Annotated in this window: 49 protein-coding genes (2 of these 49 cut by a window edge); 30 read left to right on the top strand and 19 right to left on the bottom strand. The window is 48.3% G+C overall.

The features are described from left to right. From IY568_RS04840 to sixA, 5 genes are all read right to left on the bottom strand, one after another. Positions 1 to 132: the beginning of a DNA ligase gene (locus IY568_RS04840; protein WP_194866904.1), read on the bottom strand. Its footprint begins 708 nt before the window's first position; 132 of the gene's 840 nt are visible here — the first part of the coding sequence; its start codon is at positions 130 to 132; the stop codon falls past the left edge of the window. An 87-nt stretch (positions 133 to 219) separates the two neighbouring features. Continuing rightward, positions 220 to 882, bottom strand: a complete 663-nt coding sequence (locus tag IY568_RS04845) for an HAD family hydrolase (RefSeq protein WP_194866905.1) — start codon at positions 880 to 882, stop codon at positions 220 to 222. Positions 883 to 912: 30 nt separating this feature from the next. Beyond that, positions 913 to 1,206 (bottom strand): hypothetical protein, encoded by a 294-nt coding sequence (locus tag IY568_RS04850; RefSeq protein WP_010382584.1) that lies wholly within the window; start codon positions 1,204 to 1,206, stop codon positions 913 to 915. 132 nt (positions 1,207 to 1,338) lie between these two features. After that, on the bottom strand, positions 1,339 to 3,642 hold the full coding sequence (locus IY568_RS04855; RefSeq protein WP_125559915.1) for a TonB-dependent receptor: 2,304 nt from the start codon (positions 3,640 to 3,642) through the stop codon (positions 1,339 to 1,341). Between the two features lie 641 nt (positions 3,643 to 4,283). Then, entirely contained in the window at positions 4,284 to 4,751 is a 468-nt protein-coding gene (sixA, locus tag IY568_RS04860; RefSeq protein WP_125559913.1) for a phosphohistidine phosphatase SixA, read from the bottom strand. Between the two features lie 211 nt (positions 4,752 to 4,962). Here sixA and IY568_RS25240 point away from each other — a divergent pair, with 211 nt between their 5' ends. The 3 genes from IY568_RS25240 to IY568_RS04870 all read left to right on the top strand — a co-directional run bounded on the left by IY568_RS25240 (position 4,963) and on the right by IY568_RS04870 (position 10,130). Further along, on the top strand, positions 4,963 to 5,625 hold the full coding sequence (locus IY568_RS25240; RefSeq protein WP_323744715.1) for an insulinase family protein: 663 nt from the start codon (positions 4,963 to 4,965) through the stop codon (positions 5,623 to 5,625). A 92-nt stretch (positions 5,626 to 5,717) separates the two neighbouring features. Continuing rightward, positions 5,718 to 7,649, top strand: a complete 1,932-nt coding sequence (locus tag IY568_RS04865) for an insulinase family protein (RefSeq protein ID WP_323744716.1) — start codon at positions 5,718 to 5,720, stop codon at positions 7,647 to 7,649. Positions 7,650 to 7,952: 303 nt separating this feature from the next. Next, positions 7,953 to 10,130 carry an EAL domain-containing protein gene (locus IY568_RS04870; RefSeq protein ID WP_228553131.1) on the top strand — a complete coding sequence of 726 codons (2,178 nt, stop codon included), beginning with the start codon at positions 7,953 to 7,955 and terminating at the stop codon, positions 10,128 to 10,130. 209 nt (positions 10,131 to 10,339) lie between these two features. Here IY568_RS04870 and IY568_RS04875 read toward each other — a convergent pair whose 3' ends face one another. Continuing rightward, positions 10,340 to 10,564 (bottom strand): hypothetical protein, encoded by a 225-nt coding sequence (locus IY568_RS04875; protein WP_138537659.1) that lies wholly within the window; start codon positions 10,562 to 10,564, stop codon positions 10,340 to 10,342. 761 nt (positions 10,565 to 11,325) lie between these two features. Between IY568_RS04875 and IY568_RS04880 the strand changes: the two genes are divergently transcribed. The 3 genes from IY568_RS04880 (at position 11,326) to IY568_RS04890 (ending at position 14,796) form a co-directional block, all read left to right on the top strand. Beyond that, complete coding sequence (locus tag IY568_RS04880; protein ID WP_049865405.1) at positions 11,326 to 11,718, top strand: MmcQ/YjbR family DNA-binding protein; 393 nt, start codon at positions 11,326 to 11,328, stop codon at positions 11,716 to 11,718. Between the two features lie 142 nt (positions 11,719 to 11,860). After that, entirely contained in the window at positions 11,861 to 13,705 is a 1,845-nt protein-coding gene (locus IY568_RS04885) for a choice-of-anchor I family protein (RefSeq protein ID WP_194866907.1), read from the top strand. A gap of 80 nt (positions 13,706 to 13,785) precedes the next feature. Further along, positions 13,786 to 14,796: an ATP-dependent 6-phosphofructokinase gene (locus IY568_RS04890; protein ID WP_194866908.1), complete on the top strand. Its 1,011-nt coding sequence runs from the start codon at positions 13,786 to 13,788 to the stop codon at positions 14,794 to 14,796. Here the strand turns inward: IY568_RS04890 and nhaD are convergent. Both nhaD and IY568_RS04900 read right to left on the bottom strand, forming a co-directional pair. Further along, positions 14,776 to 16,233 (bottom strand): sodium:proton antiporter NhaD, encoded by a 1,458-nt coding sequence (nhaD, locus tag IY568_RS04895; protein ID WP_171045031.1) that lies wholly within the window; start codon positions 16,231 to 16,233, stop codon positions 14,776 to 14,778. The genes IY568_RS04890 and nhaD overlap by 21 nt on opposite strands. Before the next feature lie 222 nt (positions 16,234 to 16,455). After that, positions 16,456 to 17,409 (bottom strand): DUF368 domain-containing protein, encoded by a 954-nt coding sequence (locus IY568_RS04900; protein WP_194866942.1) that lies wholly within the window; start codon positions 17,407 to 17,409, stop codon positions 16,456 to 16,458. A 122-nt stretch (positions 17,410 to 17,531) separates the two neighbouring features. Between IY568_RS04900 and IY568_RS04905 the strand changes: the two genes are divergently transcribed. Further along, a complete protein-coding gene (locus IY568_RS04905) occupies positions 17,532 to 18,392 on the top strand; it encodes a DUF3530 family protein (protein WP_228553132.1) in 861 nt (286 codons plus the stop codon). Between the two features lie 18 nt (positions 18,393 to 18,410). On the opposite strand, the gene djlA is transcribed toward IY568_RS04905, so the two are convergent. The 3 genes from djlA to IY568_RS04920 are packed head-to-tail and all read right to left on the bottom strand — an operon-like array spanning position 18,411 to position 20,984. Continuing rightward, entirely contained in the window at positions 18,411 to 19,289 is an 879-nt protein-coding gene (gene djlA, locus IY568_RS04910) for a co-chaperone DjlA (RefSeq protein ID WP_125559898.1), read from the bottom strand. Then, positions 19,279 to 19,956, bottom strand: a complete 678-nt coding sequence (gene murU / locus IY568_RS04915; protein ID WP_138537663.1) for an N-acetylmuramate alpha-1-phosphate uridylyltransferase MurU — start codon at positions 19,954 to 19,956, stop codon at positions 19,279 to 19,281. Before murU ends, djlA begins: the two co-directional genes overlap by 11 nt. Then, on the bottom strand, positions 19,953 to 20,984 hold the full coding sequence (locus tag IY568_RS04920) for an aminoglycoside phosphotransferase family protein (RefSeq protein ID WP_194866909.1): 1,032 nt from the start codon (positions 20,982 to 20,984) through the stop codon (positions 19,953 to 19,955). The genes murU and IY568_RS04920 overlap by 4 nt, the downstream gene beginning before the upstream one ends. A gap of 97 nt (positions 20,985 to 21,081) precedes the next feature. Between IY568_RS04920 and lptD the strand changes: the two genes are divergently transcribed. The 8 genes from lptD to IY568_RS04960 all read left to right on the top strand — a co-directional run bounded on the left by lptD (position 21,082) and on the right by IY568_RS04960 (position 30,732). Then, positions 21,082 to 23,364, top strand: a complete 2,283-nt coding sequence (gene lptD, locus IY568_RS04925) for an LPS assembly protein LptD (protein ID WP_194866910.1) — start codon at positions 21,082 to 21,084, stop codon at positions 23,362 to 23,364. Between the two features lie 14 nt (positions 23,365 to 23,378). Further along, on the top strand, positions 23,379 to 24,665 hold the full coding sequence (gene surA / locus IY568_RS04930) for a peptidylprolyl isomerase SurA (protein WP_138537665.1): 1,287 nt from the start codon (positions 23,379 to 23,381) through the stop codon (positions 24,663 to 24,665). 13 nt (positions 24,666 to 24,678) lie between these two features. Continuing rightward, positions 24,679 to 25,671 (top strand): 4-hydroxythreonine-4-phosphate dehydrogenase PdxA, encoded by a 993-nt coding sequence (gene pdxA / locus IY568_RS04935; RefSeq protein ID WP_125559888.1) that lies wholly within the window; start codon positions 24,679 to 24,681, stop codon positions 25,669 to 25,671. Next, positions 25,668 to 26,474, top strand: coding sequence for a 16S rRNA (adenine(1518)-N(6)/adenine(1519)-N(6))-dimethyltransferase RsmA (rsmA, locus tag IY568_RS04940; protein WP_125559886.1), 807 nt, complete (start codon positions 25,668 to 25,670; stop codon positions 26,472 to 26,474). The genes pdxA and rsmA overlap by 4 nt, the downstream gene beginning before the upstream one ends. Further along, positions 26,458 to 26,847, top strand: coding sequence for a Co2+/Mg2+ efflux protein ApaG (apaG, locus tag IY568_RS04945; protein ID WP_194866911.1), 390 nt, complete (start codon positions 26,458 to 26,460; stop codon positions 26,845 to 26,847). The genes rsmA and apaG overlap by 17 nt, the downstream gene beginning before the upstream one ends. Next, positions 26,847 to 27,644 carry a symmetrical bis(5'-nucleosyl)-tetraphosphatase gene (locus tag IY568_RS04950; protein WP_125559884.1) on the top strand — a complete coding sequence of 266 codons (798 nt, stop codon included), beginning with the start codon at positions 26,847 to 26,849 and terminating at the stop codon, positions 27,642 to 27,644. Before apaG ends, IY568_RS04950 begins: the two co-directional genes overlap by 1 nt. 113 nt (positions 27,645 to 27,757) lie before the next feature. Further along, positions 27,758 to 29,773 carry a methyl-accepting chemotaxis protein gene (locus IY568_RS04955; protein ID WP_125559882.1) on the top strand — a complete coding sequence of 672 codons (2,016 nt, stop codon included), beginning with the start codon at positions 27,758 to 27,760 and terminating at the stop codon, positions 29,771 to 29,773. Positions 29,774 to 29,979: 206 nt separating this feature from the next. Continuing rightward, positions 29,980 to 30,732, top strand: a complete 753-nt coding sequence (locus IY568_RS04960; protein ID WP_125559880.1) for a hypothetical protein — start codon at positions 29,980 to 29,982, stop codon at positions 30,730 to 30,732. Positions 30,733 to 31,037: 305 nt separating this feature from the next. On the opposite strand, the gene IY568_RS04965 is transcribed toward IY568_RS04960, so the two are convergent. Both IY568_RS04965 and tkt read right to left on the bottom strand, forming a co-directional pair. Then, positions 31,038 to 33,284 carry a zinc dependent phospholipase C family protein gene (locus tag IY568_RS04965; RefSeq protein ID WP_194866912.1) on the bottom strand — a complete coding sequence of 749 codons (2,247 nt, stop codon included), beginning with the start codon at positions 33,282 to 33,284 and terminating at the stop codon, positions 31,038 to 31,040. Between the two features lie 948 nt (positions 33,285 to 34,232). Further along, on the bottom strand, positions 34,233 to 36,227 hold the full coding sequence (tkt, locus tag IY568_RS04970; protein ID WP_049864976.1) for a transketolase: 1,995 nt from the start codon (positions 36,225 to 36,227) through the stop codon (positions 34,233 to 34,235). 361 nt (positions 36,228 to 36,588) lie between these two features. On the opposite strand from tkt, the gene metK reads away from it, so the two are divergent. Then, positions 36,589 to 37,740 carry a methionine adenosyltransferase gene (gene metK / locus IY568_RS04975; RefSeq protein ID WP_010382626.1) on the top strand — a complete coding sequence of 384 codons (1,152 nt, stop codon included), beginning with the start codon at positions 36,589 to 36,591 and terminating at the stop codon, positions 37,738 to 37,740. 63 nt (positions 37,741 to 37,803) lie between these two features. Here the strand turns inward: metK and IY568_RS04980 are convergent, their stop codons facing one another. From IY568_RS04980 to IY568_RS04990, 3 genes are read right to left on the bottom strand one after another with little or no spacing between them, the layout of a single operon-like run. Then, complete coding sequence (locus IY568_RS04980; protein WP_010382627.1) at positions 37,804 to 38,655, bottom strand: HDOD domain-containing protein; 852 nt, start codon at positions 38,653 to 38,655, stop codon at positions 37,804 to 37,806. Positions 38,656 to 38,711: 56 nt separating this feature from the next. Continuing rightward, positions 38,712 to 39,356, bottom strand: coding sequence for an START domain-containing protein (locus IY568_RS04985; protein ID WP_194866913.1), 645 nt, complete (start codon positions 39,354 to 39,356; stop codon positions 38,712 to 38,714). 25 nt (positions 39,357 to 39,381) lie between these two features. Continuing rightward, positions 39,382 to 40,899 (bottom strand): CYTH and CHAD domain-containing protein, encoded by a 1,518-nt coding sequence (locus IY568_RS04990; protein WP_125559870.1) that lies wholly within the window; start codon positions 40,897 to 40,899, stop codon positions 39,382 to 39,384. Between the two features lie 287 nt (positions 40,900 to 41,186). On the opposite strand from IY568_RS04990, the gene IY568_RS04995 reads away from it, so the two are divergent. After that, positions 41,187 to 41,810: a TIGR04211 family SH3 domain-containing protein gene (locus IY568_RS04995; protein WP_125559868.1), complete on the top strand. Its 624-nt coding sequence runs from the start codon at positions 41,187 to 41,189 to the stop codon at positions 41,808 to 41,810. A gap of 46 nt (positions 41,811 to 41,856) precedes the next feature. Here IY568_RS04995 and IY568_RS05000 read toward each other — a convergent pair whose 3' ends face one another. Genes IY568_RS05000 through IY568_RS05010 form a run of 3 tightly spaced genes read right to left on the bottom strand, consistent with a single transcriptional unit; the run spans position 41,857 to position 45,294 of the window. Beyond that, the gene (locus IY568_RS05000) at positions 41,857 to 42,336 is read right to left on the bottom strand and encodes an FKBP-type peptidyl-prolyl cis-trans isomerase (protein ID WP_125559866.1); all 480 of its coding nucleotides are present in this window, start codon (positions 42,334 to 42,336) and stop codon (positions 41,857 to 41,859) included. 14 nt (positions 42,337 to 42,350) lie between these two features. Beyond that, entirely contained in the window at positions 42,351 to 44,783 is a 2,433-nt protein-coding gene (locus IY568_RS05005) for a Lon protease family protein (RefSeq protein WP_194866914.1), read from the bottom strand. Between the two features lie 52 nt (positions 44,784 to 44,835). Further along, positions 44,836 to 45,294 carry a zinc ribbon-containing protein gene (locus IY568_RS05010; protein ID WP_010382634.1) on the bottom strand — a complete coding sequence of 153 codons (459 nt, stop codon included), beginning with the start codon at positions 45,292 to 45,294 and terminating at the stop codon, positions 44,836 to 44,838. A 209-nt stretch (positions 45,295 to 45,503) separates the two neighbouring features. Here IY568_RS05010 and leuS point away from each other — a divergent pair, with 209 nt between their 5' ends. The 13 genes from leuS to lipA form a co-directional block, all read left to right on the top strand. After that, a complete protein-coding gene (leuS, locus tag IY568_RS05015) occupies positions 45,504 to 48,092 on the top strand; it encodes a leucine--tRNA ligase (protein ID WP_194866915.1) in 2,589 nt (862 codons plus the stop codon). A gap of 32 nt (positions 48,093 to 48,124) precedes the next feature. Further along, entirely contained in the window at positions 48,125 to 48,625 is a 501-nt protein-coding gene (lptE, locus tag IY568_RS05020; RefSeq protein ID WP_194866944.1) for an LPS assembly lipoprotein LptE, read from the top strand. Next, complete coding sequence (gene holA, locus IY568_RS05025; protein ID WP_194866916.1) at positions 48,625 to 49,662, top strand: DNA polymerase III subunit delta; 1,038 nt, start codon at positions 48,625 to 48,627, stop codon at positions 49,660 to 49,662. Before lptE ends, holA begins: the two co-directional genes overlap by 1 nt. Continuing rightward, positions 49,659 to 50,303, top strand: a complete 645-nt coding sequence (nadD, locus tag IY568_RS05030) for a nicotinate-nucleotide adenylyltransferase (RefSeq protein ID WP_194866917.1) — start codon at positions 49,659 to 49,661, stop codon at positions 50,301 to 50,303. The genes holA and nadD overlap by 4 nt, the downstream gene beginning before the upstream one ends. Before the next feature lie 99 nt (positions 50,304 to 50,402). Then, entirely contained in the window at positions 50,403 to 50,720 is a 318-nt protein-coding gene (rsfS, locus tag IY568_RS05035; protein ID WP_010382639.1) for a ribosome silencing factor, read from the top strand. Between the two features lies 1 nt (position 50,721). Then, the gene (rlmH, locus tag IY568_RS05040; protein WP_010382641.1) at positions 50,722 to 51,192 is read left to right on the top strand and encodes a 23S rRNA (pseudouridine(1915)-N(3))-methyltransferase RlmH; all 471 of its coding nucleotides are present in this window, start codon (positions 50,722 to 50,724) and stop codon (positions 51,190 to 51,192) included. Positions 51,193 to 51,200: 8 nt separating this feature from the next. Then, positions 51,201 to 53,072 (top strand): penicillin-binding protein 2, encoded by a 1,872-nt coding sequence (gene mrdA / locus IY568_RS05045; RefSeq protein WP_194866918.1) that lies wholly within the window; start codon positions 51,201 to 51,203, stop codon positions 53,070 to 53,072. Beyond that, the gene (gene rodA / locus IY568_RS05050) at positions 53,069 to 54,175 is read left to right on the top strand and encodes a rod shape-determining protein RodA (protein WP_194866919.1); all 1,107 of its coding nucleotides are present in this window, start codon (positions 53,069 to 53,071) and stop codon (positions 54,173 to 54,175) included. The genes mrdA and rodA overlap by 4 nt, the downstream gene beginning before the upstream one ends. Next, positions 54,175 to 54,936, top strand: a complete 762-nt coding sequence (locus IY568_RS05055) for a septal ring lytic transglycosylase RlpA family protein (RefSeq protein WP_416365155.1) — start codon at positions 54,175 to 54,177, stop codon at positions 54,934 to 54,936. Before rodA ends, IY568_RS05055 begins: the two co-directional genes overlap by 1 nt. A gap of 53 nt (positions 54,937 to 54,989) precedes the next feature. Then, positions 54,990 to 56,153 carry a serine hydrolase gene (locus tag IY568_RS05060; RefSeq protein ID WP_125559848.1) on the top strand — a complete coding sequence of 388 codons (1,164 nt, stop codon included), beginning with the start codon at positions 54,990 to 54,992 and terminating at the stop codon, positions 56,151 to 56,153. Between the two features lie 140 nt (positions 56,154 to 56,293). Continuing rightward, on the top strand, positions 56,294 to 56,572 hold the full coding sequence (gene ybeD / locus IY568_RS05065) for a DUF493 family protein YbeD (protein ID WP_040644649.1): 279 nt from the start codon (positions 56,294 to 56,296) through the stop codon (positions 56,570 to 56,572). A 14-nt stretch (positions 56,573 to 56,586) separates the two neighbouring features. Continuing rightward, positions 56,587 to 57,240 carry a lipoyl(octanoyl) transferase LipB gene (gene lipB, locus IY568_RS05070; RefSeq protein WP_058796031.1) on the top strand — a complete coding sequence of 218 codons (654 nt, stop codon included), beginning with the start codon at positions 56,587 to 56,589 and terminating at the stop codon, positions 57,238 to 57,240. Next, positions 57,237 to 57,671, top strand: the beginning of a protein-coding gene (gene lipA / locus IY568_RS05075) for a lipoyl synthase (RefSeq protein WP_010382649.1). Its footprint extends 531 nt past the window's final position; 435 of the gene's 966 nt are visible here — the first part of the coding sequence; it begins with the start codon at positions 57,237 to 57,239; its stop codon lies beyond the right edge, outside the window. The genes lipB and lipA overlap by 4 nt, the downstream gene beginning before the upstream one ends.

Below are 57,671 nucleotides of genomic sequence, written 5' to 3' on the forward strand. Positions count from 1 at the left end.
TACCAGATAATGGGAGACCGGCTGCTGTGCCTGATACACTTTGGCCAATTGCACACTGGGGGCCGGACTTGCACAGGCTATTTGCAGGTAACACAGGCAGGCCAACAGCCAACCTGTCAGTTGAATGTTCATCGCTACGCTCCTTGTAGGCAGAATTAAGATATCCTCCCTCAGAGCTTAGCGCGGCGTCAGGAAATCGCCAGTCGCAAATTGGTAGTACTAACCTTTTGCGAGCAGCCCATCAATAACATCTTGCGCCGAGCGCAGCGATTGCACTTGCCAGGCAGCCTGAGAAAAGTCCTGCTTTGCTGAATGCTCATTGGGGATCACCATTACCTGCAAGCCTGCGGCGCTACCTGAGCTCAGCCCGGTTGAACTGTCTTCCAGCGCAATGGCGTTTTCTGGCTCAATCTGCAATGCGGACAGTGCCTGCAGGTATGGCTCAGGGTGTGGTTTTGGCTGAACCACGTCATCTTTAGTGACAATACACTCGAAGAAATGCGCCAATCCATAATGATTCAAGACCGGTATCGCTTCGGCGCGGGTACTCCCCGTCACCAGCGCTAACTTACAGTGCGCTGACGCATAACTTAAGATCTCGTCTGCATAAGGCATGAGCTTTGGCTGCATAGTCGCTGCGGTGTCAACAAAAAAGCGGTTTTTATCGTCGCATAACGCCTGCGCTGTGCTGGACAGTTTGTGACGTTCAAGGAGTATTTCAGCAGTTTTTAGCGTGGGTACGCCAGAAAATTCATCACAAAATGCCAGCTCGCTATACTCAACACCAAACGGTGCCAGCACACGCAGCCAGCTGTGATAATGGAGCGCTTCAGAATCCACCAGCGTTCCATCAAAATCAAACAAGATTGCCTTTAAACTCATCATCGCTCCTTCTTTATAAGTAAAATGTTATTAGGCTTTGGCAGGAGGCTCTGCGTGTGCAGGTTCACCGCTGTCTTTTTCTACCAGCTCATAACCACGCGGTTTACGTACCACTTTCAAAACAGGCTTATCAAATGCCGTCTGCAAACGGGTAAAATCGGCTTTAAGATCATCAATGCTCTGACCATAAGGTGACTCACCCGTTTCAGACCAGTTGACCGCTTTGCCATTCTCATTGTACTCAACCGCATGTACCTGATACTGCTCTGGCGCATCTTTATTTGCTTCACAATAGATAACGCGATAATTCCAAAATGCGGACATAGTTTCTTCCTCTAAAATTCTGTATTTACCCGAGTACTTTACCAGTACTGGGGTCTGCTTGCATGACAGTATTAATAAAAAAACCCGTGGATGGTGACCATCCACGGGTTTTCACTTTAAATTAAGGTGAAATTAAAAGAATTTCACTTTGAACTCAGCACCCACAAAGCGCTCTTCGTTCAGCATACCTGTGTTGTTGTTAAAGTCTACACCACCGATAACCACCTGCTCATCAAACAGGTTACGTACGAAGGCAGAAACTTCATAGTCGTTGTCGCCCGAGTTCCACGCGTAACCCGCACGCACACCAGCTTCAAATAGTGCTTCACCAGTGAACTCTACTGACTCATACAGGAAGAAGTCGATTTCACTGCGGTATGACAAGTCGGTGTATACAAAGAACTCACCGTTTTCCAGTTCTGTGGTGTAACGCAATGTCGCGTTAGAGATCCACTCTGGCGCGTGCGGCAGGCTATTGCCATCCAAGATTGCGCGCGCTTCAGGACCATTTGGCCCATCAACCATGTAGGTTGGATCAGTCACGGTACACTGCGCACACACTGCAACGGCAAGCGTATCGTCGTCTAGCTCAGTTTTGTTATAACTCAGGTTAAACGTCGCATTCAACTCATCCGTCAATACCCACTCACTGTCTACCTCAAAGCCATAGCCAGTTGTTTTATCAGCGTTAATAAGACGGTTAAAGTTAGAGCCACCACCTACAGCAGTCAGCTGTTGGTCATCCATTTGGAAGTAAAACACGGTTGCGTTAACACGACCCTGGCCATCCAGAACGTCTGACTTAACACCGAATTCAATCGAGTTCGTGGTTTCTGACTCAGCAACTGTCACAACGTCACCGAACAAAATACGACCCTGAACACTCGGCGCACGGAAACCATTTGCCAAACGACCGAACAGGTTAACGTCATCAGTCAGTTTATAAGTTGCACTCAGGTCCCAGCTTACGTGGCTGTCACTTGGATTCGCACGACCTTCCAGGAAGTCAGGAGAGCCGTTCCAAGGTGTTGGGTTATCTGTTCTTTTTGCGTAAAAATCTTTTTCGTCGTCTGAGTAACGTAAGCCCAGAGTCACGTCCAGCTGCTCAGACACACTGTAATCGAAAGAACCGAACACAGCCCATGCAGATGTCTCTTGCTCCTGCACAGCGTAACCATTTTGCAGGCCATAGCTACCAGCGGCTTCATCGTATACACCAGTGTCAAAACTGAAGCTCTCGATAGTCAGATCTTCTTCAAACAGGAACAAACCAACCTGATAGTTGAAGTCACCAGAGAAGTTGCTTGAAAGGCGAAGTTCTTGCGTATACTGGTCATGCTCTGGAATGGCATCAGCCGTTTCAGAAGAAAATGGAATGAAACCAGGACCCATGGTCGGTGCGAAGTTATTACCGTATCCACCATCAACGTCTGCACGCGAGTAGATCTCAGCGCTTTCCCAGCCGGTGATTGAAGTAATGGTGTGCTCTTTAAGGTCCCATTCCAGCTTCAGGCTCAGACCCTGTGTGTCTACTTGTTGAGTAGCACGAGACGCGGCATCCTGATAAACCACATCGTTATCGTACAATGGGTTAATGTTGTTCGAACCTTTTTCAATCAGGTTCGCACGGAACGGGATCGGGCGACCTTCCAAATCACGTACGTGGTAATTCAGCAGACCGGTGAAGTCATCACCTTCATATAAGAACTGTACACGTGCCGCTTTTTCATTGTAGCCACCCAGTGAATCTTCTTTCTCGAATCCAGGTGCTTTTACATCAATGTAGTCCGGCTTATCTTGTACCAATAATGATACGCGTGTAGAAATTTTGTCAGTTAAACCTGTACCGGCTGCACCTTCAAAGTCAATTGAGCTGTTGCTGCCGTATGAAACCGCGGCATACCCATCGAATTCTTGGCTTGGTTTAACGCTGTCGAACTTAACCAGACCGGCTGGGGTGTTACGACCGAACAGGGTTCCCTGAGGGCCACGCAGCACTTCGATGCGCTCGATATCAAATACAGGGAAGCCTTTAAGAATAGGGTTTTCCTGAACAACTTCGTCAACAACCAGAGATACCGGCTGAGACGCGTTCAGATCGAAGTCGGTGTTACCCAGACCACGAACATAAAAGCGTGGGAATGTACGTCCGAATGAAGATTCAACCGACAGGCTCGGGATCTTCGCATTCATGAAGCGGATATCCATACCAGCTGAGCTGTATGCGTCCAAGTTATCGCCTTGCAAAGCAGACACAGAAACTGGCACTTCTTGTGCGTTCTCAACACGCTTACGCGCGGTGATTTGGATCACTTCCAGTTGATTACTTTTGGCTTGCGCTTCTTCTGCAAGCGTAGTGAATGAAGTACCTGCTACAGCAGAGAACAACGTCGCATTGATTAAAGTTGCTAACGTAGATCTTTTCATTGCTTTCATGTTTGGATTTAACCTTTTGTATGCACTCTTAAGTTCAACGGTTTTGATTTGGGCGCCGTATCACAATGGCTGGTTCGCTCAATTTTACGCGCAAATGACAAGCAGCGCGGACCTCACTAGCGAGAGTGCAAAACGACTATATGAGGCTGAACGAGACGGCCGTAATTATAGCAGCAAATTTTCAAATTGCTGCAATTATGCATATAAATTTTCCACATTTTTGTAAATATCGTGAAAGTTAGCTAAGAGTTAACAACTTTTCGCAACAAAAAGCCTCAATATAAGGACAATTGTCCTTACCAAACTCTTGCCTATATGATGGCAGGAAAAGGATTTACCGAATTGAAATACAGGTGTCACTATCTCGCTCTTATCAACAGCCAGCTCTTCATACCGCGAATAGATACTCTCTAATCACAAGATCTGCACACGAGCACATTACTTTTTGGATTGCATAGCAAAACCAACCAGACACATGTGGTGTTGTGCATTTTATGACAAACAATAAGGTAGCACCGAAAACCATCCGCCCATAGATGGTAACCGGTGTCATGAAAGCGATGCCATTGTATTAAAGCATCGTAGTGAAAAGGAGGACATTAGACCGCACCGGGCCAACTTATCCTAAAATCGGTCTCAATTCAGGTAGTCGGTGTGGCGAGCTTAACCAATTCGCTTTTTAGCGTCTCTGGGTCATACTGGATCACCGCAACGGCAGCCGTTGCAAAGATCGGCATTTCACCCGGCACCAATTGATCAACCAAATAACTGACTATCGGCATATGCGCAACAACTAACCAGGTGTCTAAGGTGTCATGCATACTGATTAAGGTTTCGAGATAATCGATCGCAACAGCGGCATTGCCACTGGGCACAATATCCTGGCATGTCTCTTCGAATGATACAGGGTTGCTTTGCAGGACAGCCTGAGCCGTCTGTTGCGCCCTGATATAGGGACTCACTAGTACAGCCTGTGGCGGATAATGTTCAGCTAACCATTGACCCATTTCAGCAGCCTGAGCGTGCCCGCGTGAAGTCAGAATTCTGGCCGCATCGTTGGCCTGCATAGGGCCCGCTTCGCCATGGCGCATGATCAGAATTGTTTTCATAGCACTCCGAAAGTTGGCAAGAAAATTAGAAGCAAGCAGTAGCTATTGCCCCAAATTGTCCGCTATATTAAAACAAAAGCACCTAAACCTTAAGTTTAAATACAGGCTAATTCAGAGGTGACCGGCTATCGCAACCGTCCTGGTGGGCGCTTGCCAGCAGTAGCCCGGAAACAGCAGCCACGTCTCTAACTAATATATCGGCGGCACACAATTGAAACTGAGTAATAATGATAAAAGAAATTATCGTCACCTGACACTGGACAATGGTCTAAAAGTGCTTCTTGTCGAAGATACATCAAGTAATAAGGCAGCAGCCTCCCTCGCAATAAACGTCGGCCATTTTGACGATCCACAGAGCCGGCAGGGCATGGCACACTTTGTTGAACATATGTTGTTTCTCGGTACTCAGAGCTTTCCTGTGCGCGGCGAATTTTCGCAATTTGTCAGTCACGCCGGTGGACAAAGTAATGCCTGGACAGGCACCGAACACAGTTGCTACTTTTTTGATTGTCGTGCGGCATTGTTTGCTGAGGCTTTGCAACGATTCAGTGAGTTTTTTTATGCACCACTGTTTAGTGAAGAGGCATTACAGGACGAACGCAACGCCATTGACTCAGAGTTTAATCTGAAGGTCAAAGATGATAATCGCCGAATTATTCAGGTGCACAAAGAAACCGTCAATCCGGCCCACCCTTTTGCCAAGTTTTCCGTCGGAAATCACAATACCCTGGCCGATCACAGCGGTCAGTTTAAACAAGAGATTGAAGCCTTTTTTGCCGCCCATTACCAGGCACAATGGATGACACTCGTGCTAGCCGGGCCGCACCCTTTAGATGAGCTGGCCGAGCTGGCAGTCGCAACTTTACGCCTGTAACCGGTCAAAACATACCCAAACCGGCCATTCAAGTCCCCTTATATCGCCAGCAAGATCTGGGGTTATTACTCCACATTGAACCGCGTAAGCACATGCAAAAGTTGATTGTCAGCTTTGCCATGCCCGATGTAGAGCGACTGTATAAGTTCAAAAGCCTGAGCTTTCTGGCACACCTGTTGGGTTATGAAGGAGACGGCTCACTTTATGCAATTTTAAAGAAAAATGGCTGGATAAACGCCCTGTCCGCGGGCGGTGGCGCAGACGGCAGTAATTTTAAAGATTTTAATATCAGTTTCGCGCTGACTGACGAGGGCATTGAGTACTACGAAGATATCGTAGAAATGCTGTTCGAGTATATTAGTCTGATCCGAGAACAGATTGGCGCTTTACCTGCACTCTATGAAGACAAAAAGCGCCTACTTGAGTTGGCATTCGAAAATCAGGAGCCCAGCAAACTACTCGACTGGGTCAGCGCACTGAGCATCAATATGCACCATTACGAAGACGAAGACACCCTATATGGTGACTACTGTATGAGTGCCTTCAATCATTCACTACATGAAGAACTCATGGAACTGCTATCGCCGCATAACATGCGTCTGATCTTGATCCACCCTGATATTACCTGCGAGAACGATGCCACCCGCAAGGTAGCACAATGGTACAATACGCCCTACCAGGTAGAGCGCATCAATACGGAGTGGTTACAAACACTCGAACACATTACCACGCCACTACCCGAAATGCGCTTGCCTGCTGCGAACCCTTACCTGGCGTTTGAAAACCGTCTGTATGACATAGAGCCCGGACGTAAAACGCCCACCCTGCTCACAGACAGGCCAGGATTTGCCTTTTGGTTCAAACAAGACACCCGCTTTCGGGTTACAAAAGGCCATTTTTATTTAGAGATAGATTCCCTTTGTTCGGTCGTAAACCATAAGAGCATGGCCATGACCCGGCTGTTCGCCGATTTGTTTATGGACAGTGTCGCAGAGCAATTTTACGCTGCGGAGCTGGCCGGATTGAGCTATCACCTCAGCTCCCACCAGGGAGGGTTAACCTTACAAACCGCAGGCCTGTCTGCCAGCCAGCTCAAACTGGTGCTGCAACTGGTCGAAGCTCTGCTGAAACAACCGATCAGTGCCACCCGCTTTGCAGAATATAAAAAACAACTGATCCGGCACTGGAAAAACCACAACAAGAGTAAGCCAGTTAGTGAGCTGTTCAGTTTATTGGGTGCCCATCTGATGCCCTGGAACCCAACCCCAGAGCAACTGGCCAAAGCGCTCAAAAACATCAGCTTTAATGAGTTTTGCCTGTTTCGGGATAACTTTTTCAAAGAGATCCATATTAAGGCATTTATGCACGGTAACTGGCAACTGGACCATGCACTCGATATGCAAAAACAACTACATGCCCTGTTTGCCTACAGCGAAATCCTGGACGACCTGAAAAAACCACTCAACCTGGTTACATCAAATCAACACGTGCAAATTGAGAAGTCCGGGGCCGAACATGCTTTTGTCGAGTATATTCAGGCACCCACTAACAGCGTGGACGATAAAGTCAAAGTGATGGCTTTCAATCAGTTAGTCAGTCAAGATTACTTTGAGTCTTTGCGCACACAACAGCAGCTTGGTTATCTGGTTGGTGCAGGTTATGCCCCCTTTAATACCCGCGCCGGCATAGCATTTTATGTACAGTCGTCCAGCTATGACAGTGCCACCTTGCTACAACGTCATCACCAATACCTGGCCGATTTACTTGTTCAACTGGATAGCTATGAAGCCACCCAATGGACTCAAGTGAAAGCGGCATTGCATGCCCAGATTGCGGAGAAGGACAAGAACCTGAGGCTACGCTCTCAACGTTTGTGGATAGCCATTGGCACTGACGATCACGCCTTTTCAATGCAGGAAAAGCTCATTGCAGCACTTGAGGCGCTCACGTTTGATGATCTGAAACAGTATATAGTCAAACTGATTTCTGACGACTTTGCGAAAGTCACACTTAGGTGTAATTAACTCCCCGATATATCAGTGGCGCATCTTTGCCAATACGCGCCACTAAGCAAGGCTTCAGCTGCTGTAAAGTGATCACCTCTCTTCAATCTTACATTTTCATGTCACAATTGCCGTCTCAATGCACAAAATACGCGCAGACATACCGCTTAGGTCCGAAATTAGGGATTTTTTCTGACTTTCTTTTTGACTCTGCCTGGGGCTTAGATTAGATTAGCAAATGTAATTGAATCTTTAAGCCTTATGACGAAAACAACAATTATAAAAACAATTACATCTGTTTTGTTGCTTCTGGCCTGGCCGACAATGAGTGCGCCCCTGCCAGCAGGCATTATACAAAATAATTCTTCGACACTGCTCGTTTTGGTGGGCTTTGTCACAGCCGCCACTTTGCTCTACCTGGTTATCTTAAACCGCCGAACCAAACACTCCCTGAGGGCACTCAGACATTCAGAGCAACGCCTCAAAAGCACCGTAGAAGGCAGTGGAGACACACTGTGGGACTGGAACATACGCAGTGGTGAAATTACCCGTATAAACGATAAGTTTATGTTGGACACAACGCCAGGCACCCATCTGATCCCCAATGCCAGCCAGATACACCCTCAAGATCTCCCGCTGGTAGAAAAACAGCTCAAACTTCACTTTGCAGAGAAAACCGCCTTTTTTGAGGCCACTTATCGGGTCAAAAACAGCCTCGAGCAGTATCACTGGGTGCTGGACAAAGGCAAAATCATAGAAAAAGATGAAAACCTTAACCCACTGCGGATGACTGGTACTATCCGTGATATTAACCACCTTAAAAGTACGGAAGAGCGCCTGAACCTGTTCGCCAAGTGTGTCGAATCTCTGACCGACGCTATTGCTATTTATGATCATACCTTCCGCTTGGTTGACTTGAATCCGAGCTATATTCGAATCTTTGGTGGTGTGCGTGAACAGTATATCAATACCGAGTTTAAGCTCCCTGGATATGATGGCCAGTTTATCAATCAGATAAAAGCCGCCTTAAGGAAAAGCGAGCACTGGCAGGAAGAACTTAAACTCTACGACCAGACGGGCACAATGCTGCCAATCGAGATTTCCATTGATGAGATTAAAAATAACCATGGCCACATTACCAATTACGTGGTGGTATTCTCTGATCTAACCGAACGCAAAAAAGCAGAATCACAACTGCACAATTTGTCGAATAGAGACCGCACTACGGGCCTGCCCAATCGAAACCTATTCTTTACCAATCTAAAAAAACTCGTCGACCAAAAACGCGATCATGCTTTGCTGGTTTTTGACCTGGATAACTTTAAGAAAATTAATGACTCTCTTGGCCACCAGCTGGGAGACAGCCTGCTTGCTAAGCTCGCCATGCGCCTCAATAAACTGTGCCGTCAGCAAGACACATTTTACCGCCTGGGTGGCGATGAATTTGCCCTGGTGATGTCAGGTACGAATGACATTCACACCATCAGTAAGGCCGCAAAACAGTTTCTGGCTGTTATTGCGACCCCCTTTAAGATGGCTAACCACGAACTGGTGATCACCTCATCTGTGGGCATTGTGCTATTCCCGGAAGATGGCAGCACACCAGAGATTTTGCTGAAAAATGCAGACACAGCCATGTACCATGCCAAGCAAAAAGGTAACCACTACCTGTTCTTCAACGACTCCATGAATGAACAGGCCGTTAAACGTCTGCAAATTGAAAACCTGATGCGATTTGGCTTAAAAGAGGATCACTTTGTCGTTTACTATCAGCCCAAAATGGACATTGCCAGTGGCGCGTTAGTCGGTATGGAAGCCCTGGTCCGCTTCATCACGCCCAAAAAAGGGGTGATCAGCCCAGGCTTGTTTATTCCCATCGCAGAAGAGACAGGTCAGATTGTAGAAATCGGTGAAGTGGTACTGGACAAGGCCTGTAAAGATGTCAAACGCTGGGTTGATATGGGGCTATTCAACGGCCGAGTTGCGGTTAACCTGTCTGCCCGCCAGTTTAGCTTACCCGATCTCACCGCCCGTATAGATCTCATCTTGCAAAAGAATCAACTTCCATCTTATTTTCTCGAGCTGGAAATTACAGAGGGCACTGTTATGGATGATCCACAAGAAGCAATTTCAATTATGCGCTCTCTCAGCTCTCGCGGGATCCACCTGGCTATGGATGACTTTGGTACCGGCTACTCCTCACTCGCCTACCTGAAACAGTTCCCACTGAACACCCTCAAAGTAGACAAAGCGTTTGTAGATGATATGAACACAGAGCGTGGCTGTAACATGGTGGACTCCATTGTCACGATTGCACACAATCTGGGTCTGCACGTTGTCGCGGAGGGGGTTGAGCAGGAACAGCAGCTGCTTCAGTTACAGCGCCTGAATTGCCAGACCATTCAGGGTTATTACTACGCTAAACCACTCTCGGCCGAAGAGTTCGAGCAATTCCTCCGCGCGCAGCTGTCTGAAAAACCCACACTACAGCTGGTAAACTAACGGCCGCCTAGGCCAGATTAACAGTTCTCAGCGGCAAAACCTATCTAGTTGGACCCTTCAGCCCAATCCAGGTTTATAAACACAGGTTTCATCCAAAACTTATGGCTTAAGAGGCTGCGCAGGTACTTTTTCCTTAATCACGAAATTTTGCACACCAGAGCAGACTAAGGACATGGCGCATTACGCGTGAGCGCACTTCAATGGTTTCTTCAGGCACGCAAGACACAATACTGCGGTCCCACCTGTTTGAGCCAGGCGAGCCGGTAGTGCGCACGAAACAGGATCCACACCATAGGTCCTGCAAACGCAGCTAATAGCACCCAGGAGCGCCTTGTGACGCCCGTACAGCGAAGCTCATTCAGCATCAGCAATCCACCCAGACACATTAAAACAGCATACAACACCAACACATTGCCTCCGTATTTGAGATCCAAACGTGGACGCCAGGTCAAACTGTGCGACACGTTAAGTAAATGGGTAACTTTTTTCCCGCGCAGTGTACAATAAGTCTAAAAAGCACGCAAAAACACTTAAATTGTTGCAAAATATTGCATTATTTAATTTAATACGTCCCCAGAAACAATTGGTTTCTCACTCAGGTACCCGAAACAATGAGTATCTGAAATCGCAAATAGCTACTAACTTATTATTTTAAAAAGGTATTATTTGCGCTGACGTAAAAATAAGCGCAGCAAAGTATGCCTTCAGATCATGGGCCGGTCTGAACACAACTTACTTTCGCTGGCGATCCTGTTTGATTTTCCTACACTTAGGTTAAGCCGAACGGGATTGAAAGCTTATGCGTGCCAATTTGATTGCACTTTCACTGCATCCGGAGAGGTTCCTGTCTCCCCTGAAGCGCGTGAATGTTTAATGAAGTGGGCATTTGTCATTTGGTCATGGTGTGGTTAGCAGTCAAAGAGCGGGGGAGGCTCCCCTTGAGCAGATTTGAAATTGGAACTGTAAAGATAAATGGACTGGTTAACCTCTGTGCGTTTTAATACGTATTTTTCTCAGTAGGGTGAAATATACTTATATTGTTGCGCAGCTTAGATAAGGTTATTCAGTTATATTCTTATTTGGTCTTAACTGACTGATAATTTTTACTTATTCCCAATTACAGAAATCTCACAAAAGCTGCTAAAATCAGCCCCATGTTGTTTTAATTTAATTTGTTATTTCAAGGACACGGGCGATGGATCAGAAATTCGTACATGAGTATTTACAGGCTAAGCCTGGGACCTTTATCACAAAACCGTTTGCACAGGACGTGGACGTTTACAAGGTGCAGCACAAGATGTTTGCCACCTTATATGAAGGGAAAGAGGGTCAATTGGGTGAAAATGGTGAGCCAGTTTGGTGGCTTAACCTAAAATGTGATCCAGATGAAGCACTTTTGTTACGCGACAAGTACGCTGCAATAGTGCCTGGCTACCACATGAATAAACGATTATGGAACACCATCGTACTTGATGGCAGCATCCCGGAAGAAGAAATCAAACGCATGATTGATGATTCGTATCAGATTGTTGTTGATAACTTACCCAGCGCGCAACGCGCAGAGCTTGATCGCCTCACTCAATCTTAGAGTGACCGTCATCATTGGCTTCCCTCGCACCAAGTGCGAGGGCCATTTTATTTCTCCTTTTATCAAAACCCCTCCTTTGTCATTCTGATGTCAATTATCCCTGTTTTAATGACAGTGATTTTCTCAACTTAGAATAAAGACAATGAAAAAAACACTGATCTCTTTAACGCTACTGGGCTTACTCAGTGGCTGCAGCCTGGATGGCGACAACGGACAAACAGGTGAGCAAGGCCTGCAAGGTGAGACGGGCCAGGCGGGCACGGCAGGTGAAAAAGGCGATAAAGGAGACGCTGGCGCACAAGGTGAAACCGGTGCACAAGGGCCACAAGGCGAGACCGGCGCTCGCATGACGGGTGATCTGTCAGCACAATTGGTAGGCCGTGCCGTTTTAAACGTAGCAAGCCCGGAAGGCGCTGCCGAAATCGTCGCTTATCACGCAACCAGTCAGCGTATCTTTGCACTGGACAGCTCTGGAGACAGGCCGCAAATCGCCGTAATTTCAGCCGCACAGCTTGATGCCGACAAGCTCAACAAAGACAATCAGGGTGTAATCACTAACACCAACCTCACCGTGACAGAGACGATTGCTGTCAGTGATGTGGTTGCCGCTGATGCAAACAGCCTGGCGATCCATGGTGACCTACTCGCCGTTGCCATGGCACGCGAAACCGGTGAAACCGGATTTGTGCTGGTCTACGATATTGCCGCACAAACACCTCAACTGCTGAAGTCAGTCGAGGTAGGTTACCTGCCTGATATGGTGACATTTAATCAGGATGGCAGCAAAATTTTGGTTGCCAATGAAGGCGAGCCAGCAGGCGATTATAGCGTTGACCCACAAGGCAGCATTGCCATTATAGAAGTCAATAACGGTCAGATTGCCGAACAGGCTGTCCTGTTAGGGTTTGAAGCCTTCAATGACCAACAAGCCGAGTTACAAGCCCAGGGCGTCGTCTTTGCCAACCCAACCGGGCGCACCATCAAAGGGCAGGCAATCAATACCAGTGTTGCGATGGATCTTGAACCCGAGTACGTTACTGTCAGTAAAGATAATCGCTATGCCTATGTCTCGTTACAAGAGAATAATGCACTGGCCATTGTAGACTTAAGTGATAACTCACTAACAATAAAAGGCTTGGGTTACAAAGACTGGGGTAAATGGACTTTGGATGCATCCGACAAAGATGGCGGCATCAATCTGCGTAGCTATCCGGGCTTGTATGGCATGTACCAACCAGACACCATCGCTAGCTATCAATGGCAAGGCGCGAACTTCATCGTCACAGCTAACGAAGGAGATGGACGGGAGTACTTCTTCCCAGCTGCCGATGAAGCCGAGTGTACCGCTAATGGCGGACTAGACTTCGATGAGGACGATGGTTGTCTGGCATATACCGATGAGATCCGAGCCAAAGACCTGACATTGGCGGATAACTTTGCTTACATCAACAATGACAACGACGACCTGGGTCGCCTGAAAGTGTCGACCGTGATGGGCGATCAGGACAACGATGGCCAGTACGAAAAACTCTACACTTATGGTGCTCGCTCATTCTCTATCTGGGATCAACGTGGTGCTCGAGTATTCGACTCTGGAGACGAGATCGTACGTATCACCACCGCGCTACATGGTGAACAGTTTAATAACGATGAAGACACCAACGAAGGCGATACGCGCTCAGACGCCAAAGGGGCTGAACCAGAAGCGCTAACATTAGGCCAGATAGGTGAACGTACCTATGCATTTGTCGGACTGGAGCGCATGGGCAGTATTTTGATCTATGATGTCACCAACCCGTTCAACGTCACCTTTACCACTTACCTCATTAACCGAGGTCTGGAAGAAGGGGCTGACATTTCGGGTGACCTGGCACCGGAAGGGATGACCTTTGTAAGTGCCGAGCACAGCCCGACCAACACCCCATTGCTGATTGTCGGCAATGAAATCTCAGGTAGCATTGCCGTCTGGTCACTGACTCAGAAGTAAAGCGCCCTGTCTTGTACTGTGGCTGCTCTGTGCTGTACATTAATCAAGGTGTATAGCTCAGCCACAGTACAGGGAACTGAATGACCAAAATTGCAATACTCACCAGCGGGGGCGATGCGCCCGGGATGAATGCCGCTATCCGTGCAATCGTGCATAGCGCTCAGCACAACCAGTATGACTGCATCGGTTTTTTCCATGGCTACAACGGCCTGTTAAACGACGAGTGGCAAACCCTGACACATCATGATGTAGCCAATGTGCTGCAATTTGGCGGCACTATTTTAAAAAGTGCCCGCTGCCGCGCAATGTGCGAGCCACAAGGTCCAAAGCAAGCCGTCAATACACTCAGAAAGCACCAGATTGACGCTTTGATCGTAATTGGAGGTGATGGCTCATTTAGGGGACTTGAAGCGATTAAGGCCCACTGGGAAGGTCAGGTTATCGGCTTGCCCGGGACCATAGACAATGACCTGGCCGGCACCGACAACACCATAGGTTTTGCCACCGCGGTCACGACCGCCACCCATGCTATAGATAAGATCCGCGACACCGCAAACGCCTTTGAGCGTGTCTTTATTGTCGAAGTCATGGGCAGACACAGCGGCCATATTGCCTTTCATGTCGGACTGGCGACCGGCGCAGAGGCTATCTTGTCATTCGAAAATTGTGATTCTGCCGACACCAGACAACAACTGGATCGGCTGATAAACCAGATCCAGGTGCAACAGCAATACAACCACGACAGCTTTGTAATTGTATTGGCTGAAAACCTCTGGCCTGGCGGACCTCAGGCCCTCAAAACACAATTGGCTGAGCAGGCTGGTATCGAAAGCGCAGTCTGTGTACTTGGTCATATCCAGCGCGGTGGCAGCCCGGCACCAGAAGACCGCCTACTGGCCACAGAGCTGGGACTGGAAGCCGTCAATGCCGTAATGGATAGCCGAACTGGGATTATGATAGGCAAACAAGGCACAGCACTACACGATGTGCCCCTGTCACATGCGATCAGCGCCGCCAAGCCGGTCGACGCACGCTGGATTAAGGCACAACATGATGTACTCACCGAGTACTTAGTCAAACACCGTAAATAACTCGGCGTTTAACCACAAGTGCACCAGGATACTGGCGGCGTAGCCCAAAGCTATCACAGGCGTCCATTTGAGGTGACCAAAGAAGGTATAATAGCCTCTGGCTTGTCCCATTAATGCCACGCCCGCCGCCGAGCCAATGGAAAGCAGACTGCCCCCCACCCCGGCGGTCAGCGTGATCAATAACCACTGGCCATGGGACATCTCAGGCTGCATTGACAATACGGCAAACATCACCGGAATATTGTCGACTACGGCCGAAACCACACCTAAGAACACATTGGCAGCCGTCGCAGACCAGTCTCCATACAACACTTCCGACATCAGGCTCAGATATCCCAGAAAACCCAGCCCCCCGACGCACATCACAATGCCGTAGAAAAACAGCAAGGTATCCCACTCGGCGCGTGACACTTTCGCAAAGACATCAAAAGGCACCACATTGCCCAGCGCCTTCAGACGTTCCTGGTCGCCGGCCTGCTCTGCCTCAGCGCGCTTTCTGTCCAATGAATTGGGTAAAGTGGTCCGTAAAAAATAGCCAAAAAACTGCAAATACCCTAGCCCCATCATCATACCCAGAACTGGTGGCAGGTGTAATAAGCTATGGCACGAGACCGCTGTAGCAATAGTCACTAAAAACAACACCATGATGCGCCGCGCACCACGCTTAAGTTCAATGTGCTCATCACTGGCTGCTGGCTTCTTATTCTTTACGAACAAGCTCATGATCAAAGCGGGCACCAGGTAATTTGCCAGCGCCGGGAAAAACAGAGAGAAAAACTCAGCGAAATGCACGATACCGGCCTGCCACACCATCAGCGTGGTAATATCACCGAACGGGCTGAATGCGCCACCCGCGTTCGCCGCCACAACAATATTAATGCAACTGAGGTTAATAAATTCTTTGTCACCCTGACCTACTTTCATGGCGACCGCACACATTAACAAAGCCGTCGTCAGGTTATCCGCTATCGGCGAGATGACGAACGCCAGAAAGCCGCTAAGCCAAAACAAAGTTCTGAAGTTAAACCCACGACGTACCATCCATACCCGTAAGGCATCAAATAAGCGCCGCTCTTCCATGGCATTGATATAGGTCATCGCCACCAGCAAAAATAACATCAGTTCTGAAAACTCAAGTAAATTATGCCGAAAAGCATGCTCAGTCAGCTCAGGTATATCATGCAATACATAGTAGCCGCCGATCAGCATCCAGATCAGTCCGGCGGCCACCAGCACAGGTTTGGATTTACGCATATGAAGCTTCTCTTCTAGCATGACCAGAATATAAGCCAGTACAAAGATAGCAATGCAGATCCAGCCAAGGGCGGCCGAGGTGAGGTCGATGGGCGTTGCAACGTGGTTGGCCGCAGCTGATATCGCTGTCGGGTGCCAGAGCAGAAAAATTAAGGCGAGCAAAACGTAAAGCGAGTTTTTCATGTGTTATCAGGTCCGAAACAGGGTTAAAACGTGGTTAACTTGAGCGCGGCTACTTGATAGCACACTTTTCGCTCCATCTGCATTCGACACAAGTCTAAGCCCACCGCCTTACTTAGAGTTGCTCTCCCCCGCCAGCCAACAAAAAACGGGTGTATGACCACTGTCACACACCCGTATGATAAGATGATGAAATTTTATCAGTTGACCACAGTTCAGTGCCAACTAGGCGTCTTTACGACTGATCCGCTCAATCATCAGGATCAGGGCGAGGCCCGCCACAGCTAATAAAACGCAACCCAGTACGTAAGGTTCCTGGCCAGAAATACGAGCAAACTCTCCCGGTAACACATTGGCTTGCGTTAACGGCTTCTCTATGCCCTTAGAATTAGTGTAAGTGGTTAACACTTGCTTCCAGGGCCACAATAAGTTCAGTGAACCAAGCAAAAAACCACATAGCAAGGCAAAGGTGACCTGCTCAAAGCGACTAAGTAACCATGACAACAGACGTGAAAATGCCATTAGACCAACCACACATCCCCCCAAGAACAAAGCGATCAACATCACCTGCATCTCATTGACCGCACTGAGTACATGGCCATACATTCCCAGTAATAACAAGATAAAGCTACCGGAAATACCGGGTAAAATCATGGCACAAATTGCGATTGCACCAGCGGCAAAATAATACCAGGTCTGTGGCACCGCTTCGGCAGGCGCCAGAGAAGTGATCACATAGGCAATCGCTGCACCTGCCAAGCACGCACTGATGGTCGGCAGGTCCCAGCGAGAGACTTGCTTACCGACATGAATAAACGAAGCGATGATCAGGCCAAAAAAGAACGACCAAACAAATAACTGATGGTGCTCAAGTAAATAAGTAATGAGTTTCGCCAAAGAAGCGGCGCTGGTCAGCAAGCCCGCAAATAACACCACCAAAAAAGTGCCGTCTATATGTTGCCACGCGGCCTTTAATCCATTGCTTCTGAGTGTTTTAATGGCGTCCAGATTGACACTTTTAATTGCCCCAAGCAGACGGGCATAAATACCGGTAATAAACGCAATGGTGCCACCGGACACACCCGGTACTACGTCGGCGGCGCCCATACCTGCCCCTTTGAAAAACAACCAGATAAAATCACGTTTGGTGTCAGTTTTATTGCTCAAAGCACTCTCCATCGATTTTTTCGGCACGAGTTTACCGAAATTTTGTGACGCTGCACATAGTGACAACCAGAATGTCCTCAAGCTTTGCGGTAAATTGCCGATACAAGGGCATTAGCAAGGTAAGGTGCGTAAACATGCTCAATTATTCCCGGTTTTTTCTGACAGTCAGCCTGATGATAAGCCTGGTCGTGGCAACACCAACTCAGGCCGCAGAGCAACAGAACCCACCGAGTAGGTCCTCACAATTTGACAGCGATCTACGCTACTGGCTGAGCAGCGAAAAGCTACTGACGATTAAGGATGAAGAGCAGGAAATCTCAGTTTTATTCTCAGAGTATATGGCCGCACCAAAACGTGGCATTATTATTTTGTTGCCCGGGATGGAACAAAGCCAGCTTTACAATAATGGCCTAAGTTACTTGCATCAGGCATTAACGGACGACGGCTACGATACATATACCTTGCCGGTACCCGATCTCTCAAGCAACGGTGACCTTGCAGCGAACATCATTGACGCGCAGCCCAATGAAGTAAAAAGTTCGGCGATCCCGGTGCTCAGTGAACTGGCACTGGATAATTACAAAGCCGCATTGATTGCCCGTTTTGAAGCCCTCTATAAAACTCTGGCGTTGCGTCAGCAGGAACACATTGCCATTGTGGCATTTGGCAACAGTGCAGGCCTGTTTGCAGAGTACCTGGCTACTTTGCCCAGCGTCCGGGTCGATGCGCTGATCACTGTCAGCGCTCAGTTGGCCAATGCACAGAGAAACAGCCACTTGCCAGCCAGCTTATCACTCGTCGCGCCAGCTTTGCTGGATGTCTTTTATACATTCGACAGCCCCCTGGTTCTGGAAACCATAGACGATCGCCGCCGCTGGGCCAGACGTAACAGCAAACTTGATTATCGCCAAAGAGAGCTTTTCGGGGAGCAGCACCAGCCCTTGCAACATCAACGACTGCGTAAAGAATTAACCGGTTTTTTGCGCCGGCTCTAGTCTGAATTGGAGACTGACTTAACTACTGCGTTTTTGTTTCAGTAATTCATACGCTGATTGAATACTCTGGCTTTTTCGCTTAGCAATTTCCATCATGTGCGCAGGCAGACCCTGAGACACCAACTTGTCAGGGTGGTGTTGTGCCATCAGTTTGCGATACGCGCGTTTGATGTCCTTGTCCGATGCACCATCACTGAGACCCAATACCGCAAGCGCTTCGCTGCGTGATACGGCTGATGACTGAGGTTCACGTGCAGACTCTCGCTGTTGTCTTTGCTGACCCCCACTCTGGCGCTGCTGAGATTGCTGAGACTGCCATTGCGCGCGCTGCTGACGAAAACGAAACTCGGCCTGATAGCGGCGCAGCAAGAAGTTATACTGAGTCTGAGAAATCCCCAGGTACTTGCTCACTTCGCGCAGTAATGCCTGTTCCTGCTCAGACACATGGCCATCCGAAAACGCCATCTGAATTTGAATTTCCAAAAACAATTGCAGTAAATCGTAACGCCTGGCAAAAGCTTCTCTGACTTCCCGCACCGCATCTTTCACCGAAAAGTCAGCTTCCTTGCCCGCTCTGAACGCATGTTGTGCTTCACGCCGATCATCACCGGTTAACGCCATTTCATCCATAAAGGCCGTTGCCGCGCGAATATGCACCTCGCTGACTCTGCCATTTGACTTTGCAATATGGCCCATGACAGAAAAGCAGCTGGAGAAAAACAGCGCCTGACGTTCACTGAGGTCGTCACCATTTAAAAAGCCCTGGAATCCGCCCACTTTATCAAAATCTTGCTTTAGGCTTTTGTCGAACAAATGACCCAGATAAAACCCGAGAATAGCCCCCAGCCACTTGCCAAACATAAAGCCAAAACCAGCCCCCAACAACTTACCCCACATATGTGTGCTCCACTGCGTTGTTGATCTCAACTAACCGCTCAGGCGTGCCAATATCGTGCCATTGCCCCAGATAAAGTTCCGTTGAGACGCTCCCCTGCGCCAAACCCGCCCTGAGCATCGGACCCAGAGCAACAAATTGTTCCTGCACTCCGTTAAAGAAATCTTTGTGATATAAGCCAATACCCGCAAACGTATAGGCCTGAGTATGGGTACTTTGATGTGCCAGCGGAAAATCTCCGTCCGGATTATGAGGTGGGTTTTCCACCAATACCAGATGGGCCTCACCAGGTAACAGATGCAAACGCGACAAGTCATGCACTGCATAATCGGTAAAAATATCGCCGTTGATCACAATGAAGGTGTCTGTTTCAGTGCACAACGCAGGCAGAGCACGGACAATGCCGCCCGCCGTTTCCAGCCCCCCTTCAGGTTCATCACTGTATTGAATAGACACACCAAATGCACTGCCATCGGCGAAGTATTCACGTATTTTTTCGCCTTGCCACGCCAGGTTAATGACTATGTCGGTGATGCCTGCGTCTGCCAACCGTTTTATGTGGTATTCCAGCAAGGGCTTGCCTGCAACCTCAAGCATGGGCTTTGGCATAGTCGCCGTCAGCGGCATCATACGCTTGCCTCGGCCTGCGGCCAAAATCATTGCTTTCATTTTTGTTGTTCCAGCTTAGCCTGTACCAGGGGTATTATCTCGGATTGCAGACTGGTTGCAAGCCATTGAAATGTATCAACACACTTTGCGGCCTCATAAATGTATTGCAAAGTTGGCAGAATGTTATGCAAATAACCTGGCTTGCCATCTCGCAAATATAAACGTGCAAAGATCCCCGCAGCCTTGAGGTGACGTTGTAACCCAGTCCACGCCAGTTGCTGCTGATATTCCTCAAAAGAACTGTGTGGTGCCAGCAGGCCGGCTTTGCTCAATACCTCAAAACTATAACGTTGCAAATGGGCCAGCTGCGCCTCAGGTAATCGGTAATAACAGTCTTTAAGCAAAGATACTACGTCATACGTTACCGGGCCCTGGACAGCATCCTGATAATCTATCACCACCCACTGCTGGTTGTGCCACATCAGGTTACGGCTGTGAAAATCCCGATGCATGGTCACCTGCGTTTGTGCCAGCATATTCCTGATCAGCGCCTGCTTTAGCGCAGTCCATTGTTGGCACCAGGCCTTCTGGGGCTCGAAACCCAACCAGCGATTAAGTAACCACTCACTAAATATTTCCAATTCCATGTCAATGAAGGCCGCATCATAGGGCTTCATAAGTGGACTGGCTGGCAGACGGGCCATGTCAGGCAACATATCAATCAAGGATTCATAGTCCCCCTGCACCTCAGACGCTGAAGCAAGCCGGTCGGCCAGATGCTCAGAGCCGAGATCTTCTAACAACACAAACCCAAGCGCACAATCTGCGGCAATAATTTGTGGTACTCTTATTTTGCCTTGGCTAAAAATCGTGTTCAGCTCAACAAATGCCGTGACGTCACCCATCTCAGGAGCTACATCGAGCAAAATAGATGAGTTGCCCTGGTAGGTAACACGAAAATAACGACGAAAACTGGCGTCTCCGTCGAGGGCAGTTACCTGCTCCGGTAAGGCATGATAATGATTGTGCAAAAAGGCCGCGCGGGCCTGCGCTCTTAGCGCAACCTCTGGTGACAGGCTTGGGGTCATTTTTCTTACTATTTCCTATTCTTAACTACTGTAATTAACACGCTTTTCATTTATCATGTCTGGCTTGAAAATGAATTTCGGCAAACAAGGTTGATAAATGAGCAAAGCTTGGGGCCTCTTCGTGCTTCCCCTAATCAGTACAGCGACTTTTGCTAATTCGAACATTGATGGCCTTCAGTGTAAAGACTACTTTCAGCCTAAAAACTGGCAACCCATCGCTGATTTGCCCAGTGGCGCTATCGATATTCAGTCTGACAATGTTGAATTACAGGGCGTCGACAGTGCTGAATTCAGTGGCAATGTCGTCATTAGCTCCAATATCATGAGCTTGTCAGCTCAGGCTGCCCTGATAGACAAACAGCAAGGATTACTCAATGCCACCGGCCCACTCGTTTTTCAGGATAAGTACACCCTGGTTAACAGTACCGGTATGTTTGCCAATCTCCAGGAATACGAATTCAGCCTGCTCGGTGCAGATTATTGGCTGACCCAACAAAATGGCCATGGCAGCGCCGAAAAACTGCATGCCACCGCCAATCAGGTTGATTTGCTCAATTCCAGCTTTACCACGTGCCCAGGAGAAACCCCCTTTTGGTCAATCGAGGCCAGCAGTATTGTCATGAATCGTGACAGTGGCTGGGGTGAAACGCATCATACGATCCTCAAAATACTAGATACACCGATTGTCTATGTACCCTATTTTACATTTCCCATAGATGATCGCCGCAAATCTGGTGTGCTCACACCGACGATTAGCAGCTCCAGTCGTCGCGGCTTAGGAGTTGCAATACCGTACTATTTAAATTTGGCCCCGAATTACGACGCAACCATCACACCACGCTACATGTCAAAAAAAGGCACTCAGCTGATTTCGGAATTTCGTTACCTGACCAAACATCATCAAGGCCAACTGGCCATAGAGTTTTTGGAACAGGACGATTCTGCCAAGCAACTTGATGAGCGATATTTGGTCAACTGGACCCAAAACAGCTATTTTGATGAAAACTGGCGCGCCAGCGTCGACATCACCAATGTCAGTGATGACGCCTATATTTCAGATTTAGACTCCCAATACGCCAATGAAACAGACACTCAGCTCTACCGTACCGGTCAGCTCAGCTATTTAGGTGATGAATGGGCCGTTGACCTGAAGCTACAAAACTTCGAAGTTTTGGGTAACCACACTGAGTCATACGCGGTGTTGCCCCAGCTCACAGTTAACCACGTGACGCAAAACTATCAAGGGTTCAATTGGGGACTCATAGGCCAAATCAGCCACTTTACTAACGATGAACTGACCGTCACAGACGCAACCCGAATTCACTTCGAGCCAAGTGTGTCTTATGACTACAACGCCTATGCCTGGTCATTTGCCTCTAACCTGAGCCTGATGCATACCTATTATGAACAGGACGGAGATGAGGCGTTCTCACAATCTCAATATAAAAAATCAGTTTCCCGTACACTCCCTAAACTGCGCTTACATGGCCAGTTAAATCTGGAACGGCCAACAAACTTCATTTTGCAACAAGGTACGCAAACGCTGGAGCCACAGATCCAGTATTTGTACACACCCAGAAAAGACCAGTCCGGTATCGCATTGTATGACACCATAAAAATGCAGGACGACTTTTTTGGCTTATTCCGCGAGCAGCGCTTTTCTGGCGTCGACTTTATCGCGCAGGCAAACCAATTTACGCTGGGCGCAACGACCCGATTGTTCGACAGCAACAACAGCGAGCGCTTTAACTTCAGCATGGGCCAGATCCTCTATCTGAGTGACTCAGCTAAGCCCACAGAGCAATCTTTGGAAACCAACCTACTGACACAAAACAGCCAGGAGTTTGGCAGTAAAAACTACAACGCCTTATTTGCAGCTGAAAGTATGTTGCATTGGCACCGTCGTTGGTACTTCTCCGCCGGTTTGCAGTATGATGCTGACGAAAAGGAGCTGATCCAGTCTCACATGACACTCGACTATCGAGGCAGCAATAAAAAGCTCGTTCAATTGAACCATCACTACGCCAGTGATGTCTCAGGATACGAAATTGATCAAATCGGTCTGTTCAGTAGCTTACCCATAGATGAAAACTGGCAGCTGGTTGCCAGCTATCATCGTGATATGACGGCTAACCGCAGCGTTGAAGTATTTGCTGGTTTGCAGTACGAATCATGCTGCTGGGCGGTGCGCATAACAGGTAAACGTCAAATACAAACTGACCTTAACCAAACGATTTCGCGTGATGACGCAATTTTTGACACAAGCTTTGGTATCAATTTTGTGTTAAAAGGGTTAGGCAGCAAATCAAGATATGATGCTAGCCAGTTACTACGTTCGGGTATCTTTGGTTACCGCAGACCGTTCTTTTTAAATAATTAACAACAAAGACTCTTATGAATTTAAAAAAGCTATTATTAGTTCCAATTTTAAGTATGACGCTGGCACAACCCGTTTGGGCTGAGCGTGTCCAGCTGGACAAAGTAGTCGCAACGGTTAACGACGGTGTGGTACTAAAAAGCGAAGTGGACAAGATCCTTAACCGCGTGAAAGAGCAAGCAGAGCAACAAAACACTGAGCTTCCGTCAGATAACGTACTACGTATCCAGGCCATTGAAAAACTCATTGATCAGGTGCTGATGGAGCAAATGGCTGCACGTATGGGTATGGAAATCTCCGATGCTCAGCTTGATCAGACACTGGCCAGCATGGCCAAAGATCAAGGTGGCAGCATTGCCGATCTACGTAACTCGATCGAAGCCACAGGCGAGAGCTTTCAGGCATATCGAGAAGAGATTCGTACTGAAATCATGGTCTCGCAAGTACAACGCGCCGCGGTAGATCGCCGTATCTATATCAGCCCGCAGGAAATCGCCAATTTACAACAAATTTTGGCACAACAAACTGGCCAGTCAGAGGAATATGATATCGGCCACATCCTGATCAAAGTTGACAGCAAAGCGAACCCGGAAGACATCGAAGATGCCCGTGAACGTGCCGAAAAAGTCATCGAATTTCTCAATGAAGGCCGAGAATTTAAGCGTATCGCCATCGCTTCATCTAGCGGCGCTAAAGCACTGGATGGTGGTCAGCTAGGCTGGATGGGCATCAACGAAATGCCAACGCTGTTTGCAGAAGCGGTAAAAGGCAAGAAAAAAGATGACATTATCGGCCCACTGCGTTCTGGTGCTGGCTTCCATATTCTAAAAGTACAAGACATCCGCGGACGTCAGGTCGTTGAGCGGGTGGAAATGCGCTCTCGCCATATCCTGATAAAGCCGTCGATCATCCTTAGCGAAGAAAAGGCACGAGATATGTTAGCAGGCTTTGTGACAGATCTGCGTAATGGCGATGCAGACTTTGCTGAGCTGGCTAAAGAGCATTCAGAAGATCCTGGTTCAGCGCTTAAAGGCGGTGAATATGACTGGACAGATCCGACTACTTACGTACCTGCATTTCGCGATGCTTTAATGTCGCTAGAGCAAAATGAGATCAGTGAGCCATTCAGAAGCACTTTTGGCTGGCACATCGTTCAGTTGCTTGATAAGCGTGTTGCTGATAAAACAGAGCAAGCGAAAGCAAATCGTGCCCACCAACTTCTGTTTCGTCGTAAGTTTAAAGAAGAGAGCTTTAAGTGGATGCGTGAAATGCGCGAGCAGGCGCACGTAGAAGTAATCGACTAATAGAAGAACTAAGATGAGTTTAAGAATCGCAATCACCCCCGGTGAGCCGGCAGGGATAGGGCCTGATTTGGTCATCAAACTTGCACAACACGACTGGCCTGCACAGCTGGTCGCGGTTGTGGATAAAGACATCATGCTACAGCGTGCCAGGGAGCTAAATACGACCATTAAGCTCATTCCGTTTGACCCTGATGCACCAGCCGTAGCCGCGCCGCCTGGCAGTATTTATTACCTCCAGGTAGACCGTGGCTGTGACGTCACCGCAGGTGAGCTGGATGAACGCAACGGTCAGTACGTCTTAGATACCTTACGTATCGCCTCGGAAAAAAATATGGACGGCACATTCGATGCCGTCGTGACAGGACCCGTGCACAAAGGGATTATCAATCGCGCTGGTATTTCCTTCAGTGGTCACACTGAATATTTTGCGCAGCAGTCCAACACCCCCGATGTGGTTATGATGCTGGCCACAGAGGGACTTCGTGTAGCGCTGGTCACGACCCACATTCCGCTTGCTTACGTATCTAAAGCCATTACCCATGACCGACTCACGAAAGTGGCACACATTCTTTATCAGGACTTGCAAACCAAGTTTGGGATTGAAAAGCCAAATGTCCTGGTATGCGGGCTAAACCCGCATGCTGGTGAAGGTGGCCACTTGGGCAATGAAGAAATTGATACCATAGAGCCGGTGTTAACCGAGCTCAATGCGCAGGGTATGCATTTTGTTGGCCCGCTGCCCGCAGATACTCTATTTCAGGCGAAATATCTCGAAAATACCGATGCCGTATTGGCAATGTATCACGATCAGGGTTTACCTGTGTTAAAATACAAAGGATTTGGCAATTCGGTAAATATTACACTCGGATTGCCCTTCATCCGCACTTCTGTTGATCATGGCACGGCACTCGATCTTGCCGCCAGTGGCAACGCAGAAGTCGGTAGTTTCGAATTAGCGATCCGCGAAGCAATTAAGCTCGCCACCAAGAAAACACAGAGTTCATGACAGATAAAGTACATTTGGGCCACCGAGCCCGTAAACGCTTCGGCCAAAACTTCCTTAACGACAGCAACATCATCGATAAGATTGTGACGGCCATCGATCCCAAGCCTACAGACAATCTGGTAGAGATAGGTCCAGGCTTAGGCGCCATCACTGAGCCCGTGATAGAGCTGAGTGACCAGCTAACTGTTGTGGAACTGGATCGCGACCTGGCAGAGCGACTGATCCACCACCCTTTTATGGGACCAAAACTCACGGTACATCAAGGCGACGCTATGAAGTTTGACTTTTCTACGCTCCTGAAAGGCGATGAAAAGCTTAAGATTTTTGGTAACTTACCTTATAACGTCTCTACGCCACTGCTGTTTCATTTATTTGAATTTGCAGATCAGGTTGAGCACATGCATTTCATGCTGCAAAAAGAGGTGGTAAACCGCATGGTAGCTGGACCAGGCAGTAAAGCCTATGGCCGCTTGAGTGTTATGACACAATACTATTGTCACGCTATTCCGGTGATCCAGGTCCCTCCCACGTGCTTTAAACCAGCACCCAAGGTTGACTCTGCGGTCGTGAGGTTGATCCCCAAAGATGCGCAACAACGCAGTGCAAAAAGCACCAAAGTGCTGAACACTGTGTGTCTTGAAGCCTTTAATCAAAGACGTAAAACGTTGCGCAACAGTTTATCGAACTTAATGACTGCCGAGCAACTGAGTGACCTTGGGATCGACCCGGGTTTACGTGCCGAAAATATTTCCCTTTCGCAATTTATTGAGATAGCAAACTGGATCTATGACAACAAAGAGTGAGATCGGCTCACCGATCAAAGTATCTGTAGAAGCCTTCTATGTTGAAGGCCAATCTCAGCCAGAAAAAGACAAATATGTCTTTGCCTACACCATTACCATTAAAAACCACAGCTTGTGTAATGCCAGGCTGGAAAGCCGCTATTGGTTGATCACCGATGCCAACGGTAAAGAAACCGAAGTCGAAGGTGATGGCGTAGTCGGAGAGCAACCAACGATCCGTCCAGGAGAAAGTTACCAGTACACCAGCGGCGCAGTGTTAGATACGCCAGTTGGCACAATGGAAGGCTACTATGTGATGCGCAATGAATTTGGCACTGAATTTCGCGCTCCAATCCAGGTATTCAGACTGAGCCGTCCGGATATCCTGCACTAATGGCCAATTATGTGGTCGGTGATCTGCAAGGCTGCTTTGCACCGTTAAAGCAGTTGTTGCAGGAAGTTGCCTTCAACCCAGCGCGTGATCACCTCTATCTGGTAGGCGATATTGTAGCTCGGGGCCCAGATTCACTCGGCTGTCTCGACTTTGTGTTTCGCCACCAGGATTGCGTCACTATTACCCTTGGCAATCACGACTTACACCTTATCTGCAATGTATTACTGGGCAAAACACCCAACCCTAAAGACAAGCTCGACGCCCTATACCAGCACCCTCAATTACCAAATTATCTGGCCTTTTTGCGCCGTCAGCCATTGTGCGTGTATCTTGATAACTACCGCACCTTTATTTCTCATGCAGGTATTCACCCTGATTGGGAGATTGAACAAGCCCTGTCATTAGGTCGCTGGGCGCAACAAAAATATCAAGGCGATGAGGCCAGCCAGTTTCTGCCTGCGATGTACGGTAAAGAGCCCCGTCTGCTACTGGATACTGATGAGCAAAGCCGCTTTAATACCATAGTCAATGTATTTACCCGGATGCGCTTCCTGACTTCGCAGTGGCATCTCGATTTTGACAATAAAGGCACGCTGGACGATGCCGGCGAGTTACGTCCCTGGTTTACTCATCCACGCTTCCAAAGTGAGGCCAATCGTTACCTTTTTGGGCACTGGGCAGCCTTGCAAGGGATCACAAAAGTCCCCAATGTCACTGCTTTAGATACAGGGTGTGTGTGGGGAGGACCGATGACCCTGCTTGATTTAGACGCAAATGAGCAAATTTCGAGCAATTAACTGTTTCTCAGCCGATTTTACTGAATTTTGAATTCACATCTGCTATAAAATACTTAACTATCGCGCAATAAATCCGATAAGCATTCATTCAGCTTTAATTTGATGGTACCCGTATGAATTTGACTGTAAGCCAACGTATCTGGGGTGGTTTTATAATAATCACTCTACTCCTGTTGATGATCGGAGGAAACTCGCTGCTAAGGATCGCCAATATAGATAATTCCACAAGACTGGTTAATTCGCTTTCATTGCCCGCTCTGGACAGCAGTGCTGCGTTACAAATTGAGTTCACTCAGATGAGTAAACTCGCCCAGGGGAGTTACTTTACGCAATCACCCGATGAGCTGAACTCACTCAAGGCAAAATTCAATGAACGTCAGCAAGCGTTCAATAAAACCTTTTCTGAGTTAGGTGCTGTGGTTGATCAAGACCCAGGTCTGGCACAAAGCAAACGCCAGGTCGAATCAAGCTTCAACCAATTCTCGACCTCTGTGCAGGACTTGTTGAGTAACAAGGCCCGCGAGCTAATGTTGGTAAAGACACTTAAGCAACAACTTGAAGACACAGAAATGGCCGCCGAGGATGCCACGACAGTGGTATTGGATATCCTCGATTTAGACGGCTTACAGGATAGTGACAGCCGCGCTTATCAGGCAGCAACAAAATTAGAAAACCTGTTTAGTTCTGCGGTGACAACCAGCACAGATATGATGACCATCAAAGAGCGCAACACGCTGGACATCGTTGACAAGGAACAGGCCTATGTACTGGAAGAGCTGGAGCGCAATATGTCTTTAATGACAACCACAGTCGCGCAGCTCGACAGCACTTTAGTAGACGACTTACAACAATACTACGATGACCTGCTAACTCAGCTCAAGGGTGCTAACGGCATTTCCGGTAATGTCGGTCAGCTAATCGCGGCACGACAAACAACTCGTACAGAGTTAGACACCGCTGAAGCGACCACCAACACCGCCCTGAAACAGCTTGGTGAACTGGTTGCACAATCAAAGCAACTGGCGTTTGATATTCAGGATGAAGTACGTGCAGACGTCACCTCTGCAAATATGTGGACCTGGGTTGGTATGATCATGGCTGCCTTGTTAGCAATCGTCATCGCTTACCTGACTGTCAGTCGTATTACTAAACCCTTGTCTGAAGTTAATCGCGTCTTAAATATCGTCGCTCGTGGCGACATGACCCAGACACTGGATGACTCAGCAAAAGATGAGTTTGGTGAACTGGCGCGCAGCTGTAACAGCCTCATAGCCAGTTTGCGAGAGTTGATCACTGGTATCGTATCCCGCTCAACTCAGCTTGCTGCTGCCTCGGAAGAGACCTCAGCCATTACCATTGAGTCTAGCCAGGCAATTAAGAGCCAGCAGTCTCAGGTTGAGCAAGCCGCGACGGCAACCACTGAGATGAGTAGCACAGCCCATGGCGTGAGCAACAGTGCCCATCAGGCATTGCAGGAAATCAAGAATGCCGATAAAGAGGCCGAGCGCGTTAAGGGCATTTCTCAGGATAACAAGCACACCATTGAACAGCTGGCTCATGAAGTCGAAGCGGTGTCTGAAGTAATCAACAAGCTACATCAAGACAGTTCAGCGATTGGTGGTATCCTGGATGTGATCCGTGGTATTGCAGAACAAACTAACCTGCTTGCCCTGAATGCCGCCATCGAAGCAGCACGTGCCGGTGAACAGGGTCGTGGATTTGCGGTTGTTGCCGACGAAGTGCGCTCCCTGGCCAGCAAAACGCAGGAGTCGACACAAGAGATCCAGGCCATGATCGAATCATTGCAAAGCGGTGCGGAAGAAGCCGTCAGCGCGATGTCGAAAGGCCAGCAACAAGCTGAATCTTGTGTTCACCAAAGTGATGTGGCCAATGAAGCACTTAATTCAATCACGGACGCCGTGTCTCGTGCACATGACGTGAGCGAAGAAATTGCCAACGCAGCCAATGAACAGCAACAAGTCTCTCAGGAGATCAGTGAACGTCTTGAATCCATTGTGACCATCGCCGAACAAACGGCTGAAGGGGCAAATCAGACGTCAATTTCAAGCTCAGAAGTGGCCAAACTAGCCGAAGAACTGAGACTGTCTGTTGACCAGTTCAGAGTCTGATATCTGTTAATGAGTAATGTCAAAGGCCCGCTCAGTGAGCGGGCCTTTCTATTTCAATCAAGACAACATTTATACCCATTTTTTACTTAAGATAAATAGTGCTTTTCTGATCAGGACATACAGGCCCATCGTAACCACTCCGTCAACAGTTGTAATTTAAGGGACAATCCTGCACACTTACGCGGTTTTTAACGGAGTAAAAAATAATGAAAAAAACACTGTCTCTAATTGCACTTTCCACTTTACTGGGTGGCTGCTACTCCAGCCCTGAATCTGTCAACAGCACAGCGCGTTTTGCAAGCCCGGAGGTAAATAAATCCCCTTTTCACCTCAGTCTGTCTTTGAGCACAGATACTCTTAATGTCATCCCGCTGAACACCACCGAATACGTGACTGATGATTCGCATTTACGCGCTGCAGCAGAGCTGTCTTTGGGCAACGGTTTCGAATTAGGCTGGGCAGCCGGAGGAGAAGGAAAATACAGTCTGAAATACCAGTTTTACGGCAAAAGCAGAGAAGAGGCCAGCAGCGGCGATGTCTCCCATGCCGTGAGTATCAGCTATGTCAGTGGTGATGACTCTGGAGTTGAAGCAGGCAATTATATCGGCGGTACCGCGTATAATAACGCTCACTGGGAATTTGATAAAAACGCCATCGATGTGGCGTTGATTAGTGGCTATCGCCTGACCCCGGAGCTTTTGCTATATGGTAGCGTGTTCTATCAGGACGGCGACATTGACGGTCGTTATTACATCCCAAACTCCAGCACTTGCAAAACAAAATGTAAAACGGACCCCATCAACAGTGATGGTAAAAACTACGGTGTCAGTCTAGCGCTTGAGTATACTTTCACACGCAACCTATTTGGTACGCTTGAGGTCACTCAACATCACGCCGATTGGTTTAACAGAAGCCAGTCAAAGTCTACTGCAAACTTTAATTTAGGCTATCGGTTTTAACAACAAAATGGCTGGTATATGGCAGTCTATCTTATCAACCTGGCGATAAGATATGTCTGGATGATCCATGCAGTCATTGCCAGCCCAAATGCCTCTGCGATTCCTGTAAGCACAAAGAGGCGACAACTTGCAAAGCTGTCTGATTACACTAATTCAGCCACCTCACTAATTTCGTGACTCCGAATTACACCACCTGCATGTAGACAGTATCATTGAGGTGAAAGCGAGGTGAAGTCTAGCAATAGACCCAGTCAGGTCAGGCATAGCCATCACTAACTGGATCTATATCCTCACTTTTACTTTGGTTAGTTTATTACAGAAAGTATTGGTATTAACCAGGCTGCAATGGGTAAACATCGCTCAAAGTGTGTCTGATCCAACTGAAATGCGCTTTCATGGCAATTTCTTATTTTATAGTAATCAGGCAGGATATTGCTCTCACCAATTGTATCTGCCGCAACTAAACCGGGCGCCAACGGACCCTTAAATATTCTTAAGAAAATTTGTTCTCTGGCCGCTTCCGCACCCCAAAAATAGAATGGCCTCACGCTATACTGACGTTCATAGTCTCGCTTTTGATCTTCATGACCATGCTGTCTAGGCAACTTCGGCGATCTTTCCATCCAAGCATGATTACCGTCTAAAGACGCTATCCAACCAAGCATAATATTACTATTTGGAACATGGCGAATATCAACCCCAGCTTTACGGGCGAGACGATTAAGCTCACCTTTACCTAACAGTGCTAACTTAGAGAGCTGAATTGCGTTGTAAACAGGCGCAAACTCTTGAGGACTGAATTTTCCATTTTTTAAATGCATGTCCCCTTTTATTCTTTCAGAAACATCTGGAATTAGAAGTAGCTTCTTATTTAATCCATCCATTTTGAAAGCATTATTAATCACATCATCGGAAGGCGGATTGCTAATCCAGCGAAGCATTTTTTCCTGATCGTCATTGAGAATTTCTTTAACGACATGCTTACCAATCCTTTCAGATAACGCGTTAATATCCTTTTTTATCTGATTATACTGAGAGTAAATACTTGCCAAACCATTATGGTCTTTAGCTAGGTCTTTTAGAGATTCAGATAATTGGCTTTGTAAATTTTTAAGCTTCTTAGCCGCTTCACACATGTGAGGAGTAACAGTTCCTATTGGATCGCCCGTATAAATAGGACCGTAACAAGCCAGCCATTCTGTAATTGGCTTAGCACTAACTGTATAATTTTTACCATCCGCGATTAGTTTTGCCGTACTGATATTAGCGCTAATGTATGCCTCACCTGCTTTTTCTACTGAATACTTAAAAAACTGTGAATAGGCGGCATCCAACGCAATTGCTTTTACATCTAACTCATAACCAAGGGCTAATGCGGTCGTAACCAAAGCAAGTGCCTGTACAGCTTCATTCTTTGACAGTTCTTTGATACCCAGCGCCTTAGCTGTTTTTTTAAGCTCAGGATTACTGTCCCAGATAGATTTAAGTTCCGATTTTAATCGTGCTAACTCGTCCTCTTTCTTTTTTAATTCATCAACTATACGTCTTGCATGATCGTCACTCCACAAACACAACCCTTTCCTTTCCTGCTCTTTACGATATTCATCAGCATCCTTACAATTCCTAAATGGGTCATCGAAAGAAGGACAAAAAGCAGATGGAGAGAATGGTAAGAGTTCACATACCACATAGTTACCTATGTTCCCCCGGTTAAGTTCTTTTATTTCTTCTTCAAGTCTTGAGATATTTCTTTGCTGCTCTTCGCGCTCGGCGCCCCCCTTTTCGTACGCGGCAATCAGATCATTGTAATATTTTTGTCGCTGCTTCGAGATATTGATCCAACTCTCTAGTGTCCGTTTTAAAATACCAAGAGGCTTAGCTTGCTCAGCCGCTTCATCTTCAAATGCTTTCATACTTTGAAGGTGTTTTGAAAACGTTGACTTTTTATATTGAGCTGACACCCCATCGTTATCCAGCAATTTCTCTTTAATTGCCTTTATTTGATTGGACGACACATTAAGCACACTGCTTGCCTGTAAGCTGTAAGGTTGATACTTAGAAATATACATTTCTAGTAATTTATGTCTTATCTCTACAGCAAATGCATCAGAGTCACCCAGATCAAACGCATCACCCGCGTAAGAGTTAACATAAGTATGGGCAAACACATCGCTGGCGGCATGGCTTAAATACCCTGAATAAAACGCACTCCATTCGGAGGAAGATATGCCATCTGGCTTTGTCGACAAATAGGTTAACCACTGGTTACTATTCCAACCGGTGCCTGCATGAACAGTGACTTGTCCGCCAATAAAGTCAGGTAAAACATCGGGACCATTTGTACCCAGTAAGTACAAGTTTTGATTTGCCAGAATAGCACTTGCTAAATCTTTATTTACAGCAAAGTCACCATAAGGGGGGATTGATACTTTATGATCACGTAAGTCATTGATGACCTCTTTACCAACATACATATGCGTTTTTAGTTCGAAGGCAGCAACCATGTTGCTAACTAACGCAGACAGAAAAAATAAAAATTTAAAAAACTTCATAATTATTTTATATAATTACTTCTTAATAATGAGAAGCAACTCCTTTTTCGTTAAATTCGAGCGCATTATCCATTTATCGCGCGAGTTCTCAATTACTATTTCCACATTTAATAATTTAACAAAGTTAAAGGCAGGAATTATTAACAGAAAATCACAAACAAAATAAAAACAGAAAAAAATTAAAAATATATCTTTTATTTATAATTTAAATATAACAAAGGTAAGACCACTGTTTCACTCTCCCAATGGGCACTCCCTACAAGATTAAATTGCTCACAGCATATCTATCGACATAAGTAAATGTGTTACTCAGAAATATACCTGGAAGTAACTGGTTCTTCAGCACTGAATATAAGTCCCAAGCCTGCGAGGCCTGTCGTAAGCGTAGTTTGAATAATGGATTAGCGGTTATCTGTGGCTCAGACACCTACATAGATTGACGAGGAGCACTCCGGAAATGACAGTATCAGTTAACCAGTATGACTAAACTACAGCAGCCTATTTATCACCCGTTTGTACCAATGGATTGGTTACACTCTCGCGCTGACTTCATCTCTCACCACAGGTCTTTGCCCAGTGCTGTACAGCCAGCCCAGCGTAAACTCTCCACCCTAAGCGCAAAATTGAAAACGCTCGATTACCTTCATTGTAAGTTGATCCATAGCCATGGCTTTTCTCATAACTGTGAATGGCCGCCTTGACTACGAGCACAGGCATGAGAGGTGACAAAAATATTCCCAATACCCATGTATATTTTTTCAGCAAAATGACTCTTAGATTGTTTAGCACCTCCCAGGATGGGTACTGTCACATATCCTGACACGCAATCACTCTAGATGATAAAATGGCTGTCAGCCATCATGTGAACCGTTATCCAGATCTTTTCACCAGGCACAAAAAAGCCGCTTAAGTTTCCTTAAACGGCTTTTTCAATGTTAGCGTTTGAGCTTAATTGAACAAGGCATTCGCCTTAGCAACCACATTCTCAACCGTGAAGCCAAAGTGCTTAAACAGCTCAGCAGCCGGCGCTGACTCACCAAAAGTGCTCATGCCTACTACTGCGCCATTCAAGCCTACATACTTGTACCAGTAGTCTTCAATACCCGCTTCAATCGCAACACGACGTGTCACAGCCGCTGGCAATACTGACTCTTTATACTCAGCAGATTGTGCATCGAACGCATCGGTAGATGGCATAGACACAACACGTACGCGCTTGCCACTGTCACGAAGCTGTGCAGCCGCTTCGACAGCCAACTGAACTTCTGAACCTGTTGCAATCAGGATAAGCTCTGGCTCACCGTCACAGCTCAGCACATAACCACCTTGCTTAATGGCTGCTACCTGCTCGTCGCTACGCGCCTGTTGCTCAAGCCCCTGACGGGTAAATACCAGTGACGTAGGACCGTCTTTACGTTCGATAGCCTGCTGCCAGGCAACCGCTGATTCAACCTGGTCGCACGGACGCCAGTTAACCAGGTTTGGTGTCATGCGCATGCTCGCAAGCTGCTCTACCGGCTGGTGTGTCGGACCATCTTCACCCAGACCGATTGAATCGTGGGTGTAAACGAAAATACTTGGTTGCTTCATCAATGCAGCCATACGCACTGCGTTACGCGCGTATTCCATAAACATCAGGAAGGTCGCGCCGTAAGGAATGAAACCTTTGTGCAGTGCGATACCATTCATGATGGCTGACATACCGAATTCACGTACACCATAGAAGATGTAGTTACCTGACGCATCATCAGCGGTCAGGCCTTTAGAGCCTTCCCATAACGTCAGGTTTGAACCTGCCAGGTCCGCAGAACCACCCATAAATTCAGGTAACAGTGGGCCAAACGCATTCAATGCATTTTGTGACGCTTTGCGGGTTGCCGGATTGGCTGGATTGGCCTGTAACTGTGCAATGTACTCTGCACTTTTCTGTGCCCAGTCAGCAGGTAACTCGCCTTTAGTACGACGTTCAAACTCTGCCGCCAACTCAGGGTAATGCATCTGGTACTCAGTGAATTTAACCAGCCACTCGCTCTGAATTTGCTGGCCGTGCGCCGCAGCATCCCACTTAGCATATACAGACTCAGGAATATCAAACGCTTCGTGCTCCCAGCCAAGGAATTCACGTGCCGCTTTGATCTCGTCGTCACCCAAAGGTGCACCATGACAATCGTGGCTGCCCGACTTGTTTGGTGAGCCGTAACCAATCACTGTCTTACAGCAGATTAAGGTTGGCTTATCCGACTCAGCGCGCGCCGCTTCGATGGCAGCGGTGATCGCCTCGCTGTCATGACCATCCACATCTGCAATTACGTGCCAGCCATACGCTTCAAAACGCTTAGGTGTGTCGTCGCTGAACCAGCCTTCTACTTCACCATCAATAGAAATACCGTTGTCATCCCAAAATGCGATGAGCTTGCCCAGGCCCAGAGTGCCTGCCAAAGAACATGCTTCGTGAGAAATACCTTCCATCAAACAGCCATCGCCCAGGAAAGCATAGGTGTAGTGATTCACGATGTCATATTCATCACGGTTAAACTGTGCCGCCAGAGCCTTTTCAGCAATCGCCATACCTACCGCATTGGTAATCCCCTGGCCAAGTGGTCCAGTGGTTGTTTCGATACCTGGAGCATAACCATACTCAGGGTGACCTGGTGTTTTAGAATGCATTTGGCGGAAGTTTTTTAGTTCATCAATTGACAGATCATAACCAGACAAATGCAATAGAGAATAAATGAGCATGGAGCCATGGCCATTTGATAATACAAAGCGGTCACGATCGACCCAGTCAGGGTTATTTGGGTTGTGCTTTAAATAATCGCGCCACAATACCTCTGCGATATCGGCCATACCCATTGGGGCACCCGGGTGACCGGATTTGGCCTTTTGAACTGCGTCCATGGACAGAACGCGTATGGCATTTGCAAGTTCTTTGCGAGATGGCATGAAGTCTCCTACTTTTTTTGTCATTTGAGTGGCAAATCTGTACCTAATATACCCGTGTGGCGACGTTGTCATGTTTACCTTAATGTGTGGCAATTCAATGCATGACACGCCGAAATGCAGGTAACTCGATTAGAAAATTGGTCCCCATTCTTACCTATTAGGGTAACCACTGCAATTAAAAATCAATGAATTCTTAGCGTCACCGGGGACTTTTTTACTGCGTTTTTCGCAAAGATTTAAAATTAGACGTCTAGGCGTAAAAAAGCTATGCAGCCGTGCGCGTTTTCGATAATATATCGCTCTGATTTTTTCGCGCTATTCCTGTTGTTTGTGAAGCGCAATATTTGTGAGCATAAATACAATGGCAAAACATTTATTTACTTCTGAATCTGTTTCTGAGGGTCATCCGGATAAAATCGCCGATCAGATCTCTGATGCGGTACTAGATGCTATCCTTGAGCAAGATCCAAAAGCACGTGTTGCGTGTGAAACTTACGTAAAAACCGGCATGGTGATGGTCGGTGGTGAAATCACCACTAGCGCCTGGGTTGATATTGAAGAACTAACGCGTAAAACGGTACGCGAGATTGGCTACACTCACTCAGATATGGGTTTCGACGCCGACTCGTGTGCAATTCTGAACACCATTGGTAAACAATCACCAGACATCAACCAGGGTGTTGACCGTACTCGTCCTGAAGAACAAGGCGCGGGAGACCAGGGTCTGATGTTTGGTTATGCCTGTAACGAAACCGACGTATTAATGCCGGCACCTATCACTTACTCACACCGTCTGGTTCAACGTCAGGCGCAGGTGCGTAAAGATGGCACTCTGCCTTGGTTGCGTCCTGATGCGAAGTCACAGGTAACATTTGCCTATGAAAATGGCAAAGCAGTGGGTATTGACGCGGTTGTCCTGTCAACTCAGCACTGTGATTCAGTTTCCCAGGATGACCTGGTTGAAGCAGTGATGGAAACCATCATCAAGCCAGTTCTACCAGCTGAACTTATCACTGAAGCGACCAAGTTCTTCATCAACCCGACTGGCCGTTTCGTTATCGGTGGCCCAATGGGTGACTGTGGTCTGACTGGCCGTAAAATCATCGTAGATACATACGGTGGTATGGCACGTCACGGTGGTGGTGCATTCTCAGGTAAAGATCCATCAAAAGTTGACCGTTCAGCCGCTTACGCAGCACGTTATGTTGCTAAGAACATTGTAGCAGCAGGCCTTGCGGACAAATGTGAAATCCAGGTGTCTTACGCAATTGGTGTTGCTGAGCCAACGTCTATCAGTGTTGAAACCTTCGGCACAGGTAAACTAGAAGAAGCACGCCTGATCGAATTGATCCGCGACCACTTCGACCTGCGTCCTTATGGCTTGATCACTATGCTGGACCTTGAACGTCCAATCTATCAGCCAACTGCGGCATACGGTCACTTCGGCCGTAATGAATTCCCGTGGGAAGCAACAGATAAAGCAGAAGCACTTAAAGCCGCTGCTGGTCTATAATTGTAAACTCAGATTTACAGACAAGGCGCCTTAGGGCGCCTTTTGTTTTACGGATTGAAATAATTAATTCCCAGAAATCAGAAACTCTTCAATATCTTCTTTAATATCCACATAATCATCATCGTGAATATTTAAGACAATCATTATCTTATCTTTAAATGCATGCCAGTCGGCACAATTGCGAAAGTACTTTCCTTCAAATGCGAGATTTTCTGCCAGTTTAAGAATGGCAAAGGCCTGTTGTTCGCTCTCATCATGCTCTTCTTCCAGGTACTGCGGATCATGGTGGCGTAAGATTATCTGACACATGGATTTGGGAATATTCCAGGAGCTCGCAAGATAATAACCCACCACCGCATGATTGGTCGGATACAACTCCTCCTCATAGTGCGCCAAAGTATATTCGGGTCGCTGTATCGCGCGAGTCATGACCTCTTTGTAGTTGTCATAGCGCATCGCCATAGCCGGTATACCCGCATCATGAAACAAACCCAATAACTGCAAGTTCTCAATGGGGACATTCGCGCGTACCCGCTTGCCAATTAACATCGCTATCTGAGAAATATCAATGGCATTGTCCCAGAAGCGCTCTAACGAAATACAACAAAGACTCTGGTCGAACGCTTCTTTCAATAAGTAGCCAGTAACAATCTGTGTGATGCTATTGAGCCCCAAAAACATCACCGCCTGTTTAATGTCAGACACCGTCCTGGACATCCCATAGGCCGGAGAATTAATCACTTTTAGCACCGCGGCCGATGTTGCGACATCTTGTGAAATGATGTTCGCAACACGATTGAGCTCGGGCTCTTCACTATTGAGTTCATTCTGAATGTGTTCCAGAACTTCAGGCTTTGCAGGCAGATTAAAACCGGAGCGTAACTCCGCCAGTGTTTTTTCATCAATATTGAGCATAACAACAAACAAGTCAGGCTAGTTTGATTTTAGTGTAGACGATGATCCAGTGATGATCATTCGAACGGGCAGGTATTTGCGGGCGTAATGGCCCAAGCCTTGGCATTGTGCGCCTGTGCCTGCAGTAATGCATATAGTGCGTTAAAAGAGGCGCGAGTGTTGCGCAATGCTACTTTGTCGACAAACAACTGCGGCGCATCGCCCTGAATATCTGCCGAGATCTGGTAGTTTATTTCAACGCCATCGTCTCGTTCCGTCAAAACCCATTGCACTAAGACAGGTTGAATGCGGATCATTCCCGGTTCAGACGGATACTCGGCGACTGAGCGTATCGTTAGCACATAACTGGCGGGCGACTTTTGCAATAAGCAGGCATGCGTTACCATATCCCGCTTGCGCAGTGGCCAGGGCAAATCAAAGTGGGTCAAAACCAGCGTCTGATTTGGCGCAGGACGAGACAAAATCGTGACGGCGCTGACATGCTTAACCCACTCAGAAACACGGGTGGTATCATGTAGCAGGTTAATCACCGATTTTGCACTGACGCCAGGCCATTTTCCGGTGACACGGATCCTCAAAGGATGATCAGGCGGCTTCTGATAACTGATAGAAAATAAAGAAGAGTGATACCAGGGCTGCCAGCTTGTCTGGCTCTGCACGCTGTGACCAGCAGCCGCAAAGCAGACTAGCCACAGCAGCATGCTCAGACATGCTAAACGCGGAGTATCACCAGTAAGGTTCACTGTTTAACGAAGCCTGACGACTTTGTTCCATCGCACTAACAAGGAAATCAGCCTTTTGCTGCAGCCAGACCAAGATATCCTGCAATGCCTCATTTGGCTGACCTTCACACAATTGGCGAAGATAAAACAGCGTTTCCAACTCATAAATACCATAGACAATATCAACCCAGGGCGCTCTAAACGCCTGACGGGTTTCTTTGTCGTATAACTTACCCAGACAGTGACCGCTAAGCAGCATGTTTTCCAGCGGCTGGCGGCATTCCAGGTATTCTTTCACTGTCATGGTACGATCAGCCGGATATAGCGTCGTAATCTTGTTCCAGTCGTGGTCGTAAGCACGCTTGGCCAAGGTCTCGACCGGACTTTGCGCAGCTGTTATTGCGTTTTGATCCCAGTTTTTGCGCCAGGATTTGTCCAGCAACCAGCGAGTCAGTGCCAGGATCAATCGGTTGTATCGCGAGCAATGGAACAGATCTTCAATATCAGTCACGGTTGGCTGAACGTCTTTCATATCGGCAATGACCTGAGCCAACTCAGGTGCATTGGAGATCCGTTTGAAATAGGCATGTCGCTTTGAAGTATAGGTTTTCAGATGAATAGCATTTTCCACCCAGCCCAGTTCTGACAATAGCCACTTGAGTTCTTTGCGTAAAAATTCCGTTGACGACTTATCAACAAACTCCTCGAACAACCAAAATGCATGGCGGATCAGGCTGACGCCGTCAATGACGCGCTTCAGCGTTTTGAGACTCGGCGCATCAAGATAACACTGCTCGTGTTTCTGAACAAACTGAATACCGTGGTTTACGGTGGCGACCAGTGCTTGCTCTTGTGAGCAACCGCGAGGCAATTTAATCACGCCCAGAGTTTTATTCGCCTTGAGCGGTTTATCATCGGCGATACGATAGCCTCTTGCCGCCTTGGAGTATAATCCGAGCCTGAGCCCAATATGCTGTAACAAATGATCGGCCAGCAGAAATAAATCATCTCTGTCGCCATCAATTAACTCAATTTCAAGCTCAGAAATTGGCTCAACGACCCCCTGTGCACTGATCTCACCTTTATCCAGTACTACCTCAATTTCACTACCTGCCTCGGTCTCAATCAACCAGGTACGGCGAATAAAGTTGGTACTGAAGATCGGGAATAAATTACTGGCGATTGATTCCAGCTGCACACCCATAGGCCAAATACTGCTGTCAAAGGCATGAATATCTGGTCGACTGCCCTGAATGGGTAGATTGTATTCTGGACGCTGATGCAACCCTCCAACCACTTCACCCGCAAGTTTGATCGTCTGCTCGCAGTCGTCATCATTGCAGCGTGTGCGTAAGCCTATGTCCAATGCACGTAACTCCCGGCTAGGGGTATCAAAGTAGGCATTTTTCAGGTTTTTAGCGGGCTTGTTGCTGACTTTTTTAGCAAACTGGGTAATAAGGGCTGGGATCAGCGGAACTTCATTGTCTGAAACCAAAAATTTCAGTTCTATCTCAGTGTCCATCAGGGGTGTGATTTACCTATGTAATTTTCGAACCTTCAAAATATACAAAGGGTCCGCACTTTGCAAACCTTTTAGTAATTATTAGCGCATTATCACCACCAATCCCAACCGGTTTCGTCAATTACAGGTGTAAACATGTACACCTATCTTCACCATGAACGCCCTCACAACTGAGCTGAAAACCAACTGTTCACCCTTTTCCTGCAAAACCTGCCCCTTGCCTTTGCGCCGGGAAATCCCTACTATTTTGTTAACTTTATAACGATATCAATATTTAAGGCCTGCAAATGCTGAAAAATATCGCTTTGCCGCTGCTGCTGTCTGTGCTCTCATTGAGCGCAATGGCGGAGCAAACCGAGCTGCAAAATGAGCCCACAGAGGCACAGTCAGCAACTGACAATAATGGCTATATTGTCGACGATTTATACTTATTCATGCACACCGGACCGGGCAAGAATTATCGCATTCTGGGCTCTGTTGAAGCCGGAAGCCCGATCACCATCCTCAATGCAGAGCAAGACAACTTTATTCAAATCAGAGATGACAAAGCACGCGAAGGATGGGTAGAAAGCCAATTCGTCACATCAGAGCCAGGGTTGCGTCAACGACTCGACAGTGCCAACCTGGCACTCAGCGATAGCAGCAATGAGCTCAATACGTTACAGAGCCAAATTCCACAACTGGAACAAGCTAATCTGCAACTACAACAAGATAATGAGGCGCTGAAAAACAATATCACTGAGTTAGAAAAAGCGCTTGAAGCTCAGGTAGAGTCAAGTAAAAACAAAGCACAAACAGAACAACACATGCTATTGAGCTATGGTGGCGGTATTGCCATTGCAGGCATTCTGATTGGTGTCATATTAACCCTGGTGTTGTCACGGCGTAAGCGCTACGACGGCTGGGCGTAAACAATCACCAATTAAAAAAGGCCTTTACGGCCTTTTTTAATTTCTGTTACTCAATACCCAATAACTCAACTTCAAAAATCAACAGTGACCCCGGCGCTATTTTCCCGGCTGCTCTATCACCATAACCAAGATCAGGTCCGATAAAAAAACGATACTTATCACCCACCGTCATTAACTGAACGCCTTCTGTCCAGCCTGCTATCACCTGATTCAGACCAAAGCTAATTGACTCTCCGCGCACCACTGAGCTGTCAAACACGGAACCATCCAGTAAAGTGCCATGATAATGCACGGTCACTTTATCGGTGGGCCCTGGGTGAACGTCCCCATCCCCTTTGCTCATCACTTCATATTGCAGGCCTGATTGCGTGGTCGTGATCCCCGGCTTTTGGCCGTTTTGCGCCAAAAACTCAGCGGCTTCAATACGATTCCCTGCCGCCGCCTGCTTTTGCTGTTTACCGTTTTTGAAAATAAGCCATCCCAGCACAACGATGACCAGGACGAGAACAATATTGGTTATTGACATAGTGACTACCTAAATTATGAATGATCTTTATCTTGTTCAGTTGACGGGTCGCTCTCAGCGTCTTTGTCATCGCCATTAACCACGTCGGCAATTTGCGCAAGGCGAGCCAGTGCCAATGCGTTGATGCTTTGATCCGGATACTGGCCATTCATCAGCGCTCCTGCTTCTCGTTGCATCAGCAAAGACAATGCCTCGTCGACTGTCGCGACCGCGAAAATATGGAACCGACCTTGCTGTGCCGCAGCCAGCACTTCGTCATCCAGTACCAGATTGATCAGGTTGGAGCGAGGAATGATCACGCCCTGACGCCCGGTCAGACCGCGCATTTTGCACAACTTAAAGAAGCCTTCGATCTTTTCATTGACCCCGCCAACAGCCTGCACTTCACCATGTTGGTTAATCGACCCTGTCAGAGCCAGAGACTGATCGATAGGCAGCTGAGTGATTGCAGAGAGTAAGCCACATAACTCGGCCAGAGACGCGCTGTCGCCGTCAATAAAACCATAACTTTGTTCAATGGCAATATTGGCACTGAGCGTCAGGCTAAAGCTTTGCGCATACTTGTTACCCAGATAACCGGTTAATAGCATCACCCCTTTAGAGTGGATAGACTTGCCCAGCTCTGCTTCACGTTCAACGTCTATCACGCCATCAGCGCCAGCATATACAGTTGCGGTAATACGCGCTGGGGTACCAAAAGCCGTATCGCCAATGTGTAGCACTGTCAGACCGTTGACTTTACCGACGGCTTCACCGTCAGTAGCGATAAGCGTGTGCCCCTCTTCAATGTCGCTGAGCATATTCTCACTCAGCTGGCCGGTTCGATACTGTTTGCCGACAATGGCTTCATCGATATGTGGCGCATCAATCTCGCTCAACCCGTCCTGTTTAGCGTAATAGCTTGCCTCTGCCACCAGTTCCAGCACGTCCGCAAACCGCGCTGACAGCTTGTTCTGATGCTCGGCCTGACGATAACTAAACTTCAGTAAACGCGCCAGCGCCTCGCCGGTCAGTGTGCACTTCAAAGTCTGCTCACAGTACTCCTGCACCTTAGTGACAAACTGGTATTGTAGTCGGTCACTGTCCGGCAGATAGTAGTCAAAATCGGCCAGCACCCGGAACAATTCTCCGAACTCTTCGTCGTACTCACCAATGGTGTAATACAAATCACGCGAGCCCAGCAAGATGATCTTCACATCCAGCGGGATCAGCTGAGGTTTAAGGGTAAAACTGCTGCCCACTGAGCTGTCCTGATAGGGCAAGTCGTTTTTAATCTGGTGCGTTTTCAAAGACAGTTTGAGTCCATCCCAGACCTGTGCATTGGCCAGCACTTTGTCGGCATCCATGATCAGGTAACCGCCATTGGCGCGGTGCAATGCACCCGGCTGAATAGAGCGATAACTGGTGATCAGGGTTCCATGGGCGTTGGCATACTCTATTTTGCCAAAGATATTTCCAAAGGTCGGGTTAGGCTCGTACACCACTGGCGCAGCCTGCCCTTCTTTAAACTCCACCAGAATATTAGGCGCAAAGAAATCGCTCAGCATGCCTTTGGCATCAAAATCGTCTTTACTCTCTTCTGACGCGCTATCGTCATCGAGCCAGTCGAGCACAGCATCGACAATTTCTACCCGTAAATCTTTGAGATAACGGATCACACCAATGTGGCTGGCATACTTGTGCTCCAGTGCCTTCAGCAGAGGCTTAGTCGCCAGCTCAATGGTGGTTTTCTTAAGCTCACGGAGCTTTTCTGACGACTCCCGCTTCCAGCGCGGCAGTTCAATGAGCGCTTCAATCAGGCAATCTTCGAGCTTTTCAATGGCATCGAAGAAGTGTTCCTGAACCGCTTCCTCCAGTGCCATAAATTCGGCATCATCAAGCGCTTTGCCATCCACCACAGGGGCAAAACTCACCACCCCTTTTTCTTCCATCATAGCGACGCTTTTCTTTGCGGCCAGTTCTTCCACCGCACTCAGGGCGGCGTTGTATTTGTTATCAAAGTCCCTGTCGAGCGACTTTTTCTTACGCTGATAACCTGGGTTATCAAATGCAGCCGGAAACGTATCCACAACTTCGTCAAGGAAAGAATCAATGTCGTCAGCCAGGACTTTGCTCTCGCCCGCCTGCATAAACAAGGCAATGGGTTCTCTGTGGTCGTCGTAGTTATTTACGTACAACCACTCTTTGGGAGTCGGGCGGGTTTTACAATGTGCTTCGAGTTTATCTTTCACCATGGTGAATCGACCCGTCGCCGCTTCACCCATAACAAACACATTGTAGCCGGGCAGCTCCATACCCAAGGCAAAATCCAGCGCACTTTGCGCCCGATTCTGACCGATAAAAGGTAAGGGATCCGGATAAGGATTTTGCATGCATGTGGAGATGTGTGGCAAAGACACACTGGGAGCCAGCTGTTCGCTGCTCAAAGGCTTAATGGTTTTCGTCATTCCTAACTTCTTTCTCTTGGCCGGCGCACGACACTCGCATGCAGGGCTGTGATTAAGGGGTAAGTGCCTTACGAGCAAACTCACCGTGCCCACATTCGCTGCACGAGGGAATTTCCAACGCATAATAGACATTCGTTTTATGGCCGCAATTTTTACATACTAATTGCCCCAATGCTATCCATTCCCCTTGTTTGTAAATGCCATCGTGTTGAAAGTCCTGCACTAATGCTTGCCATTCAAGTTGAGTGCGATCTTCCAACTGAGCCAATTCATACATTACACTGGCCTTGAGCTCTTCCCAGGCCACATCATCGTAATGGTCTTTGTGTTCACTCAGATGCGCCAGGTCACGCTTTAGAAAATAACGATAATCCGCCAGCTTGTCTTTTGACAGCTGCTTAACCGCCTCCTGGGCATCCATAAACTCCCTGAGCAATTTTTTTAGCTCGTGCTCTTTAACGTCTTTCAGCCATAATGAAAAGTCATCCAGCCAGCGCTTGTAATCCGCCATGTTTGCCTCCCGACTCACGCTATTTCGCAGCCTATTTTCAGTGTCTACTAGTCAGTATAGTTCAGCTAACGTCACAGTCCTGAAACAAATCACCATGACTGCACTCATTTGCGCTCATAATTCCGCTTTGAAGCGCTGTGATCAGCGCGTTTTTTCGGGTATGCTATCGGCAATTTTATAATTAGTTTGCAAGAAGTCTGGAAACGTCAATGCAAGAGCAATACAACCCGCAAGAAATCGAACCTAAAGTTCAGTCCCACTGGGAACAAAATAACAGCTTCAAAGTTGTTGAAGACGAATCAAAAGAAAAATACTACTGTCTGTCTATGTTCCCTTACCCAAGTGGTCGTCTCCACATGGGTCATGTTCGTAACTACACCATCGGTGATGTGGTCTCGCGTTTCCAACGACTCCAGGGCAAAAATGTGATGCAACCTATGGGTTGGGACGCATTCGGCCTGCCTGCGGAAAATGCTGCAATCAAGAACAACACGGCGCCAGCAAAATGGACCTACGAAAACATTGATTACATGCGTAACCAGTTAAAGCTGCTTGGCTTTGGCTATGACTGGGATCGTGAAATCGCAACCTGCCACCCGGATTACTACAAGTGGGAGCAATGGTTCTTCACTAAACTGTACGAAAAGGGCCTGGTTTACAAAAAAATGTCAACCGTAAACTGGGATCCGGTTGACCAAACCGTATTGGCTAACGAGCAGGTTATCGATGGTCGCGGCTGGCGTTCAGGTGCCATCGTTGAGCAAAAAGAAATTCCACAATGGTTTATTAAAATCACCGACTACGCGCAGGAACTACTGGACGATTTGGACCAGCTTGAACACTGGCCTGAGCAAGTAAAAACGATGCAGCGCAACTGGATCGGTCGCTCAGAAGGTCTGGAAATCGACTTTAAACGCGCCGACAACGATGAGCAGTTCACTGTTTACACTACACGCCCGGATACCTTTATGGGTGTGACTTACGTTGCTGTAGCAGCCGGACACCCGATTGCTCAGGAAGCAGCGCAAAACAACGCAGACATCGCTGCGTTTGTTGAAGAATGCAAAAATACCAAAGTTGCTGAAGCCGACATGGCCACCATGGACAAAAAAGGCATCGCGACCGGTTTCTACGCTATCCACCCGCTTACCGGTAAGCAAGTGCCTATCTGGGTTGCGAACTTTGTTCTGATGGATTACGGCTCAGGTGCCGTGATGGCCGTACCAGGTCACGATCAGCGCGATTATGAATTTGCCAGCGCCTACGGCCTGGAAATCAAACAAGTGATTGCCCCGGCAGCTGACAGCGAACTACAAGCTGATTTAAATGAAGCGGCGTTTACCGAAAAAGGCGTGTTAATCAACTCTGGTGAGTTCGATGGCCTGAATTTTGAAGAAGCCTTCAATGCCATCGCTGAAAAGCTGGAAGGTATGAATGCGGGTAAGCGTAAAGTGAACTTCCGTCTGCGTGACTGGGGTGTAAGCCGTCAGCGCTACTGGGGTTCACCAATTCCAATGCTAAATAAAGCGGATGGCAGTGAGCTGGCTGCCAGCGCAGACATGCTGCCAGTGCGACTGCCGGAAGACGTCGTGATGGACGGTGTAACATCACCGATTAAATCAGATCCTGAGTGGGCCAAGGCAACCGTTAATGGTGAGCAGGTATTCCACGAAACGGACACCTTTGACACCTTTATGGAGTCATCCTGGTACTACGCGCGCTACTGTAGCCCACGTTACGACGAAGGCATGCTGGAGCCAGGCGCAGCAAACTACTGGCTGCCGGTAAACCAATACATTGGCGGTATCGAGCACGCTATCCTGCACCTTTTGTATGCACGCTTCTTCCACAAACTATTGCGCGATTTTGGTCTGGTGAATTCAAGTGAGCCATTCGAGCGCCTGCTGTGTCAGGGCATGGTATTGGCTGAAACTTACTACCGCAAAGATGAAAAAGGCGGTGACATCTGGATTTCACCAACCGACGTAGAAACCGAAACCGACGACAAGGGCCGCATCACGAAAGCCTGGCACAAAGACGATGGTGAACCGGTATTCTCTGCGGGCATGAGCAAGATGTCGAAGTCAAAGAACAACGGTATCGACCCACAAATCGTTATCAAACAGTACGGTGCCGATACCGTACGCTTGTTTATGATGTTCACGGCACCACCAGAGCAGACGCTGGAATGGTCTGACTCAGGTGTAGAAGGTGCACATCGCTTCTTGCGCCGGGTTTGGAAATTTGCCGTAGACGTTAAAGCTGCTGGTACCGCTGAGCTGGATCTGAACGCCTTGAACAGTGCACAAAAGACGTTACGTCGTGAGATCCACAAAGCGATTGCGAAAGTAACGGATGACGTTGAGCGCCGTCAGACTTTCAACACCGCTATTGCTGCAATCATGGAGCTGTCAAATAAGCTGGCCAAAGCGCCTCTAAAAGACGCCCAGGACATTGCACTGGCCAACGAAGCACTGGAAGCCATGATCATTATGCTGGCGCCTATCACACCTCACCTGTCTCACGAGCTGTGGGAACAACTTGGCAAGCAAGGCGATATTCTGGATGCACGCTGGCCTCAGGTTGACGCCGCAGCCCTGGTAGAAGACGAGAAGCTGATCGTAGTACAAGTCAATGGTAAACTGCGTACTAAGCTAACTGTGGCGGCAGACGCAACCCAGGAGCAAATTGAAGCACTGGCATTTGCCGATGAAAACGTGCTGAAGTTTACCGAGGGTAAAACCATACGTAAGAAAATCTACGTACCAGGTAAACTGTTCAATGTGGTAGCCAACTAATGGCTGCCCTGCTGAATACCCCTTTATTCAGTATGACAAGGCGCTGGCATGGTTTCATGCTGGCGATGTTTGCCTGTTTGGCGCTGTCGGGGTGTGGCTTTGCGCTTAAGAAAGCCTCGTACCTGCCTGATGACCTCAGGGTCCTGTATCTGAGTGGCACCGACAGTAAGTCAGCGCTTTACTCAAGCCTGAAACAGGCTCTGAGACGCGCCCAGGTTGAGCTGTTGCCCTCTCCCAAACTGGGTAATGGTCAGAAGGCCGTAGAGTTGCACCTGTATCGTGATTCCCTTGAACGCCAGACACTAAGCCTATTCAAAAATGGTCAGGTCGCACAATATGAGCTGGCCTATAGTGTTCGCTACCGCCTCACGCGCCCAGGGTTTGAACCTGTCGAACAGGAATTTGAACTGTACCGCAACTATCAGGATGATCCGGACAATGCCCTGGGTAAAGCGCAAGAACGTGAAATCATCCTTAGCGAGTTACGAGAGCTTGCCAGTCGCCGTATTATTCGCGAATTATCTCAACTCTGATGCGTTGTTATGCCAATCAATTAGCAGGCCAGCTTAAACAAGGCCTGCATCCGTTTTATCTGATTTTTGGTGAAGAGCCTTTCCAGGAAGCCCAGTGCGTTACCTCGGTACGCCAGGTGGCTAAACGACAGGGCTTTGATGAAGTGATAAAATTCAGCCTGCTGCCCGGTTTTGACTGGCAGGAGCTGGTCAATCAGTACAACAGTATGTCGCTGTTCAGCGCCCAGACACTGATTGAATTCGATCTTAATCAGCAGAAGCCACCCACCCAGGCCGTGGCCATCTTAAAAGCGCTGGCGGCAAACCCAAACCCGGATGTAATTTTAATCCTCAAAGGAGCCAAAGCCTCGCAGGATATTCAGCGTAGCGCTTGGTTTAAAGCACTGGATAAACAAGGTTTGTTTGTGCCCTGCTATGCCCTCACCGGCTACCATCTGCAACGCTGGCTCGACGATGAGTGCAAGCGGCTCAAGTTGAACCTCAATAATGATGCCAAACGCAGTCTGCTACAGGCGACTGAAGGCAACCTGCTGGCAACCCATCAGGAGCTGGAAAAGCTATCTCTGTTGTATAAAAATGCCCCCATCGATCAGGAAAAACTGCTCAGCGGTCTGCTCAATCAGGCTAAGTTTGACATCTTTGACCTAAACGATGGGCTATTACGTGGCAACCCTCGTACTTTAATCAAAGTATTGAATAAATTAGCTCACGATAATGTTGAGCCTGCCAGCATTGCCTGGACACTGCACAACCAGGCTCAGCTGTTGCTCAACCTTAAACACTTAATACAAGCAGGCACACCGACACCGGATGCATTCAAAAAACACAATGTGTGGAAAAATCAGCAGCAGAGCACCCAGCAAGCCCTTGATCGACTGAACACTGCGCAACTGGAACAATTGCTCGTGCTGCTGGCCGAATTCGATTCCGCTTATAAGCGCAATATTCTGGTTGCGCCTTACCAGGCGTTGGCACACATTGCACTGAGCTTTTGCCAGTCTCTGCCTTTTTCTCTGCCCTACGAGGAGCTGGCATGATAGCAGTGTTCGGCGGTACCTTTGATCCCGTGCATCTGGGTCACATCAATATGGCCACACAGTGCATGGCTGTACTCACACTTTCCGAACTGCGCTTTATCCCCAACGCTGTACCTGTACACAAAAAAGGTCCTTCTATCAGTACCGAAGACAGGTTGGCCATGTTACAGCTGGCCACTGCGCACGACTCCAGATTCACCATTGACCGAAGGGAACTCGAGCGCGATACACCTTCGTATTCTTTGCTCACGCTGGAAGAGCTCAAAGCTGAGTATCCAGATCAGACCCTGGTGTTTTTAATGGGCATGGACTCGTTTAACAGCCTGAACAAATGGTATCGCTGGCAGGATATCGTGTCGTTATGTCACCTTGTGGTGTATCAGCGCCCGGGCGATGCCTTTGCGCCGTCAGCGGCGTTGCAGACTTACCTTGAACAAGCGTGCTGTAGCGAACCTGAGCAACTCAGCACGCTGCCTGCTGGCCTGTGTTATTTTTTGCCAGGCCAACCGTTTGAGGCTGCGTCCAGTACCATCAGAAATGCGATAAAACAGCGCCAAGCTGTTGAACCTTGGCTGAATAATGCAGTCCTAAAGTATATTCAGGCACATCAATTGTACCTAAGCAGTAGCGACGACACCTAACCCGGACAGCAATGGATAGACAACCTCAGTCACAGACTTGAGTTTCCCCCTGCTAACCGTGTTACAATTGCCGCTTATTTGTAGCAAAGAGACAGAGATTTGGATTCAAAACAATTACTAGATTTTGCATTAGACAAAGTCGACGACATGAAAGCCCGCGATATCGTTCACCTCGATGTAAGAAATACCTCTTCCGTCACCGATTACATGGTTATTTGCTCTGGTAACTCCAAACGCCATGTGCAGTCGATTGCCGACCATGTGGCCAAAGAAGCCCGTCATGCCGGTGAAACCCCGCTAGGCCATGAGGGTCAGGATACAGGTGAATGGGTACTGGTTGATTTGGGCGATGTAATTGTTCACGTCATGCAAGACCAGACACGTGACTTCTATGACCTAGAGAAGCTCTGGGGTTAATGTGAAGATCCAGCTAATCGCAGTCGGTACAAAAATGCCTGGTTGGGTAGAAACTGGCTTCAAAGAATACCAGCGGCGTTTCCCTAAGGATATGCCGCTAGAGCTTATCGAGATTTCGGCGGGTAAACGCGGCAAAAACGCCGACATCAAGCGTATTTTGCAACAGGAAGGCGAAAAAACCCTGGCAGCCATTCCCAAGGGCAACCGCATCGTGACGCTGGAAGTAACAGGTAAGCCCTGGGACACGCACCAGCTCGCCAGCAATATGGAAAAGTGGCAGCTTGATGGCCGCGATGTCAGTTTGTTAATTGGCGGACCAGAAGGCTTAGCGCCGGAATGTATCGCCGCCTCGGAGCAAAAATGGTCACTGTCCAATCTGACACTGCCTCACCCACTGGTGCGCATTGTGGTAGCTGAAAGCCTCTATCGAGGCTGGAGTTTAAATAACAACCATCCTTACCACAGGGAATAATCGCCATTATGCTCAATCATAGGCCGACGATCCGCGATCACAGCGCAGAAGCAAACCTGTTTGCGCGTCGCGCCTTTATTGGCTTTGTCTTCGTGGTTACCCTGATAGGGATCCTGCTACACAACGTGTACAAGTTGCAGGTGACGGAGCACGAAACCTACCAGACCCGCTCCAATGATAACCGCATCAAAGTCATCCCGGTCGCACCAAACCGAGGTCTGATCTACGACCGCAACGGCATCATTTTGGCCGAAAACCGCCCGGTTTATAACCTGGAAGTCATTCCCGAAGACGTGGACGATCTCGAAACTGCGCTCACCCAGGTACGTAAGCTTATCGACATCAGCGATCAGCAGGTCGAAGAGTTTCGTAAAGATATTCGCCACAATCGTCGCTTTAAAAGCCAGATCCTGAAAGGCCGTCTGAATGAGCAAGAAGTGGCCACGTTTTCCGTTAATCAGCACAAGTTTCCCGGCTTCAGTATTGAGGCCCGGCTGGCACGCTATTATCCTTATGGCGATACTCTCACGCACGCGCTGGGGTATGTCGCCAAACTGAATAAAAAAGAACTCGCCGAGCTGGAATCAGAAGGTAATGCCAGCAACTATCGCGCAACCCGGGATATCGGCAAACTGGGCATTGAGAAGTTCTATGAATCTCGCCTGCATGGCGTGGTCGGCTCACAACGCGTCGAAGTCAACAATCGCGGCCGTATCATTCGCACCCTGGGCGTGGAACCGCCACAACCCGGTGACGACCTGGTCCTCACCATGGATATTGGTTTGCAGCAAATAGCCCAAAAAGAACTCGAAGGTGTACGTGGCGCCATTGTTGTGCTCGATCCTAAAGATGGCGGCGTACTGGCCATGTACTCTAACCCCAGCTACGACCCTAACTTATTTGTCCACGGGATCAGCAGTAAAAAATATCGTGAATTGCTCAACCCCGACAGGCCCCTGATCAACCGAGTCACGCAGGGTCGCTATGCACCCGCATCCACAGTTAAACCGCATTTGGCCATCCTGGCATTGGAAGAAGGGCTGGTCACAGAACAAACTAAACTCTGGGATCCGGGCTTTTTTCAGATCCCCAATGTTGACCACCGCTGGCGTGACTGGAAACGCTGGGGACATGGCCACGTTGACGTCTACAAAGCCATTGAAGAATCGTGTGACACCTATTTTTACCATACCGCATACCAGCTGGGGATCACCAAGATCAGTAACTTTATGAGCCAGTTTGGCTTTGGTGATTTATCGGGCATAGATATCCATGAAGAGACCTCTGCCATTATGCCCACCACTGACTGGAAGCGTCAGCGTTTCAGAGAAAACTGGTGGCCAGGCGACACCATTTCGGTTGGTATCGGTCAGGGCTACTGGACCGCAACCCCGATCCAAATCGCCAACGCAGTGTCTATTTTGGTTAACAAAGGAGCACACAGACCGCCGCATCTGGCACAGGTTGCCCGTCATGATAATGAAGTTACCCAAATGTACATCGATGAGAAACCCCCCGTGGTATTAGAGAACCCTGATCACTGGCGTATTGCCCTGGAGGCGATGCACAACACGGTCTACAAAACCACAGGCACAGCGCACAAAGCGTTTAAAGGTGCAACTTACGATCCTGCCGGTAAAACAGGCACGGCGCAAATCGTCAGTATCGCTCAGGGTGAAGAATACGATGCGGAGAAGCTACAGGAAAGGCACCGCGACAATGCCATTTATACCGGCTTTGCCCCTTACAACGACCCACGTATTGTGGTTGCCATTGTGGTCGAAAACCAGGGCGGTGGTTCTGCCATCGCAGCTCCGATAGCCCGGCGCCTGATGGACTATTATTTTGCCACCTACCCAAGTGACACGGAGGGACAATGAGCCCGTTGAATCAACAACGCACTATCTGGCAACGGCTGCATATTGACCTGCCGCTGCTGCTCGCCATGCTGGCGATGATGCTCGGCAGTATCACCATAGTCTACAGTGCCAGCGGCCAGGACATGGACATGGTGGTGCGCCACAGCAAGCGTATGTTTGCTGCCTTTGCTGCTATGCTCATTGTCGCACAACTATCTCCCAACACTTTAAAAAGGCTGGTGTTTCCCATGTATACCATAGGCCTGTTGATGCTGGTAGCGGTATTGTTTGTCGGGGTCAGTAGTAAAGGTGCGCAACGCTGGCTGGATCTGGGTATTACCCGCTTTCAACCGTCCGAAATCTTGAAGGTCGCTGTGCCTATGATGGTTGCCTGGTATATCGGTCGCCACCATATGCCGCCACGCTTTATCCATATTATTGTTGGCTTTGCCATGGTGCTGGTGCCGACTTTGCTGATCAAAGAGCAGCCCGACCTGGGTACGTCTATCCTGATCGCCAGCTCGGGGATTTTTGTGCTGTTTCTTGGCGGGCTCAGCTGGAAGCTGATCGGCTCCGGTGCTCTGCTGGCCATTCCGGGCGGGTTTGCCCTGTGGCATTTTGGTATGCACGCCTATCAAAAGCAGCGAGTACTGACCTTTTTAGACCCTGAAAGTGACCCGCTGGGGTCAGGCTATCACATCATACAATCAAAAATCGCCATCGGCTCAGGCGGCATTGAGGGCAAGGGCTGGCTGCAAGGTACGCAGTCACAGCTGGAATTTCTGCCGGAGCGTCATACTGACTTCATTTTTTCCGTGTTAAGTGAAGAATTCGGACTGACAGGTGTGGTGATTTTACTCAGCCTGTACCTGTTTATTATTGGCCGCGGACTGTACGTTGCCGTGAATGCGCAAGATGCCTTCAGTAAATTATTGGCCGGCGCACTGACACTGACCTTTTTCGTATATATTTTTGTTAATATCGGCATGGTTTCGGGCCTGCTCCCCGTCGTAGGGGTGCCCCTGCCACTGATCAGTTATGGTGGCACCTCCATGGTGACCTTGATGGCCGGGTTTGGCATTATCATGTCGATAGCCACAGATAAGAGGATGTTATTGAAGTGATCAAGAGGACGTTTAAACAGGCCGCACTACTGGGTTTTGTTGTTGTATTAAGCGCCTGTAGCAGTCGCTATCATGTGAAACAGGACAAAGCCCCCGTGCGCGCGCCTACCGAGCTGGAAATGCAGGATGCGCTAGTGACCAGCGAAGCCAAAAGTGTCAGCGCAGGTCGCCCCTACGAGGTTTTGGGCAAGCGCTACACGCCGATGTCGGATGAAAAAGGCTATCAGGCTGAAGGCACCGCATCCTGGTACGGACGGAAATTTCATGGCTACTACACCTCAAATGGTGAAGTATTTAACATGTTCGATATGACGGCTGCACACAAAACGCTGCCGTTACCGAGCTTTGTCCGGGTCACCAATGTTGAAAATGGTAAAAGCGCAGTAGTACGCGTCAATGACCGTGGACCTTTTCACGAGGACCGCCTGATTGACTTATCCTATGCTGCAGCCTACAAGCTGGGCTTTCATCATCAGGGTACAGCACAGGTTAAGATTGAGGCCATTACCATAGCGCGCGATACGCCCAGGCTAACCTATGTGCAGGTTGCCGCTGCCAGCAACATCGAAAATGTGCAGGCACTGGCCAGCACTTTGTCGCAGCAATTTCAGCTCGACACACCCATTGCCTTTGAGGACAACTTATACAAGCTAAGATTAGGCCCGATCACCGACGATAACACGGCGCAACAACTCTTAGAGACATTGCGCCAGGGGGAATTTAATCGCGCCTTCTTGCTTTACACAGAACATGAACTTTAAAATGTTCTGTAATGACTTTAAACATGCCGATCAACAACCAAAAAGCGAGCATAATGACAGTTTTCAAACCTAAATTTATTAAACACTTAGTGGGTGCCGTGTGTTCGTTCACCCTGTTTTCGGCCAGCGCGCAGATCTTGCCTTCGCCACCTCAGGTCAGTGCTAAGGGCTATTTCCTGGTCGACTTTACCACAGGTAAGGTCATTGCCGAGGGTAACCCAGACACCAAACTGGCACCGGCCAGTCTGACCAAAATGATGACCAGCTATGTAATTGGTACTGAGCTATTGGCCGGTAACATCTCCAATGACGACATGGTCACTGTGAGTGAAAAAGCCTGGGCAAAAAACTTCCCGGAATCTTCTAAGATGTTCATCGAAGTGGGTAAACAAGTCAGCGTTAAAGATCTTAACTATGGCGTGATCATCCAATCAGGTAACGATGCCTGTGTGGCCATGGCCGAACATATCGCAGGCAGCGAAAGCGCCTTCACGGATCTGATGAACGCCCATGCCGAGAAGCTGGGTATGAGCAATTCACACTTTGCCAACAGTCATGGTTTGGACAGCACTGAGCAATTTACCACACCTCGAGATATGGCCACTCTGGGTGCCGCATTGATCCGTGACGTACCGGAAGAGTACGCCATCTACAAAGAGAAGTCGTTCACCTATAATGGTATCAAGCAATACAACCGTAACTCGCTACTGTGGGATGCCAGCCTGGACGTCGACGGGATTAAAACCGGTCACACCTCTGAAGCCGGCTACAGCCTGGTGACTTCTGCGACCAAAGGCGACATGCGTCTCATCGCCGTCGTCATGGGCACAGCCAGCGAGCGTGCACGTAAAGTAGAGAGTAAGAAACTCCTAAACTACGGTTTCCGCTTCTTCGAAACCATCACACCTTATAAAGCAGGCGACAGCTTTGCCGACCAGCGTATCTGGATGGGTAACAAAGAAACGGTTTCTCTGGGTATAGCTCAAGATACACCGATCACCATTCCACGTGGTCAGCGCAAAAACCTCAAAGCCCACTTTGAGCTAGACAAAACCCTCGAAGCACCGCTGGCGAAAGGCAGCAAGGTCGGTACTTTATTCTTGCAACTGGAAGGCGAAGATATCGCTCAGTACCCACTGGTTACACTTGAAGAAGTGGAAGAAGGCAGCTTCTTCAGCAAGATTTACGACTACTTACGTTTACAGATCATGCAATAACCCCGGTTTTAGTGGGTTTATAATCCAGGACGCCTCCCACCGGAGGCGTTTTTTTTTGCCGCAAAAATGCTAGAATGCCCGCCAAGATATGTAGTGTGCCAGGGTCTGTTCAGACCCAGCCAAGTAGTGAGGATACCGTTGTGGTAACACCTGTAAAAAATACTAAGTTTGACGAGTACTTAGAGTTCCCTTGCCCGTTTACCTTCAAGATCATGGGTCTGGCGAACGTCAACCTGACCGATCAGGTTGTGGCAAAGATGCAAACTTTGGCACCCGGAGACTATGCGCCAAAGACCAAACCTAGCAGCAAAGGCAACTACGAATCCGTCACTTTAGTTGCCACTGTCACGTCAAAAGAGCACATTGAGCAAATCTATACCGAGATAGGCTCGCTGCCAGACGTCAGATACGTGCTATAAGGCGCAAGCGAGATATGAGCAACCGCAGTATCATAGTTCGTCAACTGGGCCGTCAGGCTTATGAGCCAATCTGGCAAAAAATGCAGTCGTTTACCGACACCCGTGATGATGACAGCCCGGATGAGATCTGGCTGGTTGAGCACGAGCCGGTATTTACTCAGGGCCAGGCTGGCAAAGCCGAGCACCTGTTAGCACCCGGTGACATTCCTGTCGTCAAGGTCGATCGGGGTGGTCAGGTAACCTACCATGGACCGGGCCAGCAGATGATGTATGTGCTGTTTAATCTGCGCAGGCTAAAAATTGGTGTACGCGAGCTGGTGACCTGGCTTGAAGAAACCATCATAGACATGCTTCAGGAACACGGCATTGAGGCCTATGCCAAGCCAGATGCACCAGGTGTCTATGTCAATGATGCAAAAATTGCGTCTTTGGGACTGCGGGTCCGTCGGGGTTGCTCGTTTCATGGTCTGGCGCTAAACGTCAACATGGATATGAGTCCATTTTTACGCATCAACCCGTGCGGCTATGCCGGCATGGAAATGGTGCAAACCAGTCAACTTAATGGCCCTGCTACGCTTATCGAAGCGGGCAATGGCCTGGTAGAACATATGCTCAAGCGCCTCGCGGCCGAGCAGGTTATACACACCCAGGGGTTTGAAAACGAATGAGTAAACCAGTGAAAATTGAGCCAGGGGTAAAGCTCCGCGACGCAGAAAAAATGGCGTTGATCCCGGTTAAAGTAATGCCGACCGAGCGTGATGAAATGCTCCGTAAACCGGACTGGCTGAAGATCCGTCTGCCTAAATCCAGCGAGCGTATCGATGGCATTAAACAGGCAATGCGTAAACATGGCCTGCACTCCGTCTGTGAAGAAGCCTCGTGCCCTAACCTGTCTGAGTGTTTTAACCACGGTACTGCCACCTTTATGATCTTGGGTGCCATCTGTACCCGTCGTTGCCCGTTCTGTGACGTCGCACATGGTCGCCCACTGAAGCCGGATGCAGCAGAGCCGGAAAAACTGGCTTTAACTATCAAAGACATGAAGCTTAAATACGTGGTGATCACCTCGGTTGACCGGGATGATTTGCGTGATGGCGGT

The sequence above is a fragment of the Pseudoalteromonas sp. PPB1 genome, from assembly GCF_015356275.1.
In the GTDB taxonomy this organism is placed as follows: Bacteria; Pseudomonadota; Gammaproteobacteria; order Enterobacterales; family Alteromonadaceae; genus Pseudoalteromonas; species Pseudoalteromonas rubra_D.

Coding starts and splice junctions, on each gene's coding strand:
- IY568_RS04845 (WP_194866905.1), bottom strand. CDS start 882: ATGAGTTTAAAGGCAATCTTGTTTGATTTTGATGGAACGCTGGTGGAT.
- IY568_RS04850 (WP_010382584.1), bottom strand. CDS start 1,206: ATGTCCGCATTTTGGAATTATCGCGTTATCTATTGTGAAGCAAATAAA.
- IY568_RS04855 (WP_125559915.1), bottom strand. CDS start 3,642: ATGAAAGCAATGAAAAGATCTACGTTAGCAACTTTAATCAATGCGACG.
- sixA (WP_125559913.1), bottom strand. CDS start 4,751: ATGAAAACAATTCTGATCATGCGCCATGGCGAAGCGGGCCCTATGCAG.
- IY568_RS04865 (WP_323744716.1), top strand. CDS start 5,718: ATGCAAAAGTTGATTGTCAGCTTTGCCATGCCCGATGTAGAGCGACTG.
- IY568_RS04870 (WP_228553131.1), top strand. CDS start 7,953: ATGAGTGCGCCCCTGCCAGCAGGCATTATACAAAATAATTCTTCGACA.
- IY568_RS04880 (WP_049865405.1), top strand. CDS start 11,326: ATGGATCAGAAATTCGTACATGAGTATTTACAGGCTAAGCCTGGGACC.
- IY568_RS04885 (WP_194866907.1), top strand. CDS start 11,861: ATGAAAAAAACACTGATCTCTTTAACGCTACTGGGCTTACTCAGTGGC.
- IY568_RS04890 (WP_194866908.1), top strand. CDS start 13,786: ATGACCAAAATTGCAATACTCACCAGCGGGGGCGATGCGCCCGGGATG.
- nhaD (WP_171045031.1), bottom strand. CDS start 16,233: ATGAAAAACTCGCTTTACGTTTTGCTCGCCTTAATTTTTCTGCTCTGG.
- IY568_RS04900 (WP_194866942.1), bottom strand. CDS start 17,409: ATGGAGAGTGCTTTGAGCAATAAAACTGACACCAAACGTGATTTTATC.
- IY568_RS04905 (WP_228553132.1), top strand. CDS start 17,532: ATGCTCAATTATTCCCGGTTTTTTCTGACAGTCAGCCTGATGATAAGC.
- djlA (WP_125559898.1), bottom strand. CDS start 19,289: ATGTGGGGTAAGTTGTTGGGGGCTGGTTTTGGCTTTATGTTTGGCAAG.
- murU (WP_138537663.1), bottom strand. CDS start 19,956: ATGAAAGCAATGATTTTGGCCGCAGGCCGAGGCAAGCGTATGATGCCG.
- IY568_RS04920 (WP_194866909.1), bottom strand. CDS start 20,984: ATGACCCCAAGCCTGTCACCAGAGGTTGCGCTAAGAGCGCAGGCCCGC.
- lptD (WP_194866910.1), top strand. CDS start 21,082: ATGAGCAAAGCTTGGGGCCTCTTCGTGCTTCCCCTAATCAGTACAGCG.
- surA (WP_138537665.1), top strand. CDS start 23,379: ATGAATTTAAAAAAGCTATTATTAGTTCCAATTTTAAGTATGACGCTG.
- pdxA (WP_125559888.1), top strand. CDS start 24,679: ATGAGTTTAAGAATCGCAATCACCCCCGGTGAGCCGGCAGGGATAGGG.
- rsmA (WP_125559886.1), top strand. CDS start 25,668: ATGACAGATAAAGTACATTTGGGCCACCGAGCCCGTAAACGCTTCGGC.
- apaG (WP_194866911.1), top strand. CDS start 26,458: ATGACAACAAAGAGTGAGATCGGCTCACCGATCAAAGTATCTGTAGAA.
- IY568_RS04950 (WP_125559884.1), top strand. CDS start 26,847: ATGGCCAATTATGTGGTCGGTGATCTGCAAGGCTGCTTTGCACCGTTA.
- IY568_RS04955 (WP_125559882.1), top strand. CDS start 27,758: ATGAATTTGACTGTAAGCCAACGTATCTGGGGTGGTTTTATAATAATC.
- IY568_RS04960 (WP_125559880.1), top strand. CDS start 29,980: ATGAAAAAAACACTGTCTCTAATTGCACTTTCCACTTTACTGGGTGGC.
- IY568_RS04965 (WP_194866912.1), bottom strand. CDS start 33,284: ATGAAGTTTTTTAAATTTTTATTTTTTCTGTCTGCGTTAGTTAGCAAC.
- tkt (WP_049864976.1), bottom strand. CDS start 36,227: ATGCCATCTCGCAAAGAACTTGCAAATGCCATACGCGTTCTGTCCATG.
- metK (WP_010382626.1), top strand. CDS start 36,589: ATGGCAAAACATTTATTTACTTCTGAATCTGTTTCTGAGGGTCATCCG.
- IY568_RS04980 (WP_010382627.1), bottom strand. CDS start 38,655: ATGCTCAATATTGATGAAAAAACACTGGCGGAGTTACGCTCCGGTTTT.
- IY568_RS04985 (WP_194866913.1), bottom strand. CDS start 39,356: ATGCTGCTGTGGCTAGTCTGCTTTGCGGCTGCTGGTCACAGCGTGCAG.
- IY568_RS04990 (WP_125559870.1), bottom strand. CDS start 40,899: ATGGACACTGAGATAGAACTGAAATTTTTGGTTTCAGACAATGAAGTT.
- IY568_RS04995 (WP_125559868.1), top strand. CDS start 41,187: ATGCTGAAAAATATCGCTTTGCCGCTGCTGCTGTCTGTGCTCTCATTG.
- IY568_RS05000 (WP_125559866.1), bottom strand. CDS start 42,336: ATGTCAATAACCAATATTGTTCTCGTCCTGGTCATCGTTGTGCTGGGA.
- IY568_RS05005 (WP_194866914.1), bottom strand. CDS start 44,783: ATGACGAAAACCATTAAGCCTTTGAGCAGCGAACAGCTGGCTCCCAGT.
- IY568_RS05010 (WP_010382634.1), bottom strand. CDS start 45,294: ATGGCGGATTACAAGCGCTGGCTGGATGACTTTTCATTATGGCTGAAA.
- leuS (WP_194866915.1), top strand. CDS start 45,504: ATGCAAGAGCAATACAACCCGCAAGAAATCGAACCTAAAGTTCAGTCC.
- lptE (WP_194866944.1), top strand. CDS start 48,125: ATGACAAGGCGCTGGCATGGTTTCATGCTGGCGATGTTTGCCTGTTTG.
- holA (WP_194866916.1), top strand. CDS start 48,625: ATGCGTTGTTATGCCAATCAATTAGCAGGCCAGCTTAAACAAGGCCTG.
- nadD (WP_194866917.1), top strand. CDS start 49,659: ATGATAGCAGTGTTCGGCGGTACCTTTGATCCCGTGCATCTGGGTCAC.
- mrdA (WP_194866918.1), top strand. CDS start 51,201: ATGCTCAATCATAGGCCGACGATCCGCGATCACAGCGCAGAAGCAAAC.
- rodA (WP_194866919.1), top strand. CDS start 53,069: ATGAGCCCGTTGAATCAACAACGCACTATCTGGCAACGGCTGCATATT.
- IY568_RS05060 (WP_125559848.1), top strand. CDS start 54,990: ATGACAGTTTTCAAACCTAAATTTATTAAACACTTAGTGGGTGCCGTG.
- lipB (WP_058796031.1), top strand. CDS start 56,587: ATGAGCAACCGCAGTATCATAGTTCGTCAACTGGGCCGTCAGGCTTAT.